Origin of the sequence: Paenibacillus sp. 2TAF8, assembly GCF_052114825.1 — a bacterium.
Lineage (GTDB): Bacteria > Bacillota > Bacilli > Paenibacillales > Paenibacillaceae > Paenibacillus.
This window is the reverse complement of the sequence record NZ_JBFRFN010000013.1, coordinates 115,343-173,013: the sequence shown is the minus strand read 5'-3', so window position 1 is coordinate 173,013 and position 57,671 is coordinate 115,343. Positions and strand designations below refer to the sequence as shown.

The 57,671-nt window shown below is 48.5% G+C and carries 44 protein-coding genes and 1 riboswitch (1 of these 45 cut by a window edge); of the genes, 7 read left to right on the top strand and 37 right to left on the bottom strand.

What is annotated here, in order from left to right:
* Positions 1-2,192, top strand: the 3' portion of a protein-coding gene (locus AB4Z30_RS19725) for a DEAD/DEAH box helicase (RefSeq protein WP_441929190.1). 847 nt of this gene lie to the left of the window's left edge; 2,192 of the gene's 3,039 nt are visible here — the last part of the coding sequence; the start codon falls outside the window, past its left edge; its stop codon occupies positions 2,190-2,192.
* A 127-nt stretch (positions 2,193-2,319) separates the two neighbouring features.
* Here AB4Z30_RS19725 and AB4Z30_RS19720 read toward each other — a convergent pair whose 3' ends face one another.
* Positions 2,320-2,787: a hypothetical protein gene (locus AB4Z30_RS19720; protein ID WP_441929189.1), complete on the bottom strand. Its 468-nt coding sequence runs from the start codon at positions 2,785-2,787 to the stop codon at positions 2,320-2,322.
* Positions 2,788-2,963: 176 nt separating this feature from the next.
* On the bottom strand, positions 2,964-3,611 hold the full coding sequence (locus AB4Z30_RS19715) for a TetR/AcrR family transcriptional regulator (RefSeq protein WP_441929188.1): 648 nt from the start codon (positions 3,609-3,611) through the stop codon (positions 2,964-2,966).
* Positions 3,612-3,825: 214 nt separating this feature from the next.
* Here AB4Z30_RS19715 and AB4Z30_RS19710 point away from each other — a divergent pair, with 214 nt between their 5' ends.
* Positions 3,826-4,509 carry a type 1 glutamine amidotransferase domain-containing protein gene (locus AB4Z30_RS19710; protein WP_441929187.1) on the top strand — a complete coding sequence of 228 codons (684 nt, stop codon included), beginning with the start codon at positions 3,826-3,828 and terminating at the stop codon, positions 4,507-4,509.
* Positions 4,510-4,693: 184 nt separating this feature from the next.
* Here AB4Z30_RS19710 and AB4Z30_RS19705 read toward each other — a convergent pair whose 3' ends face one another.
* The 3 genes from AB4Z30_RS19705 to AB4Z30_RS19695 form a co-directional block, all read right to left on the bottom strand.
* The gene (locus tag AB4Z30_RS19705) at positions 4,694-6,160 is read right to left on the bottom strand and encodes a glycoside hydrolase family 1 protein (RefSeq protein ID WP_441929186.1); all 1,467 of its coding nucleotides are present in this window, start codon (positions 6,158-6,160) and stop codon (positions 4,694-4,696) included.
* Between the two features lie 23 nt (positions 6,161-6,183).
* Complete coding sequence (locus AB4Z30_RS19700; RefSeq protein WP_441929185.1) at positions 6,184-8,115, bottom strand: beta-glucoside-specific PTS transporter subunit IIABC; 1,932 nt, start codon at positions 8,113-8,115, stop codon at positions 6,184-6,186.
* Between the two features lie 200 nt (positions 8,116-8,315).
* On the bottom strand, positions 8,316-9,161 hold the full coding sequence (locus tag AB4Z30_RS19695) for a PRD domain-containing protein (RefSeq protein WP_441929184.1): 846 nt from the start codon (positions 9,159-9,161) through the stop codon (positions 8,316-8,318).
* Between the two features lie 487 nt (positions 9,162-9,648).
* On the opposite strand from AB4Z30_RS19695, the gene udk reads away from it, so the two are divergent.
* Together udk and csaA are read left to right on the top strand one after the other, a co-directional pair.
* Complete coding sequence (gene udk / locus AB4Z30_RS19690; RefSeq protein WP_123066241.1) at positions 9,649-10,281, top strand: uridine kinase; 633 nt, start codon at positions 9,649-9,651, stop codon at positions 10,279-10,281.
* A gap of 200 nt (positions 10,282-10,481) precedes the next feature.
* A complete protein-coding gene (csaA, locus tag AB4Z30_RS19685) occupies positions 10,482-10,811 on the top strand; it encodes a chaperone CsaA (RefSeq protein ID WP_441929183.1) in 330 nt (109 codons plus the stop codon).
* 27 nt (positions 10,812-10,838) lie between these two features.
* Here the strand turns inward: csaA and AB4Z30_RS19680 are convergent, their stop codons facing one another.
* The 6 genes from AB4Z30_RS19680 to AB4Z30_RS19655 form a co-directional block, all read right to left on the bottom strand.
* Positions 10,839-11,660, bottom strand: coding sequence for an ABC transporter ATP-binding protein (locus AB4Z30_RS19680; RefSeq protein ID WP_441929182.1), 822 nt, complete (start codon positions 11,658-11,660; stop codon positions 10,839-10,841).
* The gene (locus AB4Z30_RS19675) at positions 11,650-12,468 is read right to left on the bottom strand and encodes an ABC transporter ATP-binding protein (protein WP_441929181.1); all 819 of its coding nucleotides are present in this window, start codon (positions 12,466-12,468) and stop codon (positions 11,650-11,652) included. The genes AB4Z30_RS19680 and AB4Z30_RS19675 overlap by 11 nt, the downstream gene beginning before the upstream one ends.
* Entirely contained in the window at positions 12,468-14,078 is a 1,611-nt protein-coding gene (locus AB4Z30_RS19670; RefSeq protein WP_441929180.1) for an ABC transporter substrate-binding protein, read from the bottom strand. Before AB4Z30_RS19670 ends, AB4Z30_RS19675 begins: the two co-directional genes overlap by 1 nt.
* 18 nt (positions 14,079-14,096) lie before the next feature.
* The gene (gene nikC, locus AB4Z30_RS19665) at positions 14,097-14,933 is read right to left on the bottom strand and encodes a nickel transporter permease (protein ID WP_441929179.1); all 837 of its coding nucleotides are present in this window, start codon (positions 14,931-14,933) and stop codon (positions 14,097-14,099) included.
* The gene (nikB, locus tag AB4Z30_RS19660; RefSeq protein WP_441929178.1) at positions 14,934-15,872 is read right to left on the bottom strand and encodes a nickel ABC transporter permease; all 939 of its coding nucleotides are present in this window, start codon (positions 15,870-15,872) and stop codon (positions 14,934-14,936) included.
* 168 nt (positions 15,873-16,040) lie between these two features.
* A riboswitch (cobalamin riboswitch) is annotated at positions 16,041-16,235 on the bottom strand.
* 99 nt (positions 16,236-16,334) lie between these two features.
* Positions 16,335-17,171: an AraC family transcriptional regulator gene (locus AB4Z30_RS19655; protein ID WP_441929177.1), complete on the bottom strand. Its 837-nt coding sequence runs from the start codon at positions 17,169-17,171 to the stop codon at positions 16,335-16,337.
* 229 nt (positions 17,172-17,400) lie between these two features.
* On the opposite strand from AB4Z30_RS19655, the gene AB4Z30_RS19650 reads away from it, so the two are divergent.
* Positions 17,401-18,699 (top strand): alpha-glucosidase/alpha-galactosidase, encoded by a 1,299-nt coding sequence (locus tag AB4Z30_RS19650; RefSeq protein WP_441929176.1) that lies wholly within the window; start codon positions 17,401-17,403, stop codon positions 18,697-18,699.
* A gap of 131 nt (positions 18,700-18,830) precedes the next feature.
* On the opposite strand, the gene AB4Z30_RS19645 is transcribed toward AB4Z30_RS19650, so the two are convergent.
* From AB4Z30_RS19645 to ytxJ, 8 genes are all read right to left on the bottom strand, one after another.
* Positions 18,831-19,532, bottom strand: a complete 702-nt coding sequence (locus AB4Z30_RS19645) for a response regulator (protein ID WP_441929175.1) — start codon at positions 19,530-19,532, stop codon at positions 18,831-18,833.
* On the bottom strand, positions 19,533-21,149 hold the full coding sequence (locus tag AB4Z30_RS19640; protein WP_441929174.1) for a DUF4118 domain-containing protein: 1,617 nt from the start codon (positions 21,147-21,149) through the stop codon (positions 19,533-19,535).
* 20 nt (positions 21,150-21,169) lie between these two features.
* Positions 21,170-23,500 (bottom strand): histidine kinase, encoded by a 2,331-nt coding sequence (locus AB4Z30_RS19635; RefSeq protein WP_441929173.1) that lies wholly within the window; start codon positions 23,498-23,500, stop codon positions 21,170-21,172.
* A 42-nt stretch (positions 23,501-23,542) separates the two neighbouring features.
* Positions 23,543-24,109, bottom strand: coding sequence for a potassium-transporting ATPase subunit KdpC (gene kdpC, locus AB4Z30_RS19630; protein WP_441929172.1), 567 nt, complete (start codon positions 24,107-24,109; stop codon positions 23,543-23,545).
* A gap of 103 nt (positions 24,110-24,212) precedes the next feature.
* A complete protein-coding gene (gene kdpB, locus AB4Z30_RS19625; protein ID WP_441929171.1) occupies positions 24,213-26,306 on the bottom strand; it encodes a potassium-transporting ATPase subunit KdpB in 2,094 nt (697 codons plus the stop codon).
* A gap of 149 nt (positions 26,307-26,455) precedes the next feature.
* Positions 26,456-28,135, bottom strand: coding sequence for a potassium-transporting ATPase subunit KdpA (gene kdpA / locus AB4Z30_RS19620; RefSeq protein WP_441929170.1), 1,680 nt, complete (start codon positions 28,133-28,135; stop codon positions 26,456-26,458).
* A gap of 105 nt (positions 28,136-28,240) precedes the next feature.
* Positions 28,241-28,318 carry a potassium-transporting ATPase subunit F gene (locus AB4Z30_RS19615; protein WP_441929209.1) on the bottom strand — a complete coding sequence of 26 codons (78 nt, stop codon included), beginning with the start codon at positions 28,316-28,318 and terminating at the stop codon, positions 28,241-28,243.
* A 742-nt stretch (positions 28,319-29,060) separates the two neighbouring features.
* Positions 29,061-29,600, bottom strand: coding sequence for a bacillithiol system redox-active protein YtxJ (gene ytxJ, locus AB4Z30_RS19610; protein ID WP_441929169.1), 540 nt, complete (start codon positions 29,598-29,600; stop codon positions 29,061-29,063).
* 224 nt (positions 29,601-29,824) lie between these two features.
* On the opposite strand from ytxJ, the gene AB4Z30_RS19605 reads away from it, so the two are divergent.
* The gene (locus AB4Z30_RS19605; protein WP_441929168.1) at positions 29,825-30,736 is read left to right on the top strand and encodes a hypothetical protein; all 912 of its coding nucleotides are present in this window, start codon (positions 29,825-29,827) and stop codon (positions 30,734-30,736) included.
* A 100-nt stretch (positions 30,737-30,836) separates the two neighbouring features.
* On the opposite strand, the gene AB4Z30_RS19600 is transcribed toward AB4Z30_RS19605, so the two are convergent.
* The 3 genes from AB4Z30_RS19600 to AB4Z30_RS19590 form a co-directional block, all read right to left on the bottom strand.
* Complete coding sequence (locus tag AB4Z30_RS19600) at positions 30,837-31,343, bottom strand: SMI1/KNR4 family protein (RefSeq protein WP_441929167.1); 507 nt, start codon at positions 31,341-31,343, stop codon at positions 30,837-30,839.
* A gap of 101 nt (positions 31,344-31,444) precedes the next feature.
* Positions 31,445-31,873 (bottom strand): VOC family protein, encoded by a 429-nt coding sequence (locus AB4Z30_RS19595; protein ID WP_434748458.1) that lies wholly within the window; start codon positions 31,871-31,873, stop codon positions 31,445-31,447.
* Between the two features lie 349 nt (positions 31,874-32,222).
* On the bottom strand, positions 32,223-32,450 hold the full coding sequence (locus AB4Z30_RS19590) for a DNA-binding protein (RefSeq protein WP_441929166.1): 228 nt from the start codon (positions 32,448-32,450) through the stop codon (positions 32,223-32,225).
* Positions 32,451-32,779: 329 nt separating this feature from the next.
* Between AB4Z30_RS19590 and AB4Z30_RS19585 the strand changes: the two genes are divergently transcribed.
* Entirely contained in the window at positions 32,780-33,214 is a 435-nt protein-coding gene (locus AB4Z30_RS19585; RefSeq protein WP_441929165.1) for a hypothetical protein, read from the top strand.
* Positions 33,215-33,379: 165 nt separating this feature from the next.
* Here the strand turns inward: AB4Z30_RS19585 and AB4Z30_RS19580 are convergent, their stop codons facing one another.
* The 15 genes from AB4Z30_RS19580 to AB4Z30_RS19510 all read right to left on the bottom strand — a co-directional run bounded on the left by AB4Z30_RS19580 (position 33,380) and on the right by AB4Z30_RS19510 (position 57,209).
* Positions 33,380-34,252, bottom strand: a complete 873-nt coding sequence (locus AB4Z30_RS19580; RefSeq protein ID WP_441929164.1) for a sugar phosphate isomerase/epimerase family protein — start codon at positions 34,250-34,252, stop codon at positions 33,380-33,382.
* Between the two features lie 11 nt (positions 34,253-34,263).
* On the bottom strand, positions 34,264-35,139 hold the full coding sequence (locus tag AB4Z30_RS19575) for a sugar phosphate isomerase/epimerase family protein (RefSeq protein WP_441929163.1): 876 nt from the start codon (positions 35,137-35,139) through the stop codon (positions 34,264-34,266).
* Positions 35,136-38,585 carry an alpha-mannosidase gene (locus AB4Z30_RS19570; RefSeq protein ID WP_441929162.1) on the bottom strand — a complete coding sequence of 1,150 codons (3,450 nt, stop codon included), beginning with the start codon at positions 38,583-38,585 and terminating at the stop codon, positions 35,136-35,138. Before AB4Z30_RS19570 ends, AB4Z30_RS19575 begins: the two co-directional genes overlap by 4 nt.
* Positions 38,582-40,897 carry a glycoside hydrolase family 3 N-terminal domain-containing protein gene (locus AB4Z30_RS19565; protein WP_441929208.1) on the bottom strand — a complete coding sequence of 772 codons (2,316 nt, stop codon included), beginning with the start codon at positions 40,895-40,897 and terminating at the stop codon, positions 38,582-38,584. Before AB4Z30_RS19565 ends, AB4Z30_RS19570 begins: the two co-directional genes overlap by 4 nt.
* 55 nt (positions 40,898-40,952) lie before the next feature.
* A complete protein-coding gene (locus AB4Z30_RS19560) occupies positions 40,953-43,178 on the bottom strand; it encodes a helix-turn-helix domain-containing protein (RefSeq protein WP_441929161.1) in 2,226 nt (741 codons plus the stop codon).
* 171 nt (positions 43,179-43,349) lie between these two features.
* Entirely contained in the window at positions 43,350-44,984 is a 1,635-nt protein-coding gene (locus tag AB4Z30_RS19555; protein WP_441929160.1) for an ABC transporter substrate-binding protein, read from the bottom strand.
* Between the two features lie 135 nt (positions 44,985-45,119).
* Complete coding sequence (locus AB4Z30_RS19550; protein ID WP_240037099.1) at positions 45,120-46,028, bottom strand: carbohydrate ABC transporter permease; 909 nt, start codon at positions 46,026-46,028, stop codon at positions 45,120-45,122.
* Between the two features lie 15 nt (positions 46,029-46,043).
* Positions 46,044-46,988: an ABC transporter permease gene (locus tag AB4Z30_RS19545; protein ID WP_441929207.1), complete on the bottom strand. Its 945-nt coding sequence runs from the start codon at positions 46,986-46,988 to the stop codon at positions 46,044-46,046.
* Between the two features lie 346 nt (positions 46,989-47,334).
* Complete coding sequence (locus AB4Z30_RS19540) at positions 47,335-48,747, bottom strand: alpha-L-fucosidase (RefSeq protein ID WP_441929159.1); 1,413 nt, start codon at positions 48,745-48,747, stop codon at positions 47,335-47,337.
* Between the two features lie 513 nt (positions 48,748-49,260).
* The gene (locus AB4Z30_RS19535; protein WP_441929158.1) at positions 49,261-50,319 is read right to left on the bottom strand and encodes a Gfo/Idh/MocA family protein; all 1,059 of its coding nucleotides are present in this window, start codon (positions 50,317-50,319) and stop codon (positions 49,261-49,263) included.
* A 283-nt stretch (positions 50,320-50,602) separates the two neighbouring features.
* On the bottom strand, positions 50,603-51,469 hold the full coding sequence (locus AB4Z30_RS19530; RefSeq protein WP_441929206.1) for a sugar phosphate isomerase/epimerase family protein: 867 nt from the start codon (positions 51,467-51,469) through the stop codon (positions 50,603-50,605).
* A gap of 109 nt (positions 51,470-51,578) precedes the next feature.
* Entirely contained in the window at positions 51,579-53,387 is a 1,809-nt protein-coding gene (locus AB4Z30_RS19525) for a beta-galactosidase (RefSeq protein WP_441929157.1), read from the bottom strand.
* A gap of 1 nt (position 53,388) precedes the next feature.
* The gene (locus tag AB4Z30_RS19520; RefSeq protein WP_441929156.1) at positions 53,389-54,867 is read right to left on the bottom strand and encodes an alpha-L-fucosidase; all 1,479 of its coding nucleotides are present in this window, start codon (positions 54,865-54,867) and stop codon (positions 53,389-53,391) included.
* 323 nt (positions 54,868-55,190) lie between these two features.
* On the bottom strand, positions 55,191-56,114 hold the full coding sequence (locus tag AB4Z30_RS19515; protein WP_441929155.1) for a copper homeostasis protein CutC: 924 nt from the start codon (positions 56,112-56,114) through the stop codon (positions 55,191-55,193).
* A gap of 75 nt (positions 56,115-56,189) precedes the next feature.
* Positions 56,190-57,209, bottom strand: coding sequence for a sialidase family protein (locus AB4Z30_RS19510; RefSeq protein WP_441929154.1), 1,020 nt, complete (start codon positions 57,207-57,209; stop codon positions 56,190-56,192).
* Positions 57,210-57,671: the final 462 nt, after the last annotated feature.

The window sequence follows — 57,671 nt, the reverse complement described above, 5'->3', positions numbered from 1 at the left end:
AGCTCCGTGCGCAACTGCCGCGTCTTGGCGGCTCCATCAGCGGCAGACGAGATATACTAAGCGATCCGCTGGATGATCAGCAAGCCTGGCAGTTCCTGACCCAAGAGAGCGGTCGCTTGCTAGCTGCCGGATGGCAAGTCCTTTTGCCGGGCTGGTGGGAAGCCGCCCGGAAGAAAAAACCGAAGCTGCGTGCGAAGGTGAAACCGGAGGAAGGCAGCGAACGTGGCCAATCCTTCTTCGGATTGGACTCGATCATTCATTTTGACTGGCGCATCGCCATTGGGGATACCGATCTTAGTGAAGAGGAATTTGCAGATCTCGTCGCCCGCAACGAACGGCTCGTCCGCTTCCGCGGTGAATGGGTGCCGCTCGACCCCGATTTGCTGGAGCAAATTCGCAGAGCCATGGGCGGTGTGGATCGGGAGCAAGGACTCTCTTTCCAGGATATTCTGCACTTGCATCTGCTTCACAATGAACAGCGGGAATATGCCAAGCAGAAATGGAAGGAAGGTCAACAGGCCGAAGCCGAGCAGGAACCGGAGTTATCTCAGAACAGCGAAAGCATCCGGCTTGAGGTGGAGTTGAATGAACATCTGAATAAGGTCATTGCTCAGCTTGGCGGCGGACAAGGAGGAGCCCCTTCCCTGCCCGTTCCGGAGGGACTTCATGCGGAGCTTCGTTCCTATCAGAAGGAAGGCTTCGCATGGCTTGGTTTTCTGCGCAGGTTCGGCCTAGGCGCTTGTCTTGCCGATGATATGGGTCTGGGGAAAACGATCCAGTTCATTACGTATCTGCTTTACATCAAGGATCATGAGCCAAGGCTGCCAGGACAGGCTCCAGCCCTTCTGATCTGTCCGACATCGGTCCTGGGTAACTGGCAGAAAGAAATCAGTCGTTTTGCGCCTTCCATCCGTGTGAGTCTGCATTACGGACCACGCAGGTTAAATGGAGAAGAATTCCGGGAGCAAGCAGAACAGTCCGATATTATTATTACTTCCTACGCTACGGCGACACTGGATCAGGAACTGCTGGAAACCTACACGTGGTCTGCCATCTGTCTGGACGAGGCACAGAATATCAAGAATGCCCAAACCAAGCAGTCCATGGCTGTACGCAGCTTCCCGGCCAAACATCGCATTGCGCTCACAGGTACACCGATCGAGAATCGGTTATCCGAACTGTGGTCGATCTACGATTTCATTAATCCGGGTTATCTGGGCAGTGCTCGTGCATTCCAGACCCGCTTCATCAGTGCGATTGAGAAGGACAAGGACGAGCAGCGTATGCAGGATTTGCAGCAGCTGGTGAAACCTTTTATGCTTCGCCGCAAGAAAAAAGATCCGAATATCCAGCTCGATCTGCCGGACAAAAATGAGATGAAAACGTATATTCACCTCACAGGTGAACAGAGTGCATTATATGACCAATCGGTGCAAGCTCTGATGGATAAAATGAAAGAGCTGGAGGGCATCAAGCGCAAAGGCGCGATTCTCTCCGCGTTAACTCAGTTGAAGCAACTGTGTGACCATCCATTGTTGCTTACTAAGGAAACGTTGCCTGAAGAGTTGCCTGCGGACGACCCAGCAACATCAACTTATGATGTGTACAGCCCGCAGGACATGGCGATGCTGATCAGCCGCTCGGCCAAGCTGGAACGGCTAATGGAGCTCGTTCGCGAGTTGCGTGACGAGGGCGAGCGTTGCCTTATTTTTACACAATATATCGGTATGGGGCAGATGTTACAGCAAGTGCTGCGTCAGGAGCTGCAAGAACCTGTACTCTACCTGCATGGTGGCACGTCGAAGACCGCACGGGATCGTATGATTGAGGAATTCCAGTCTCGAACACTGCCTGCGGACAAGCAACCTTCAGTCTTCATTCTGTCCATTAAGGCTGGCGGTGTTGGCCTGAATCTGACAGCGGCTAATCACGTCTTTCACTTTGACCGCTGGTGGAACCCCGCGGTTGAGAATCAGGCAACGGACCGGGCGTACCGGATGGGACAGACCAAAGACGTGCAGGTGCATAAATTCATCTCCCTCGGTACACTCGAGGAACGCATTGATGAGATGTTAGAGAGCAAACAGCAACTTAGCGACAACATCATCACCAGCTCCGAGAACTGGATTACCGAACTGCCGACGGATGAACTGAAGGATCTATTTACTCGGCGTCGCGACTGGTCGGGTTAAGCTGGCCGGGTAAAATAAAAAAAGAGCGAAGCTTTGGAATGTTGATTCCGGCTTTGCTCTTTTTGCTTTTGTAACGTTGTGTTTCTTGATGAAAGTACAATTCTAATCCTTGTTTTAGATCCCGGTCTTAACGCATGTTACCGATGATGGAGAATCTGGAGTCCTGCATCTTTTTAATGAAATTAGTCATCAGATCAAAAGCTTCATTCCGTTTGTTAGACATGGACTGCAAACGAAGCATATCCATTTGTTGCGAATTGCTGAGGGCATCAATCTGGCCTTTCAGTGTCTGCACTGCGGCTTGGTCACCGTTTTGCTGAGCCACTTGCAACTTTGCATTGAGATCAGTGATCTGTTGATTGCGGTTCTGTACCTCTTGGATTTGCGCTTGCAACTGAGCATCCAGCAATTTGGTACGCTCCTGCTGAACCATCATCAATGCCGTTTCAATATCCATGGAGGAGAGGTTCACGCTGGACAAAGAAGAAACGGGCTTTGCCACAGTAGCACTTGCTGCCGAAGCAGAAGTAACGACTGATACCGCTGCGATCGCGGCGATAGCCGTTGAAGAGAGAAGCTTTGTTGACTTTTTCATAGGGTAGACCTCCCAAAGTATGTAGAAGACATCTGGTCGTAATTGACATCTTTCGACATGATTATATCAGAAGACCTAGGACTTTAAATCTATTTATTTTAAATTTTAAATAAAATGTATACTCCCCATTGTTATCTCCAGGACTGACCATCCAATAACCCTCTCATATCTGCTCGTTACATCGTCCGTGACAGCTGTTGAATCAGCTCGTTAATGTATGCTTTTACCGGCTGATCATCCAGATTCCCCAAACGAGACGGATGCATCAATTGATGTTTCTTCATCACATAAAATTCAAACAAGGCCTGACGGATCGTCATATCATGTGTAATGGAAAATGACGGCTCAGCAATTCTGCGAATTACCGCTTCATCCTGAATCATGTACAGCACTGGACTAATTCGATTAAAGATGCCCTGATTCATTCCCTTCTCAAAAAAGAAACATAACTGTTCACTATGGTGCTGCAGAGCGGAGGCAATACCTTCGTATAATGCAGGATAAAGCTTCTTCACCTCGCTCCAAAAAAACTCGGGCAGATATAACACATGGGTCATCGCATGCTCATAGGCAATCTGAAATCTGCGCTCGTACGAGATCGTATCATCCTCCATTGTCGTCCGGGAATCATGAATCTCCTCAATATACACGTTCAGTACGTTCTGGATAATTTCCTCTTTGGATGAGAAATATTTATATAGGGTTGCCTTGCTGATATCCATATGTTTCGCGATGTCCTCCATGCGTAGGGAACTGATCGACTTTGTACGCAGAACCGGAATGATTTTAGTCAGTAGTTTTTGTGAATTCTCCAAACGTTTCAAGGGTTTACCTCCTTCATGCTGCGTCAATTGCTCCAAATTGGACAATATAATGAGTATACCATGTCTAGACAATATATACGGAGTATACAAACTATACGAATTTAATGAATTTAGTTTACTTTAACAAATGAGTATGATATATTGTCTGCATGAAGTTGTTAACGATTATATTTTACACAATTTAAATCACGAGCATGTACAGGAGGTTTTTACGATGAAAAAAATATTAGTTGTTTTGACCAATGTCGATAAATATGCAACCAAGGATGAACCTACAGGTCTGTGGCTGAGTGAAGCTACTCACTTCATTGAAGAGTTCGACCATAATGAGAATGTACAGGTTGATCTGGTCAGCCCGAACGGAGGCAACGTGCCACTTGATCCGAAAAGTCTGGGCGATTCTCTGGATGCCAGCACCAAAGCTTATTTCGAGAACGAATCCTTCATGAATAAATTGAAAAACACGTTGAAACCGAGCGAAGTAAACGCAAGCGACTATGATGCGATCTACTTCACAGGTGGACACGGTACAATGTGGGATTTCCCGGACAATGCCGAACTTCAAGCGCTATCACGTGATATTTATGAAAAAGGTGGCGTGGTATCCGGCGTGTGTCACGGGGTTACTGCCCTGCTGAATGTGAAGCTGTCCAATGGCCTGCTTCTGATTAACGATAAAAAAGTGTCCGGCTTCACGAATGAGGAAGAAGAACTGGCACAACAAACGAAATATGTTCCATTCCTGCTCGAAGATGCACTTCGGGAACGTGCTTCCGAGTACGTTAAATCCTCTCCTTACACTTCCTATGTAACTACGGATGGACGTGTGGTTACGGGACAAAATCCGCAATCCAGTAAAGCGGTAGCCGAAAGTGTCAAAGAATTGCTTAGTCTGTAAGATACCTCAGCTCCCCCATGAGCTTTTATATAAATAAATGTTGCAAGGATCTACACAACACAAACAGCACGTATCCGTCATAATCTGATGGATACGTGCCGTTTTAGTACTCCCCTTGCTTTAATAATTTTGGAAAATACTAGGAATTAACCACGCCTTCACTATAGATACAGGTGCGATGCGGTTACAGTTCTGCCCCATTGGTACGGATTACGTTCTGATACCAATAGAACGAGTCTTTGCGAATCCTTTTAAGCGTACCCTTACCGTAGTCGTCCTGATCCACATAGATAAATCCGTAGCGCTTACTCATCTCCGATGTACCTGAACTGATCATATCAATCGGACCCCACATCGTATACCCCAGCACCTCGACGCCATCCGCGATGGCGAGCCCCATCTGTTCAATATGTTTGCTCAAGAAATCAATTCGATATGGGTCATTTACTGTGTCATCTTCATTCAATGTATCGTAGAAACCTGAGCTGTTCTCCAAAATAAATACAGGCTTTTGATACCGGTCATAGACCAGATTCAATGTATAACGTAGGCCAATTGGGTCAATCTGCCATCCCCATTCGTTCGCCGGTAAGTGTGGATTTTTGTAGACGCTATGCACATTGCCTGCCGTTAGTTCAAGCTGCTCGGTATCGCTACTAGAAATCATGGAGTTGTAATACGACATGCCTACAAAATCAGCCGTATGTGCCCGAATTCCTTCCAGGTCGCCACCCTCAATGCGGAGCTGAATACCTTTATTTTTAAAATACGTCTTGCTGTAGTACGGGTACTCTCCCTTGTTGAGCACATCCAGATAAAACTGATTTTTCATCTGATCATCTTGCTGCATCTGAAGCGCATCCTCTGGCTTGCATGTGTACGGATACGTGGTGAAATAGGCCACCATGCTGCCAATCTGATTATTCGGATCAATCTCATGTGCCAGCCTCGTTGCTCTGGACGCAGCTACGAACTGGTGATGCAGCCCCTGAAAGAGCATTTCCTCATAATTAGGCGCGTCATAATCAATGATACCAAGCGTTTTGGCTGAGGCTTTCACACTCATATTGATTTCGTTGAACGTAACCCAGTATTTCACTTTGCCTTTGTATCTATTGAACAGCACTTCACAATAGTTCACATACAGATCGACGAGCTTGCGGTTGTACCAGCCGCCGAACTTGTCCATCAGCACAATCGGGGTATCAAAATGACTGATGGTAATCAACGGCTCCATGCCGTGCTTCAAACATTCATCAATGACCTGATCGTAGAACTGCAATGCTTTTTCATTCGGAGCTGTATCATCCCCGCCCGGAAACACTCTTGCCCACGCAATCGAATAACGGAACACTTTGAAGCCCATCTCGGCAAACAAAGCAATATCCTCACGGAATCGATGATAAAAGTCAATCCCCCGCCGCTTCGGATAGTTCGCCGCATTCGGATCGTTTCGAGCTTCCTCAATCATGTCCCAGTTTACCCGAATCTGCTTAGTTACCTTGCGGTCGTTCTTCTCGTTAAACTTCATGACCTCGGGAATGGTCAACGTTTTGCCGTCTACATCATAAGCGCCCTCTGCCTGACAAGCAGATAGTGCACCGCCCCATAAAAAATCTTTTGGAAAGTGGGATTTGCTCATATTCGTCATTGTAATTTCCTCCTGTGTTTTATTTACGGAATAAGTTTAATTAAAGCTTCGCTTTCCCGGATCGGGCCACTGCTCGCTGTCGTTAACACATCTCCATATTGTTGCATGTTAGTAACAACAATCGATGTAATCGTGTTATAACCTGCTGATCTAATGCCGTCTGGATCAAACTCCACCAACAAATCTCCTGCTTGGATGGTCTCTCCTTGTTTGATGTGTGCGTTAAAATATTTGCCTTTCAGACTGACGGTGTCTACCCCGATATGGATCAGAATCTCTACGCCGTTATTTGCCTTTAAGCCAATAGCATGTTTCGTGCGATAAAGAGCTTCAACCACTCCGTCAAACGGGGCATATACCTTGCCTTCCGTTGGCACGATTGCAATCCCTTTTCCCATCAGTTCTTGTGCAAAAGCTTGATCCTCTACTTCGGAGATCGGTTTAATCTCACCCGTCATCGGACTTACGATGAGCATGTCTGAAGAAGAAGTGTCGTTCAAAATAGACTTTTCTGATTGTGCTGTGATTCCTACTGTATTCGATTGATCGGTGTTGACTGTGCCAGAAGTTTTCTGCGACGGGCTTCCGTCTGTATCCTCCTTAATGCCCGCAATCAGGGTAAATACAAAGGCTAATACCACTGAAGCAATACATCCGATGATGACATAGATGTAACGATCTGCTGTGTACGTGCCTAGCGCCAATACACCTGGAAGTGCAATTGCGTTAGCCGTGGTATGAACCAGACTGTAAAATCCACCAACGATACCACCAGCCAAACAAGCTGCGAAGAAAGGGCGTTTATATTTCAACGTTACACCATAGATTGCTGGCTCCGTAATTCCGAATAACGCCGTGATGCCACTAGATCCCGCAGCAGATTTCATCGTTTTGTTCTTCGTCAGGACAAATACACCAAAGGCCGCGCCAGCTTGTGCCAGATTCGCTGCAAGTGCTGTAGGAATCAGCACCGTCGCACCCAGTGTAGCCACCTGTTGAATCTGAATCGGCATGATGGCATAGTGCATACCAAACATAACCATAATCGGTTTAAAGAATCCGAGAATCGCCCCTGCCAGAACACCTGCGGTGGAGAAGAGCGAGTTAATGCCATTCGTCAACCAGTCACCGATATGTGAGCCCACAGGGCCAAATACGATAAGTTCAAGCGGAACCATAATAAAGAGCACGATCATTGGAGTAAGCAACACTTGCAAAAACTTAGGAATCACTCGATTGACGAGCGGATATAAGTAACTCATAATCCAAACAGCCAGAATAATAGGAATAACCGAAGATGAATACTTCATGAGCAGGATCGGCATACCCAGAAAATCAACTGTGCTGACACCTGTCTCCGCAATTTTAGCTGCCGCATTCAGAATCGTCGGGTGCATCAGTCCAGCGGCAAGAGCTACCGCAAGATAAGGATTCGTTTTGAACTTATGTGCTGCGCTGACAGCAAGGAAGAACGGCAAGAAATAAAAGATCAAGTCACCGATCATATTGATAATGACCATGAACCCAGACCCTTCAAGCCATCCGAGTGCTGCCATTACCGTCGCAAAACATTTGATCATCCCGCAACCAACCAGAGCCGGGAGGATCGGCGTAAAAATACCGGCAATCGTTTCAAGTACCGCATTGAACGGATTGCGTTTTTTCTTCGATCCACTGCTTGCTGCGGATTCTTCGGAATTTTCCAATCGATCTGCGGTTAAATTTTTTACCTCACTGTAGACAGCATCCACTTTTGCTCCAATGATGATCTGGACCTGTCCCCCGGAATTCTGCGCTTTAAGCACACCTTCCAGCTGATTCAGTTCCTTCAAATTGGCTTTGCCATCATCCTTCAACACAAAACGTAACCGGGTAGCACAGTGTGTAAGTCCAGATATATTTTGCTCGCCGCCAACGAGCTCAAGCACGTTTTTAGCCAAGTCTTTGTTATTCATAACACTCTTCTCCTCTGCTTCAAGATGGATAATTAGATATATATGAAAAATGACCAAGCCGGGGAATCGTCATTCCCTACGCTTGGTCATGCCTGATCGAATCAGTAACAGTCCATTAATGAGTATTCAGTTGTTATACTAGTTAAACAAGAATGGTTTACACAGACACTTCGATGACAGAAGAACCTGGAGAGTAGCTGTTATTCTACTGGTTCATTGGTGGTTAATCGCTGGATATGCAGGATCAGATACAATTTCTCATCATCGGAACATGTCCATCCATAGTTTGTTTTCAGGAAATCAGCAATCTTTTCCACACAAGCGAGTTCCTTCGGGAATTTTTCCTTCACCATCGTATACAGAGACTCATTCTCATCTTTCAGCGACTTGCCGCTCATCTGTCGCATGATGAAGTATCTTATATGTGTGGCGAACCGCATGAAATGAATGGAGTCCTCTTGGAAATCAATCTTGAGTGCATACTTAATTACGGAAAGGATCTCTCCCGTCACAGTAGTTACCTTGGTTGTATCACTCATCTCCCCAGACCCTACCTGTGCATTCACAAAATGCAGGGCCAGCAGGGTGATCTCGGCTGACGGCAGAACCAGATCTGTTTTCTCCTGAATCAGTTTCAGTGCAGCTTCCCCTACCCGGGTCTCACTCGGATACAGTGTCCGCACTTCCCATTCCAGCGGATTTTTAATGTTAATGCCTTCTCTCGTTCGGGAAAGGGCAAAGCTGATATGGTCGGACAGGGTGAGAAGCAGATTCGGGTTAAAGGTTTTGTTCAAAATCTCACTGCCCAGCTTCATCACTTCCTCCGCGAGATAAATATCCTCAATCGGAATGCTGTTCAGCAGATCATACATCCGGATGTTCTTCGGGGCTACGAAAATTTTCTCCACCAGGTCCGTCTCGGTCAGCTCATATGGGGTTTTGAGAAACCCTACACCTTTGCCCACCACGAATACCTCTTCGTTATGTTCATTAATGGCAATCGCCACGTTATTATTTACTTTTTTGATAACCTTCAATGTTCTCACCCCCCCGCTGGAAATAAAAAAAGACCGAAAGCGATTACACGAAAGCAATCGAATTCGGTCATGCCTGGTTTCCCCAGTAACAGTCCGTGTTAACAATATACCTTTATTATAGGCACATCCTTTGAAAAGTCAATTGGTTAGTATCAGTAAAATTAGAGCCTGCTTCCTATGTAACCTGTATTACGGACGTGAAAAACCTGGTTGTGAAGCCTTTTAAGATGAGAGATGATTTTGCCGAAGAGGTTAAAAACGATCAATTCATTAAAGGGATGGAACTAAAAATTCAGTTGCCATAGTGAAAAAGAACTTCCTTCTTAGAGGCAAAACATGGGCTGTTCCTTAAGATGAAAAAGTCAGCGAGCTGTGGTACAATGAAGGAATTGTGTATTCGCAGACAGACATGCAGATCGCGCTTAAAAATAAAACATTTTGGGCATTCTTTATCGATTGATCATGCTGCCACTTTAGGGAGGTTTATGGAACAACCATGCTCATTATTGGTATCGCCGGAGGAACCGGCTCCGGCAAAACGACGGTAGCCCGCTCCGTTATCGAACGTCTGGGATCAGCCAAAGTTACATTTATATCCCAAGACAATTATTACAAAGACCAGTCAGACCTCACACCTGAGCAACGCAGACTGACGAATTATGATCACCCGTTTGCTTTTGATAACGATCTGTTGATCGAACATCTTACCCTCTTGAAAAAGGGCCAACCAGCATTTGCTCCCGTGTATGACTTCACCATAGATAACCGCGTTGCAGGCGAAACGATTGAGCTTGCGCCGAACCACATCGTCATTGTGGAAGGGTTACACGTACTGATTGATGAGCACCTTCGTACACTGCTGGATATCAAGGTATTTGTAGATACGGATTCCGATGTACGCATTCTGCGCAGAGTACTGCGGGATATGGAAGAGCGTGGACGTTCGATTCAATCCGTGTACAAACAGTATCTCGAAACGGTAAAACCGATGCATGATGCATTTATCGAACCGTCCAAAAAGTATGCGGACATCATCATCCCTGAGGGCGGGCATAATGAAGTAGGGATTCAGATGCTGTCCATTCTTACCGAGAAGTACCTCACGGGAGAAAACTGGAACAGATCTTAATCACAGTTGCATAACGGATAACAGGAGTTTTCAGGGGTTTTTAGGTAATATGCCTTTGAGCATTTCTTTGGAAAAAATCCCATCAGAAGATTTCAGACGGAAATCCAGGTTACGATACAGCGTAATCTGGATTTTTTGTTTTCGGGGATGGATATATCATCTATACTATATGACATCGTTTCGTTGAGAGGAGTTTATCTATGGCTACTTTTGAAGAGTTCAAGCAACATGATATTCGAGTAGGTACCGTGGTGGAGGCTGAACCTTTTCTGAAGGCTCGTGTTCCTGCGATTAAGATGAAAATAGATTTTGGGCCACTCGGTATAAAAAAATCCAGTGCCCAGATCACCCACCGTTACACACCTGACATGATGATTGGCAAACAGGTTGTTGCTGTCGTTAATTTCCCGCCGCGGCGGATTGCTGGTTTCGTCTCCGAGGTGCTTGTGCTGGGCGGTGTACCCGGAGAAGGTGATGTCGTTTTGCTCTCTCCGGATCAACCGTTACCGAACGGAACGCCAATTGCCTGATCGGCAGGCTCTACGATTGTTTAAGGGTTACTCCACACGCTCCCGCACCTGCATTTTTCCCTTCAACTCTCTAAGCGATAGAGCGGAGGACATTAGACTTCGGGTATAGGGATGATTCGCCGCACTGGACAGCTTGGAACTGTCCACTACCTCCACCACTTTCCCTTGATGCATGACGGCAATACGGTCACTCACCTGCTGTACCACCGCGAGATCATGTGATATGAATATGGAGGAAACCCCCGTCTCCATACGCAATTCCATGAGCAGATCCAAAATCTGCTGCTGGATGGACACATCAAGGGCAGAGGTAGCTTCGTCAAACAGAATGATCTCAGGCCGTACGCCAATCGCACGAGCAATGACGGCTCGCTGTTGCTGACCGCCACTTAATTCATGTGGATATTTATCTGCATCCAAAGCAGACAATCCAACTCGCTCCAGCAATCTTCGTGTCTCCTGAATGGCCTGCTGGCTCTGCATCATTTTGTAATTCAACAGAGGCTCACTGATAAACATACCCACCTTCATGCGTGGGTTAAAAACTGCCGCAGGCTCCTGGAAAACCATCTGAATCTGCTTGCGCATCTGACGCAGCTTCTCGCCCTTCAGACGGGTGATCTGCTGCTGACGGTACCAAATCTCTCCTGAAGTCACCTGTTCCAGATGAGTTACACACTTGGCTAGAGAGCTTTTGCCACTTCCGCTCTGCCCGACAATCCCCAAACACTCACCCGGATATAAATCCAGATCTACATTCTGTAGAGCTTGGACACCCTGCCGCCCTTTCAACCCATAGGTTTTACATACGTCACTCAGTTTCAGAATGGGTGATCTGTCATTGATCATGCTTGTTCCCCTCCAGTTCAGGTACAGCATCAAGCAGTTTGCGGGTATACGCGTGTTCAGGATTCGAGATGACACGCAGCGTATCTCCCAGTTCCACCAATCTGCTATCTAACATCACACCGATGCGGTCAGCCATATGAGCAGCAATAGCCATATTGTGCGTTACCAGGATCATACCTGTCCCCTTGTCGGCACAAAGCTTGCTCAATTGGCTCATCACTTCATTTTGGGTGGTCACATCCAGCGCACTGGTCGGCTCATCCGCCAGCAGCAGTTCCGGCTCCAGCGCAGCAGCCATCGCAATCGCTGTCCGCTGCTTCATGCCCCCACTAAGCTGGGAAGCATACGAATGCAAGACTCGTTCAGGATCATCCAGCTCCATGCGGGCAAGTGTGCGGACGGCCAATCCCCAGGCCTCTTTCCGGGACATGGGGAAATGGGCACGAATCGCCTCCACATACTGACTCCCGATACTCCGAATCGGATTCAGATAGGAACCGCTGTCCTGAAATACCATCGCGATTCGTTTGCCGCGCATCCCCCGCCAATTCTGCTGTGAGTCCCGTAGCAACACCCAATCACGGAAGGTAATCTCTCCTCCGCTGTATTGTCCACCTACAGGCAGCAGTCCCAGTAAAGCCCGGATAAGAGTAGACTTTCCACTACCACTTTCACCTACAATGCCAATAATCTCTCCCTGTTTCATGGAAAAGGATATATCCCGCAAGGAAGGAATCCCTTCCTTGTAACTAACAGACAAATCCTTCACCTCAAGCCAAGGTGTTGTTTCTGCACGCAGCTGCATCATCACTGCTCAACCTTGATATTGCGGTCAAGAAGATAAAAATCAATCGGGTACATTGTGGCGCCCTTCACATTATTTTTGCTGACAATATTAATCGGAGTGTATGTCAAAAACATATACGCCGCATCGTCCAGAATCATCTGCTGCGCTTCTGCTGCCAGAGCATACCTTTTCTCCACATCGAACTCCGAGTGAAGACGCTCAATGAGCTGATCTAACTTCGGATTGCTGTATCCGCCAACATTCCACTCCGCGCCCGTTTTGAAATAAAAGTCCAGAATATACTGCGGATCACCCGTGATCCCTGTGTTAATGCTCGTCAGAGCAAGGTCATAATTCCCGCTCTTCTGATGGTCGGTGAGGTCCTCATACGAAGTTAGCTCCAGACCAACACCAATCTCCTTAAGCTGGGACTGCATCGCAGCAGCCACAATGGAATCCGACTCATATGCTGAGTTTAAAATGAGTTGTAATGATAGCTTTTTCCCGTCTTTGTCCCGAATGCCATCTCCATCCGTATCCTTGTATCCGGCTTCATCCAGCAATTGTTTTGCTTTCTCAGGTTCGTAATCGTAACCCTTGATTTTGTCATATCCAAAAGGCAAAGCAGAGGTGAATGGCCCTTTGGCTGCTTGTCCACCAACCAGTGTATTCGCGTACATTTCGCGGTCAATTCCGTAAGAAATAGCACGGCGAACCTTTGGATCACTTAGCAGCGGATGGGTGGTGTTAAACCACACGAACTGTGTACGCAAGCTCGGAATCTCATCGATGGTGTATTGTGTTTTGTCCTGGAAAAGAGGCATATTGCTACGTCCCACATTGCTTGCTACATCAATTTCCCCTGATTGCAGCGCCAGCGCCCTCGTGCTGTCATCCTTAATGTACTTCAGTGTCATCGTATCCAGATCAGCCGCGCTGCCCCAGTACTTATCGTACTTCTTAACCTGTATCTCTTGGTCAGGCGTGTATCCTGTAACCATGAACGGCCCGGTAGCGATTGGCTCAGTCTTGAATTTCGATGTGTCAGCACTCGTATCCACAATAATAAACAACGGCTCGGCAATATTACCTAGTAGAGAGGCATCTGGCTGTGTGGTTTTAATCGTCAGATCCTGCCCTTCGGCAGTCATCGAAGCAATCGGTAGTGTGGATTGACCTCTCTCATTCAGCGAGATAGAGCGTTCGATTGATTTTTTCACCGCATCCGCAGTCACCGGATTGCCATTATGGAACGTTACCCCGTCCCGAATATGAAAATGCCAGGTTTTATCATCGATTCGATCCCACTTATCCGCCAGTTTGGGAACCATCTTCATCTGCTCGTCAAACTGAACCAGCGTCTCCCCAATAGCCGCGCGCGTCAGCGTCCAGCCATTCCATTCCTCCGCGGGATCAAGACTGCTGCCCAGCCAGAATAAGGCCACATTCAGATGTGATTTGTTACCCGCACCTGTCGCGCTAGCCGCACCACTTGCATCCACATCTGTTGATTTCCCCGCAGCATCTGATGATGACGTTGTTACATTTTTGTTGTTACCACAAGCTGCGAGCACTAGAACAACCATGATGGACACGATCGTTAGCAGCCATGTTTTTTGAATCCTGCTCATGCTTCCCATTCCCTTCAGTTAAGCTGTATTTTTCGTGGGATCAAGCACATCTCGCAGACTGTCCCCCAGCAAATTAAAAATGATAACCGTGCTAAATATCGCAAGCCCCGGATAGATTAACAGCCAAGGCGCAGTCTGCAGATATCTTCTGCCCTCATTCAACATCGCTCCCCACTCCGGATCAGGCGGCTGTGCGCCGAGTCCAAGAAAGGACAAGCCCGAGATGGACAGCATCATGCCGCCCACGTCCATCATTGCCATGACAATCAAAGGGGGTAACATATTGGGCAGAATCGTTCTGCTAATGATTTGAATTTTACGCGCACCGCTGAACGCAGCGGCAGTGACGAACTCTTTTTGCTGAAGAGAAATGACCAGGCTTCGGGCCATCCGTGCATACTTTGCCCACCAGACCACTGAAAGTGCAACCACCGTGTTAAAAAGTCCCGGCCCTAACATCCCTACTACGGCGATTGCAAAAATCAAACCCGGAAATGCCATCAACGTATCACACAGCCTCATCAGCACCGTATCCACCAATCCCCGCAGAAAACCTGCAACAACACCAACCGCTACGCCTAAGCTGAAAACAATCCCGATCATCATAAATGTGAGCAACAGAGATGTGCGTGCTCCATATAAAAGTCGAGACAGAACACACCGCCCAAGCTGATCCGTTCCGAGTGGATATTCGGGGCTGGATGGTTGCAACACTTTGGCAAAATTCGTGGCAAGTGGATCGTGAGGTGCCAGAAGCGGTGCAATCAGAGCCAGAACGATCCAGCCCGTGGTCAGTGTTAACAAGAAAAGAAATAGACGGCGTTGTGTCAGATATGATCGAATCTTCATCATCATCTAGACATCCACATCCAGTTGAATGCGTGGATCACGCAGATGTGTCCAGAGATCCACGATCAGATTAAGTGTGACATAAATGACCGCCATCCAGATCACATAACCCTGTATCAGGGGGTAATCCCGGGTGAAAATGGCATCCACCGCCATCTGGCCTACTCCTGGCCATACGAATAAACTCTCCACAATCGCTGCCCCGCCAAGTAACGCTCCTGTTGTCATGCCTAGAAGGGTCACAATCGGCAACAGTGAATTCGGCAAAATATGCCGCCAAATAATTATCGATTCCTTCACACCTCTCGCTCTTGCGCCCACTACGTAATTCTGGCTTGTCTCCTCCAGCATGACTGCACGAATCTGCCGGCTATATTGGGCGATCAGCGGAATAGCCAGTGTGACAGCTGGCAAGACCAGGCTATACCATCCGGAATTGCCCATCACGGGCAGTAGTTTCAGCTGCACACCAAACACCAGCATCAGCAGCATGCCCAGCCAGAAGCTTGGCATCGATAAACCAGCAAACGAAAACAGGCGAATAATATAATCCAGCCATTGGTTCTGGCGTATAGCCGAAAGAACTCCCAGCGGAAAAGAAATCAGAATCACCAAAAGCATGGCACTCCCGGTTAACTTGAGCGTTGCCGGAAGACGTGCCATTAACACATCCAGCACCGGACGATCGTATTTATAAGACGTACCAAAGTCTCCCGTGAATACCTGTCCCAGCCACGTCCCATACCGAACCAGAAAAGGTTTGTCTAATCCAAGCTCTAACCTCACCTGCCTAACCAATTCATCCGAAGGTGTGACTCCAGTCGACATCAGCATTAGCCTGGCAGGATCTCCGGGAGACAGATATGTTAATAGAAATGTCAGAAATGTGATGCCAAACAGAACAGCGACCAGTTGTAATAATCGTTTAGCGATATATCTGCCCAATAATAAAAACGTCCTTCCCGGTTCATGCGCATGTACGCCATCAGCCTCATTCGGTTCAATCCAAAAAGGCGTCCTTCTCCGTTTTACTGGATGAGGACGCCTTAAATAAACAGATTTTCAGAAAAAATCATGCTCTTTAAACACCTTCCTATCTCCCGTAGGGTACTGCTGTGTTTGTCCAACCTGGCAGGTCTCCTGGCTTCAGCATCATTGTCATAGCAGCTCCTTCCCGATCTTCTTAAGACCAGTGGATATGCTGCCTGACTCCTCTGTTACAGTGGCGGGACCGCGCCGGCATCACACCGGACTTCCCTTTTAAGCTTCTACCCCAGCGGGTAGAGCACCAAGTTCCACGTATTCAATTCACTAAAAGTGGGTATCTGTTACACTTCTGTATCAGTATAGCGGCATAAGGAATAATGTTCAAAACTTTTCTTTCAAAATTTAAAATCATGAATGCGGCTAATCTCGCACTCGCGAACCCTTGGGTGAAACCCCTGTCACACGTTTGAACATTTTGGAAAAGAGTAGCGGATCGGTGTATCCAACGGAGTGGGCTACTTCACTCACAGACAACATCGGATTACGAAGCAGCTCCGCTGCACGATTCATGCGATACTCCAGAAAAAAGGCTTGCAGCGACTTGCCATATCGCTCTTTGAATAACCCCGATAAATATGTTCGATCCAGCCCGACAGCCTGTGCGATATCCATAATAGAAGTACGCTGGCTATACCGATTCTCCATAAACTGCACAGCCTGCCGAATATAAGTTTCTTTTGTTGAAAGGAGTGGGTTTTCTTCTTCTTTATTCGGTGAGGATGCAATTAATGCCGCTATAAGTCGGTATAACAAGCTTTGATGCAGGACATCCCCCCCTGCAACAGAGCTCGTTCCAGCCTGAAGCATCTCGTCATACAGTGCTGCCAGCACATTCTTATCATGAGCAGTAAACACCGGGTGCTCCTCACTTAACTGCGCACGCTGCATGAAGGCCTTCGCCTGCACACCTCTGAAGCCAAACCACGAATACGTCCAAGGCTCCTGTGTATCCGCCTCATAATGGATGACCGTGTCGGGTAAAATGAGAAATCCTTGCCCCTGAGTCAGAGGATATTCCCGATCCCCCATATATACCGTACCATGGCCCTCATGAACGTAATGCACGATATAAGAGTCACGCACCCCCGGCCCCCAATAATGGGCAGGGTCACATGCCTCCCATCCATAGAATAACAAGACCAGCTCCATCTGCGTCCAGCCCGCAGAAACTACATTCATTTCAACCTTCCGGCTCATGTTCCTCCTCCTTACGACCAACGATGATCCAGCCATCTTCAAACTAATATCATATATCTTTCCGTTTCCGTTACATTAAATTATAACAGGTATATAACGCTATTTGTCATTGAAAACGGAAACAGAAATGGGATTATGCCATGTTTGAAAGGGGTTGAGCCATAGTGATATGAGCCTGTTCGGCCTATAGTTGGGGTACAACATTTTTTTCGGGAAGGATGAACTTGAGATGAACAAAATTACGTTTCTCGGTGCAGGCAGCACCGTTTTTGTAAAAAATGTATTGGGTGATGTGATGATGACGGAGGCCTTGCAGGACTTTGAACTGGCCTTGTTTGATATTGATGCTGAACGTCTAAGTGATTCGGAGCGTTTGTTAAAAAGTCTGGCTCAATCACTGGGAAGCCGCTGTTCCGTAAAAACATACCATGATCGTAAGGAAGCGCTGCGCGGAGCTAAATATGTAATCAATGCTATCCAGGTGGGCGGATATGATCCGTGTACGATTACCGATTTTGAAATTCCGAAGAAATACGGCCTGCGTCAGACAATTGCCGATACGCTCGGTATTGGCGGAATCTTTCGTAACCTGCGTACCATTCCGGTGATGCTGGACTTCGCCAAGGATATGCAAGAGGTATGCCCGGATGCCTGGTTTCTGAACTACACGAACCCGATGGCTGTACTCACCAACGTCATGAATGTGCATGGCGGAATTAAAACGATTGGTCTGTGTCATAGCGTACAGGTCTGCGTGCCTCATCTGTTCGATGCACTGGGGATTGACCAGACTGGTGTCGTTGCGAAAATCGCCGGTATTAACCACATGGCATGGCTCTTGGAAGTAACAAAAGATGGCGTCGATCTGTATCCAGAGATCAAACGTCTTGCGAGACAGAAACAGCAAGAGACTCATGATGATATGGTACGTTATGAACTCATGCATCGCTTCGGTTATTATGTCACAGAGTCCTCCGAGCATAGTGCAGAATATCATCCGTATTTTATCAAACGCAACTACCCGGAATTGATCGATCGTTACAACATTCCACTCGATGAATATCCACGCCGCTGTGTGAATCAGATTGCTGAATGGAAGGAAATGCGAGAGAAGCTGTTCGCGAGTGAAAATATTCAGCATACCCGTAGCCATGAATATGCTTCGCACATTATGGAAGCGATGGAGACAGATCGTCCGTATAAAATTGGCGGCAATGTCATGAACAACGGGTTCATTACCAACTTGCCACGCGAAGCTTGTGTCGAGGTCCCTTGTCTGGTCGATGGCTCCGGAATCAGCCCGACGTATATTGGTGACCTGCCGCCACAACTGGCAGCGCTGAACCGTACTAATATCAACACTCAATTGCTCACCATTGAAGCCGCTATGACGGGCAAAAAAGAGCATATCTATCACGCAGCGATGCTCGATCCGCATACGGCTGCTGAACTGTCCATGGATGACATCGTGGCGATGTGCGATGACTTGATTGAAGCCCACGGCGATTGGCTACCAAAATTCTCATAATATAAACATCAAGACATACAAACCAAGATATGTAACCAGAATGCATAACTAAGATATACAAAAAGAGCACCGTGCCTTTCGAAATCGAAGGGGACGGTGCTTCTTTTTCACTTTTATCACTTATTTTCAGATTATTCCGCAGGCAGTAGAAAACGATATCCAATCCCCGGTTCCGTCTGAATATAGGATGGCCGGGTGGGATCTTCCTTCAATTTTTTACGCAAATGACCCACATACACCCGCAAATAGTGGCTGTCCGACTCATGATGATGCGCCCCCCATACTTGCTGCAAAAGCTGGCGCTGGGTAATGATTTTGCCTGCATTGGAGGCAAGCACCTTCAGCATCTCATATTCGGTTGGCGTTAACTTGACCTGCTCTCCGTCCAGCTCAACCTGTCTTAAAGCCAAATCAATCACTAAGGAACCAAATCGTAAAATGGGTTCATCTGTTGTTTTGGCCACATGCCGCAGCGCCACCCGAATCCGGGCAACCAGTTCACCCATGCCAAATGGCTTGGTTACATAATCGTCTGCGCCTCCATCCAATGCAGCAATTTTGTCTACTTCCTGATCCTTCGCCGTCAGCACAATAATTGGCACCTGCGACCATTCCCTTATCCGGTGAAGCACATCCATGCCAGACATGCCTGGCAAACCGAGATCGAGAACGATCAAATCGGGATGCACCATACTTGCCTGAATAATTCCCTCTTCTCCATCAGCACACTCATAATGATCATATTGGTGGGCCTGAAGAGTCACTTTAAGCAGTTTACGAATCTGCGGTTCATCATCAATGACCAGAATACGTGCTCCTAATCCAGCATTCATCTAATCTCCACCCTCTCCTAGTGCTGTATAGGAAAATGGCCTTTCATCCTCTCCCACAGGCAACTCTATTCGTATTCTTGTTCCTCCATCTGGATTCCCCTCAGCTTGGATTGTACCTCCGTGAACTTCCACAATGCCTTTGCAGATGGCAAGCCCCAATCCAGTTCCCGTAATATGCTGCGTGGAGGGTGAGCGATAAAATTTATCAAACACGCGAGTACGCTCCGGTTCTTCAATCCCAACACCCTTATCATCTACGATGAAGGTCACACAGCTCTGACTCGCATCGTTCTCAACCCGTATGACCACCATGCTCTCGTTAGATGAATACTTGATTGCATTGCTGACGATGTTCACGAGCACCTGCTCGAGCAACACCTCATCTCCGTCAAAAAAGACGGGGTCTTCCGGCAGTTGCACCGTAACTTCACGGTGAGGGCTGAATTCTCTGACTTTTGCCAAAACAACGCTAATCATATCCCCTACGTCACACCATTTGCGATTTAGTTGCAGCATACCGCTCTCCAGCCGCACCATACCAAGCAAGTTGGTCACAAGACGGTTCATGCGCAGTGCTCCGTCACGGATGTTGCCTGTCAATTCTCTGCGGTCCTCGGGTGTAAAAAGAGTATCGTTCTCCATCAGCCCTGTAGCTGAACCGATAATGGCGGTTAACGGCGTGCGCAGCTCATGCGATACCGAATCCAGTAGCGCAGTTCGGATGCGCTCTGATTCAGCGGTAACTTGAGCGAGGCGCGCTTCCTCAGCCAGCTTTACCCGGGCGATCGCACCTGCCGCAAGACTGCCACAGGCTTCCAGTAGCTGGCGCTGTTCCTGCTGCTTCTCCGGCTCATTAGTTGTCATGTGTACGGCAAGTACACCGTGAATGTGATTCTCCGTTCGCAGCGGAACATACAGTCCCGTCGACTCACCAAGCTTTGGTGTACCTTTGCCTGCGATCTGTCCCTGTTTATAGACCCAATCGGCGATAGCCAGCTCCGAAGAACGGCTCCCCCAGGCACTCTTATCTGTCCCGAACTCAGACACAGATTTCTGTTTTACCCCAAGCTTCAGTTCACCCTGCTGATCCGGCAGATATATGGCAGCTGGACTTCCGAGCATAAGGGATATTTGGCTCGTCATGTTATCCAATAAGTTATCCAGATCGGTAATGGCAGTGATCTGTCGACTAAGATCATACAGGGCATTGGTTGTGGCTTCACGAGATTTAACCCGATCCAGCTGTTGCCGTAAACGTCCGGCGAGACTTGCCGTCATGATGGCGACAGCCAAATACACTGCAAACGAAATAAAATATCTCAAATCCTCTACCGTAAAACTGAGATAAGGTGGAACAAAAAAGAAATCAAACATGACAACACTGAGGGTCGCTGCATATATTGCTGGCCCCATTCCCCAATATACAGCACTGATCAGTATAGGAAACAGGTACACCAAAGCAACGTTGACCAGATCATCACTCATCCCGATGATATGAAGCAGTACGGTTAACAGGATGATGGCAAGTGTTACCCATATATAGGCGGGAACCCTTTTCCAACGAGAGATTCCCTGTAAGCTTTCCTGATCTTCGCCCTCTTCCTTATGTTCAGACAAATTCCATTCCACCCGCTTTATTAATAATCATCATCCGCTACGATTAATACATCACGATGTCTCGACAGACGAACAAGCTGGTTCACCACCGATCCCGAGCCACGATGACCATTCAGCCACCATACCCGTTTCGCCTGCCCCACCACCAGTTGTGTCGCCTTCGCTTCCGTAGCCTTTGCAGCCAAAATATCTGGTACCTCCCGCAACTTTGCACTTTGATGGATATGAAAATGGCCCCCCAGCCGCACAGTGAGTTGCTCCAATCCTGCCAGGTGCTCCTTCACTTCAGGAGTCATTACCATGCCTGTGCCGATGTGTACATGATGGACATGCCAGGATGCCTTCAGCCGATAAGCCATGCGAAAACCTCTACGAATTAACCGCTCGGCGTGACGGTCACTGCTGACACACACAAAAACCGACTCTTCACGGCGCCATGGGCCCCGTAGTGTACGCGCCGCTCGCTGCGATTCCAGCCGCTCATCCACATCGTCCGCAAGTTCGCGTAGAGCCAGCTCACGCAGAGCGATCAGATTACCTATTTTAAAAAAATTCGCAAGCGCCTGCTCCACCTTGGCAGTTGCATAGATTTTACCCTCTCGCATGCGCTGCCGCAAGGCCTCGGGAGCGACATCAATCAGCTGCACCTCGTCCGCCAATTGAATGATCCGATCAGGTATCGTCTCTCTCACCCGCACGCCCGTAATATGCTCAACGGCATCATTCAAGCTTTCAAGATGCTGTACGTTCACGGTTGTAATGACGGATATGCCTGCGTCTAGCAGTCGCAGCACATCATCATAACGCTTTTGCCGAGCATTCCCAGGCACATTGGTATGCGCAAGCTCATCCACAAGCACCACTTCGGGATGCAATTGTAATATCGCTTCCGTATCCATTTCCTCTAAGCATGTGCCTTGATATACACTCTGTGCTCGCGGGATGATAGACAACGAGCCGATTTGTTCCACCGTGTCTGCTCGACCATGGGTTTCCAGCAACCCAATTTGCACATCGATGCCTTTGCGCAACAGATCATTGCCTTCCCGCAGCATCATATAAGTTTTGCCCACCCCCGGAGCAGCCCCAATATAGATTTTGAACGTACCACGCCGAATCAGTCCAATCTGTTCCTCCATCTCCTGCTCACTGAGTCTGCGATAGGTTTTCTGCTCCGTGTCACTTACTTTTGCCGGCACAACCCGTTCGCCCTCTTGCGCTGACCGATCCGCAACCAGTAGTAAATCCACCCCTTGCAGTTTGCGAAGTAGCGAATTAATAAGGGAGCCCTGCCATAACTCCTGCCAGCGTGTACGCCGCGAATGCCCCATAACAATCCGGGTAATCTGCTGTTTGATCGCATACTGCGCCAACGTGGCCGGGATGTAGCGGTGATGTATGACCGGAAGTTCCTCCATGTGTCCGCCGATTTTCTCCACCAGTTTCATCATGTTGCGGCGAAATACCGTCGCTTCCCTCGTTAGTTTCTGTTTCATTGGACGGAAGACAACAACATGCAAGTTCCCGTTCAATCGCCGGGCAATCTGCTGTCCACGCTGAATGTAGATCGAACCGTTCCAGTGGTACTGCGCGGAGACTAGAATGCGTTCCATGATGCCTGTTGCAGGCGGAAGACCCATTTCCTCGCGATGCTCGCGTAAAGACTCGTTAACCCCTTCTGCAACAAGTTTCAGTGCCAGCTCACGTAAAATCCCGAGATTACCATGGCGGAAAACGTCTGCACTCCCGTGACCTTGCAGATGACCTTCCGCAAGACGACTCAAAATGGTTTCTGGCGTAACGTCGATCAGCTTTACTTCATCCGCCAGTTCCAGTGTGTCCGCCGGCAAGGTATGTGCAACCTTAATTCCCGTGAGCTGTCTGGCGAGTTCGGTATACCCCTCCAGTTCATATACGTTCACGGTAGTTATGACACTGATGTTATGGCGCAATAGAAAACGGATATCCTCTAGTCTGGTCGCATGTCTCGCCCCCGTCCGGTTTCGATGTGCCAATCCATCGACCAGCACAACCTCGGGATTGCGAACTAGCAATGCATCCAGATTCAAGTCCTTCATCTCCGCTCCGTCACTGCTCCGAATCCAATGGATGCTTGGCACACGCTCAAGCTCGCCGAGCTGTTCTACCGTTTCCGGCCTTCTCATCGTGGAGACTGCACAAATGACGACATCTACGCTCTGCTCGCGCAAATAGTTACCGTCTCTGAGCATATGATACGTTTTACCTGAGCCACTGACCGGGCCAATGTAGATTTTAAACGTACCCTCTTGCAGCTTCGAAATCATGCGCAGCATCTCTTCCGGCGATTTCCGTTTGAAGCTGTCTTCCATGCTATCGCTCCCCTCCTCCCCTTCCTGTGATGAATTCCACTTCTACTTCTTCTGTGCTGCAGTAAGTGCCAGATTTAGCTCCATCACATTGACACGCGGCTCACCAAATATACCTAGCTGGCGACCCTGTGTATGATTCTGAATGAGCTGGGCCAACTTCTGCTTACTGAGTCCTGTCGTTTGACTAATCCGCGGAATCTGGGCCTCAGCCGCTTCAGGAGACAGGTCCGGGTCAAGTCCTGAACCGGAACCGGTAACCAGATCGGGAGGAATCTGATGCGGCAGCGCAGGATTTTCTTGGCGGAGTGTAGCCAGCTTTTGGTTCATCTCTGCGATATACTCCGGTGAGGCCACCGCTCGATTGGACCCTGCGGAAGCGGTTGGATCAAAATTCGCATTGGATGCCCGAGGCTGGAACAATCCCGGTGACTTCACTTCCTGCGCCAGCAGAGATGAACCGATGATTTTCCCACCTTGAGTGATGAGACTGCCGTTTGCCTGTGAAGGAAACAGCAGCTGAGCAACCCCCGTTGTGACGAGCGGATAGAGCAGACCACAGACTAGCATGAGCACAATAGACAACCGCAACGCGCGTATAAACATATTCATACAAATCACTTCCTGAACGGATTTAATGTATTCATCAAAAAGGGGAAACCCCGTTATCTTCACCATGAATGACATCACTTGTACATCACAGCTACAATGACATTCACATCAAGCCTGACAAAACCAGGTCAATCAGCTTGATGCCGATAAACGGTACAATCACACCGCCAACACCATAGATGAACACATTGCGGCTCAGCAGCCGTTCGGCAGACATCGGACGGTATTTCACGCCTTTCATCGCAATCGGAATGAGCAACGGAATAATAATCGCATTAAAGATCAGTGCGGACAGAATCGCAGATTGCGGTGAAGAGAGATTCATAATGTTCAGTGCCTGAAGCTGTGGCATGGCGAGAATGAACATCGCTGGAATGATAGCAAAATACTTGGCGATATCGTTGGATATGGAAAAGGTGGTCAGCGCGCCACGCGTAATCAGCAGCTGCTTGCCTATGGAGACTACCGACAACAGCTTGGTCGGGTCAGAGTCTAGGTCAATCATATTAGCCGCTTCTTTGGCTGCCATGGTCCCCGAGTTCATCGCCAGGCCCACATCGGCCTGTGCCAGAGCAGGAGCATCATTGGTCCCGTCGCCTGTCATGGCGACAAGTTTGCCCTCCTGCTGTTCTTTTTTGATCGCCGCAATCTTGTCCTCAGGCTTCGCTTCCGCTATAAAATCATCCACACCCGCCTCCATTGCGATCGTTGCTGCCGTCAATGGGTTGTCGCCGGTGCACATTATTGTCTTGATGCCCATGGCACGCATCTCGGCAAATTTCTCCTTGAGACCGGGCTTCACGGTGTCTTTCAAATAAATCACGCCATAGATTCGGTTATGGATCGCTACCGCCAGCGGTGTCCCCCCGGCCTTTGCAATCCGTGTCGCGATTTCGTCCAGATCACCCGGTACACGTCCACCTTCGGAGGTCACATACCGCTTGATTGCATCTACCGCGCCTTTGCGGATTTTTGTTCCATCACTCAGATTCAGGCCAGACATGCGTGTTTCCGCAGTAAACTCAATACTATCGGCATTTCTGTAATTGCCCTCCTCCCAGCTATGCCCCTGCTTATTTGCAAGTTCGACGACAGAACGACCTTCTGGTGTTTCATCTCGCACTGAAGCTTGAAGTGCCGCCCGTGTCATCTCAGGTACAGTCACGCCCTGAACCGGAATAAATTCAGAAGCCATCCGGTTGCCGTATGTGATCGTGCCTGTTTTGTCCAGAATCAACGTATCGATATCGCCAGCCGCTTCCACCGCTTTCCCAGACATGGCAAGCACATTAAACTGTGTCACCCGATCCATGCCAGCAATCCCGATGGCGGACAGCAGGCCGCCGATCGTGGTTGGAATCAGGCAGACAAGCAGAGCAATCAAGGTAGCCAGATCGAGCCGGATGCCGAGATAATTTGCCATAGGGACCATCGTCAAAATGACGATTAGGAAAATCAGCGTTAACACGGCAAGCAGGGTAGTTAGCGCAATCTCGTTTGGTGTTTTCTGACGCTGTGCGCCTTCCACGAGAGAGATCATTCGATCCAGAAACGATTCGCCGGGATCGGTCTGCACCCGCATGATGATGTAATCGGAGGTCACCCGTGTGCCTCCGGTGACCGAAGAGAAATCGCCGCCCGCTTCCTTGATCACCGGGGCGGATTCCCCTGTAATGGCCGATTCATCAATAGAGGCCAAACCTTCGATAATCTCACCGTCCGTTGGAATGAGCTGCCCGGCTTCCACACGGACGAGGTCCCCTTTTTTCAACTCAGTCGAAGCCACTAATTTTAATGTTCCGTCCTTCTGCACCAGATTAGCCATCGTATCCGATTTGGTCTTACGCAGGGTGTCCGCCTGTGCTTTGCCCCGCCCTTCAGCCAGCGCCTCGGCAAAATTGGCAAATAGCAACGTAAAGAGCAGAATCAAAAATACAGCCACATTGTATCCTCGCCCTGCATCCGAAGCGGTAAATAGATTGGGATCAATACATAATAGCAACGTAATGAATGTGCCGACTTCCACGATAAACATGACTGGATTTTTAATCATGACCATCGGATTCAGCTTTTTGAATGCATCTCGCGTGGCCTGGAGCAGCATTGGTTTATTTAAAGATCGTTTCGACCCGGGATGATGCTGAACGTGGTTGATACGTTGATGAATTTGTTCTTTGTTTGGTTCCACTGCTTTCATTGTGAATGCCACCTCCATACTGTACGTGCTTACTTCAACCCTTTGCCTTGCTTCCATATTTGTTAGGTGTGTCGCTGTTTCTCCGCTAGCTTATTCGCCTGCCATTTCTTCACACATCACCATCTCATTTCGTATCGCTTACGCACCACTCATCGCACCATCGCCAAATGCTCTGCAATAGGACCAAGAGCCAGCGCAGGGAAGAACGTCAGCGCACCTACGACCACAATCATCATGACCAGAATGCCAGCAAATAGCGGTGTATGTGTCCGTAGTGTGCCAGTGGTAACAGGGACAACGCGTTTCACGGCAAGTGAACCTGCTATCGCCAGCATGGCAATCATCGAGATATATCTTCCGAGCAACATCACAATGCCAATCGCGATGTTGTAAAAGTCCGTGTTGGCATTCAGTCCAGCAAAGGCCGATCCGTTATTGGCAGCACCGGAGGCAAAGGCGTACAGAACCTCAGTCAGTCCATGTGTGCCGCTGTTGGTGATGGAGGCCACAGCCTCAGGCCACATCAAAGCAAGCGCGGTTGGCGTAAGAATAATCAACGGATGAATCAGCAGTGCGATACAGGCCAACTTGATCTCTTTGCCTTCAATCTTTTTGCCCAGAAACTCCGGTGTCCGACCGACCATCAATCCGCAGATAAATACAGCGATAATGACATAGAGCAGGCCATTCAACAAACCTACACCCTTGCCGCCAAACACGTTGTTTAGCATCATCTGAGCAAGAGAAATGAGTCCCCCAAGCGGAGTAAGTGACTCATGCATGTTGTTCACCGCCCCCGTCGTTGCCGCTGTAGTCACCGCAGTGAACAGCGCTGATTCGGAAATACCGAACCTGACCTCTTTACCTTCCATATTGGTTTGTAGTCCATTCGCATCCAGTTCAGGCACCCCGCGGTACTCGGATACAAACACCGTTGTTAGCATCACCACAAACAGAAAACCCATGGCGGCAAACAGCGCCCATCCTTGTTTCCGGTTATTCACCATCAAACCAAATGCATAGACGAGCGCCGTAGGCAGCAGCAGCATACAAACGATATGCACCAGATTGCTCAGCGCCGTCGGATTCTCGAATGGATGAGCAGCATTGGTACCGAACCAGCCCCCGCCGTTGGTCCCAATATGTTTAATCGACTCCAGCGAAGCCACCAACCCGCGCGTAATGGTCTGCTGTGCACCTTCCAATGTGGTTGCGTTCACCGCACCGGCCAGCGTCTGCGGCACCCCTTGAAATACAAGGAACAAGGCCACAATGAAGCTGAGCGGTAAAAAAATACGAGTAATTGACCGAACCAGGTCGACATAAAAGTTGCCCAGATCATCCATTCGTCCGACTAAACCGCGAATAAAGGCAATCGCCACCGCGAATCCTGTTGCGGCCGAGGTGAACATGGGAAATGTCACTGCCAGTAATTGTGACAGATACGACAGAGCGTTCTCGCCCGTATAGGACTGCCAGTTGGTATTGGTCATAAACGATGCGGCTGTGTTAAAGGCCTGCGCTGCCGGCATATTATCGATCCCGTCCGGATTGAGTGGCAGGAACTTTTGCATCCTTAACACCAGAAACATCAGGATCAGCATAACTGCATTGGAGATGAGTATGGCGGCGAGATATTTTTTCCACCCCATTGTTTCATCTTCCCGTACGCCCATCAGCCGATACAATAACCGCTCCGGCCCACCAAACACGCGATCGAGTCCCGTTCGCTGCCTGTTAAACACCTTGACCAAATAACTGCCCGTCGGCTTCACCAGCAACATAATGATTAGTAGCGTAACCGCCACTTGTACTACACCGATACCCATATCTGCATATCCTCCCTAATCAACTGAACGTAAACGTGTCTTTGCTTTTTGTTACTCGCTTCCGACCACGATCAGAGCAACAGGTCAAAAATCTGAATAACTGTGTCAAAATTTCTCAGGCTTCACGAGTACATACCCGAGGTAGAGCATCAGAGCCAGAACAATAATGCCGATGAAGATCATCCTTTAGAACCCACCTTTCCTTCCCCTCAGGCTTTCTCGCAAAACTTCACAAATCCCCAAAACACCGCAAACAACAGTGCAATCAGTCCAATCATCGTTGCATCATTTACCATGCGCCCTTCATCCCTCTCTACCGTTCTTCTCCCTTGCTACAGGTAAAATCGTAATATGAATCGCTGTAAAAAGGGGGTAAAGAAATGCTGCTATGGCTGTAAAAAAAGCGTAAAAAAGACCCGTTCTTCTCAGCGGTTAGCTGAAAGAACAGGTCTATCGTAGATGTATATCAATCTACTACTTCATTTCAAACTGATCATAAAGATAGCTATCGCCAAAATACAACAAGACTAAGATACCAACAACAATCAGGATAATAGTGAGCGCTTTTCTATTCGTAAAACCTCCTTGAATTTCATCAGAATGGATTTTCTCCTTTAACAAATGGAATAAAAACAACATAAAAAGAGCCCATTAGCAACACCCAGAAAATGAATGATTTGAAACGCTTCCTGAAGAAATTAGCATTCTCTTTTATACATAGCGCACAAAACAGTGTATAAAGGAAAAACAAAATATAGGAGACTCCAAACCAGTTAACCCATACGTTACCCATAAAAGGAATACCGAAATTTTCATAAATGTATCTCAAAACGTTTTCTGTAACAATGAAGCCAATAACCAAAAACCCTATACATTCCAGATATATTATCAATTGCTTTTTCCAAAGGGACATTCCCTCATCTCCCTACCCAAAAGGATTCTGCGCCCACTGCGTCAGTCGTTTTTTGGTGATGTGTCCATGTGAAGTGTGTTTGATCACCTGTCCCTGGTCGAATAGCAGCACCTGCGGCGATTCATGGTGAACCTCGGTTTCTTCCGCAATGTGACGGGATAACGGACGGTTCTCGATGACTTTCACTATACGATATTCCATTGTCTGTTTCGGATCGGATGCATTCGTGCCTACAAAAGCCATAAACTCTCTATATGCTCTTGCACTGACGGGACAAGTTGTGCTGTGCTTCAGCAGCAGCACCGGATGCTCCTGTGAATGTTGAAGCACCTCTTGCCAATCCTCCAGTTTATGCAATTCCAGCACATGCTCGCTTAACATGTCATGGGAATCAGCACCTGTACGTTTACTGACCACCGAACCGATTACAACACCAAGAGCAGCACCAAAAGCAATGCCCAGTCCGAACTGCCCGGTAGCTGTACCAAAGCTTGCACCAAGTGCCACACCCACGCCGAGCCAAAGTGCTTGATGGTTAACTTTTTTCTCCACTATAATCATCCTTTCGCTAACATGTATTTGAGCTATATAAGTTAATTAGAGATAAATACAGACATTGTGATAATAGAGTTCCCACCTATATATTTTGTTCAAATTATAGCACAGCCCTACACCCAAGCTTTCAGAATCTGCATCTTTCGGGTACGTAATTGTGATACACTGATGGTAATTTGGAAACGATGAACATAAGAGAAGCTGAAAGGCGGAAATTCAATATGACATACGCTTTTACGATTGAACCACCGGATTATTATGCACTGGACAACGAAGACGAGTTAATTGCCAAGTGTCAGGAATGGGGCCTCATTTCGGCCAAAGCGACCAAACTCAAAACGTTCTATTATAAAGGAAACGGACTGAACCTGCCCTGCACGATTCTAGGCTTTGTAGATCACATGACGGCTGTAATTGAGCTGGATAACGGAAAAAAACACTGCATTCATCCTTCCTATCTGAAAGAGATGCAGGCTTCTGGTTATAGTACTAGAGGTTTAAGCGGAGCTGGAGCAGAAGCAAGCACGGAACAGGATGCCTCAGGGCAAAGTACTGGGACATCTGCTGTTGATGAACCGTCAGCCTCTGCAAGCAGTAGATCTACGGATGCACAAGCTCCTGATCTTGCTGATCCACCAGTTAAGGACGACTCTCCTGCCCAGCTGTATGATTCAGAGGATGACATGGATGAACCAGATCCATTCTCTGGTCTCAAAGGTGATCCTGACGGATTGGTGGAGGAATACACTGGCCCTCAGACAGGTGCCAGTACCGAAACGTCTTCGGGAGCCAAACCGAAAACCAAAGCTGCCCCAAAAGCGAAAGCCGTTAAAATCGACTTGCCGGATGGCAAAGTGAAGATGAGCGCAGTGGTTAAGGAGTTTACGACTGTACCGAATCATTTCTCAGACAATGACGATGAGGTCATCATCTATGAAGCGTTAACGATCACCGAGCCCGAAGTGATTGAAGTTGGTGAAGCCTGGTCAAGTCACAGTGCAACGATGAAAAAGCATGAGCTGGAGGTCGGTGATGTGCTTACTTTTGAAGCCAAGATCATCAAGAAAAAGCTGACCCGCAATCCGGTACCTTACAAAATCAACAACCCCTCCAAGATTCAGAAGGAAGATTAGTCTATTTAAAAAAAATAACCCTAAAAACCTCCACGCTGTAGTAAGCAGCAGCTGGAGGTTTTTTGCGAGAAAGCTTGTTATACGGGCACCAAACCTGCCCTTATTCAGAAGAACGGCGATCCGTTTTCCAATACCAGAACTTCGTTCCTTGAGAAATCACAAACCGCTCCATCCAGATTTCAAAGTTACTGTAGAAGCGACCTGCAGCTTCGGCAGGATTAAAACTCTCGCCAAGCAGCAGATACTCCATATCACCAGATTGCCATCGATCCAAATCAATGATAATTTGATCATCAAGGATATTTGCAACGACAATCTTACGGTCAGACGCCTCGTTATAATAAATAACATCCTGTGCCGAATATAAGAAGTTCTCTCCTCCATACTCAGGATGTTCAAACAGAGATGCTCCATTGCAGAATCGTAGAAATTTGATGTAGTCTGGAGGCAGCGGGGTAGAGAAAAAATCGGAGAGTTCTCTGATCTTCTCCTCCGAAGCACCGGGTTTAAATTTATGTATAGCTGTCATTCTTCCAGCAGGGGTAAGTATCTCTGTACGACCTTCATTTTGCTCAGACCATGCTTTAAAGTCCTCGAACACCTTCATATACACCACTCCTCACACCAAAAAACTGACTTCACAAAAAGTCTGTAAAGTCAGTTTACCAGATAGACACCCTGCATTCACAATAGATTTACCGTGTATAACTACGCTTGTCCAGGAGTTGCACTGATTTGGAACTGCACACCGAATTTATCAGTAACATTACCGTAAGCCGGGCTCCAGAAGGTTTCTTGAATCGGCATATTCACTTTACCGCCCACTTCAAGTTTACCGAAAATGTCCTTGGCTTGCTCCGCCGTGTCCGTATTAACCGTCACCGTGATGTTGTCTCCAATCGTGTGTGGCATACCAGGAAGTGTGTCAGATAACATTAGTACCGAACTGCCAATTTGCAGAGAAGCATGCATAATCCAGTCCTTGGCCTCTGGTGGGATTGGATGATCCGGACTAGATGGGCCTTCCCCAAAAGTCTGCATCGCGAGCACTTCCGCACCAAATGCCTCTTTGTAGAATTCGACAGCTTCACGCCCGTTACCATTGGTAACAAGGTACACATTCAAGTTAATTGCCATGGATTGTTCATCTCCCTGGATTCTTGTAGTTTATGGGTCAGGTCACTTGCGACATGAGTATATAGTAACGGATTGGCTTTTGACAAGCATAAACTTCCACTCTAATCGGTGACCGTTACAGAGCTATATTTCCCAACATCTTCTTCTCTCATCCCCGCTCCAACCAAGTAAAAAAATAGAACGTTTAGTTCATTTATAACCCTGACGATAATCTACCGAGCACGCCTGACTACTCCTCTTTATTCAAGAAAAAAGCCACTCTCCCGAGTACTTCCCGGTCAAATGGCTATATAAGTTCTATTCAGTTATTACCTGTGTAGTGCCAAGGCTGCGCTACTCATCCCTATATTTATTGTGTCTGCACGATGCGATCAATTTCACTTTTTAACAAAAGGTATCGATGCACACTTCTCATAATGGGTACTTTGGTGAGTTTGTTTTTATCCACGTATAACTTCATCTGGTCTTTACTCAGTCCCAGCAGGCTGCCCGCCTCAGTCACCGTCAGTACCACTTCGGGATTTGTTGCGTTGAACGTCTTCTTCACCTTTTGGTTCCAGTCCTCAAATACCTGCATAGATTCACAATCTCTCCTATCCATAGCCAGTTATTTTCAGGCTGCTTATGTTCAGTATAGCATACTTGTGATTATCGTCACTTATTCCTCTTTATGGCACTGCTAAATTTTCTCCTGATTCGTACGCTTCATATGACAAAAAGAGTCTTTTCCCCTAAATAGCCTTATTGTTAAACTTAGCTTCCTATGTAGGGAGGGGAGAAGCTGAACATACCCATTATCATCTGACATGTATTCACAATCCGGATCATTTTGCGACCATTGTATATGGAATTAAATGGACTTATATGTTAGTGTTTGTTTATTCTATCTAAAGGAGAAGATGACGCTTGAAGAAGATTCTGAAGGCAGCACTTACCTTTACTCTAATACTTAATTTGAGCATCGCATCAGTAGCTATGGCATCACCCGAAACAACAGATCAGAATACATCGGAGAAATTTACAGAGGTACAAACATCCGGGATGGCAAAAGCTAAAGTAGGGAAATATCAAGGCGATGCAACCATCATTATGGATGAAGAAGGAAATCAATCTACGCTAGGGGAGCTAAAAGCCTTAACGAATGTAATATTGCCTGATGATACAAACAAATATGGTACTGTTGATAACAATAGCATTATCAGCATTATCATTTCTCCGCATCACGATCTAGTCACTCCTCTTGCATCAGCGTACGGCCATACTTGGCCTTATTATCAGGAGAACTGGGCCAAAGTTAATTGCTATGGATATGTAGTAAAAAATCTAAACCACCCTATGTAGCCAATCTCGGAAATGCCGGATAGTTTATCGAGTGTTATGGATCGTAAGCGGGTATACTATTATGTGAAATTTATTTTCACAATTCAAACAAGAGGCGCTTATCTATGAGATAAACGCCTTCTATTATTTAATAGATGTAGTTCATACCTAATGGACAACGTTCCCCTATGCTTCATCCCAGAAACGGCGCAGATTGTCCATCGCGATTTTGGAAGCAGCTTTGCATTCCTCCATGCCTTCGAACTCCACCGTAATGTTGCCATCATAACCGGAGTCTTTGATCAGTTTGACGATTTTACGGATGGGAATATCACCTTGACCCACGATTGCACCGCGCAGGAAGTTACCATAAGTCGTGGTAAACCACTCCCCTTCCCCCGGATGCTCGTCATACGGACGGAAGTAGAAGTCTTTGAAATGAATGAGCGAAGCGTAAGGCAAATTTTTCATCACACCGATAATTGGATTTTCGTCCACACACATGAAATTGCCAATATCCAGCGTTGTTTTGAAATTAGGCCGGTCTACGGCATGCAATACTCGCTGAACCCGATCACTTGCCTGCACACTGAACCCATGATTCTCAATCGTTGTGATCATCCCGTACTGCGCTGCATAATCCGCAATGATCTGGCTTCCCTTGACCATGAGTGGCAGATGCTCTTCAAACCAGGCTATGGTTGTGCTCTCCTTGGGTAGCTTGAATGCGGTAACGTCGTGGCGCAGATGACGTACACCCATCCGGTGTGCAACATCCACATGTCTTTTGACTCGGTCCATCTCTTCTTCAAAAGCCTCTTCCGTCTCCTGCACGAAATTGGYCGGCATCGAATAGTTCGACAGCTCAATCCCTGCTGCTGCGGCTCGCTCCCGAATCGCTTCCGCTAACTCATGATTATCCTCCACCGTATATCCGTAGGGAACCATCTCCATATGCTCACCGCCGTTTGCGGCAATCCAGTCAATCACATCCAGCACCGTCATGGCTCCCGAATTAAGATCATTCAGCAAACTGTACGTGCTCAGACCTACCTTCATCTGCTCCACTCCTATCGATATTGTTTGATGAACTGCACGGCTTTGCGAATATCCACTTCCGGTTGGTCTCCCACTTCGCGCTCAATGGTTAGATACCCTGTGTAACCAATCTCCTGCAGCGCGGCAAAATAAGCATCAAAATCAACAGCCCCTTCACCTAACGGAACTTCATGGAAAAAGGCACCGGAAGCTACCATTTCGGCAATTTTCTCATGATCCATCGGAGCGTAACCCACGGCACCGTACACGTCCCGTGGATCGACCTCTTTCAGACGCAGGCCATCCTTCACATGGGTATGTACGATATAATCCTTAAGCAACTTCACACCCTGCACCGGATCATCTCCTGTCACCATTACCATGTTCGCCGGGTCAAAGTTAACGGATACCCCGTTCGTAGAGAGAGTATCGAGAAACCCTTTCAGATCAGCAGCGGTTTCCGGCCCAGTCTCGATGGCAAAGTAGGCACCGACACTTTTGGCGTACTGTCCCAGTTCCTCACAAGCCACGTGCAGTGTTTCGTATACTTCAGAAGATGCATCATGTGGAACAATACCGATATGAGTGGTCACAATATTTGTGCCCAGATCAAGAGCCAGATCAACAATTCGCTTGGACTTTTCCACTTTCCATGCATTGTCTTCCTTAACCTGAAAGCCGTGACCGCCCAGATCACCTACCAATGCTGAAATCTCAAGACCGAGACCATCTATATAACTGCGAAGCTCTTTACGAGCCGCAAGCGACAGATTTGTCGGGTCCATCTCCCCCTTCACCGCGTAGATCTGCACGCCTTCTGCCCCTGCATCCTTGGCTTTCAACAGCCCTTCCCGTACACCTACGCCAAAACTGTCCACAATTACACCGATTTTATTCGTTAATTTCATGTCGTACCTCCCATGAGATTAGATGAGTTATGCTGTCCTTTAGATGGCACAAGCTTTACCGACTTGATTTCATAGGGTTTAAATGTCAGTTTAAATGCCCCACCCTGGCAAACGAGCGGCGCAAGCTCATCTTCCAGCAGATTTATTATGGATGCACTCACATTAGGTTCATTCCACTGTATCTTTACAGTCTCCCGGCCTCCGGTTGATTCGTAGAAACGCAGTACCGTTCCTGTTCCGTCTTCCGATACCTTGATCGTATCCAAAATAATATGTTCACTGTGGAACTGAACCCAGCTGTGTTCCGAAGGCTTTACACCCGCATGTGGTGTGGATGCAACCACCTGTACCGGATGATTCAGTTCCATTGCACACTGCACGACATTAGCCTGACGCCAGTCACCCGCATGCGGTAGTACCGAATATGTGAACTCATGCTTCCCTTGATCGGCCTGTATATCCGGCCATTTTGGCGCACGTAGCAAGGACAGACGGATCATGCAATCCTTAATGTCGTAGCCATACTTACAGTCATTCAGCAAACTAAAGCCACTATTGCCCTCGGAAAGATCAGCCCAACGATGCCCGCACACCTCAAACTGCGCCCGTTCCCAACTTGTATTATTATGCGTTGCCCGCTCCAAGGCACCAAATGGAATCTCATAGGTTGCTTTGGATGCCACCAAATCTACCGGGAAAGCCACCTTGAGCAGCTTATGACTTTCATTCCAGTCTACCCGAGTTTTAAAATCAACGCGCCGCTGATGATGAGACAAAATTACATCCTGGCTAATCTCGGAATCATTCAGCTTCCAGCGGAACCGAAGTACATCCTGTACAGAGCCGCGCTGGATAACCTCTCTGGAGATCAGCTGTACAGCACCCGCCCGTTGAGCTTCAAACCGAGGATCAATATCCCATGCATCCCAGTACGTCGGTTTGTCATGGAAAAACTGCCACTCATTCGCTCGGTCACCCGGCTTCAACCATTCACGCTCTACGGTCTTGTCATACCATCTTGTGATCTCACCCAAGTCGTTGAATTCGAGCAAATAGAACTCAGTTTCCCAACATGCAGGTATCTGCTCAAACTTAGCTGTCTTTTGAATCGCTGAACACACTTCTAGAACTGCATTTGTTGTTCTTTTCCCTACTGTGATGTCGCCCTCACCTGTTGCTCCTAATGCGCTATCCGCTCCCTGTTCTACGGTTACCGCTATTTCTTCTTTTGAATATCGTTCTACTTCTTCTTTTGCTTCGGCTTCCAGCTCTGCTTCTCCTACTTCTGCACGCAACATTTCCTCTTCTGCCTCTCGCAGCCATATGGTGATGTACCCAAAGGCAGGAATCGAAGGAACAAGAACATGCAGTCTAACCCTATTTTCTTGCTCTTCCCGCTCTACCTCGCTAATCAAACGATTCCCATACCGATCATATGCCGCCAAGCCATCCCAATCCGTATCCCCTGCGATACAGATCACTTCACTCCGTTCCCAGCCAAGGCTGTTGAATATGACATATGGCACGCCCAATACTTCATCTGTAGTGATGTTATCCGTGATCACTCCGAGTGTATCCTGTAAGACTTCATTACCAAGTGCAAACACCTTCTTATACTCTTCAGCAGAAGTTACATACACTTCGGGAATGGACGTACCCGGAATAATATCATGGAACTGGTTCAGCATGATCAGCTTCCAGCCTTCATCAAGCACTTCCTTCCGTTCTAACATCCGGCCGTGATCATGATCCCACTGGCTCCAGATTTCTGCTTCGCGATAGAGCACCTCGGCCTTACGGTTGCTGCGTTTATTCCGCGCGTGGGTGGTATACGTACCCCGATGCAGCTCCAGATACAGGTCACCGTGCCACTTCGGCAGAATCGGTTGGCTCGCTGCAATCCCTTCAAAAAAGGCTGCCGCCGTGCTAAATTGACTAATCGGCTGCCCTGCCATCAGGTGAGAACGCTCCGCAAACTCCACCATCTCATTCGTCACACCGCCGCCACCATCACCGTGCCCATACAACAACATCTGCTCTGCATGAACGTCTTTTTGCTTGTAGGACTGCCAGTGTTCATGCACATCTTTGGGACGTGTATGTTCATTTACACCATGATTCAGGTAAGACAGCACCGAGGTACCGTCAATCCCCACCCAGTCGAACAGATCATACGGGAACACATTCGTATCATTCCAGTTCAATTTGGTCGTCATAAAATAAGGAATGTCGGCAAGCCTCAGTATCTGAGGCAGCGATGCACAATATCCAAACGTATCCGGCAGCCATTCGATATTCGAACGTTTGCCAAACTCTGACTGATAGAACTGCTGTCCATACAAAATCTGGCGCACCAAGGACTCACCACTTGGAATGTTCAAGTCCGGCTCCACCCACATGCCGCCAACCAACTCCCAGCGACCTTCGGCAATACGTGCCTTCACCCTTTCGTACAGCTCGGGATAGTGCTCCTTCACAAAAGCATATAGTTGAGGCTGGCTCTGGGAGTACACAAAATCTGGGTACGTGTCCATTAACGTACACATTGTAGAGAACGTCCGGCTCGACTTGCGTACGGTTTCCCGTACAGGCCAGAGCCAAGCCACATCGATGTGAGACTGTCCGACCAGATGCATGAACCCGCTTCGATGCTGCTCTGGGTCTTCCCGCTCCACGGTCTGGGCGATTCTCTGTTCCAGCTCACGCAGCCACACACCATCCTGCCAGCGTACCGGATCATGGTACATCTCATCCATCACCTGATGGACAGCCCGAACCAATGTTATGCGTTTTAGGTCCTTCTCTGGTAAAGCCTGCAGCGATTCTGAAAGTACCATTATGCTGTACATCAGGCTCTGCAGCGGTTGATTTACATGAACCAGTGCTGCTCGTATTCCTTGAATCGGTGGCTGGATCACCGCTTGCCGATTGAGTGGATCATGCGGTTCGGGGATGGGATCATACAGCTCAATCTCAAGCTGTGGCGAGATTCCCACACGTTCTCTTGGGAGAGGTACGAAAGTATGATTGCGATCGAGCCCGTGATAAGGGACACGATTCACCTTCAATAACCCTTCCCCGCCAGCTTCAAAAACAAATCCAATCGTATGCCCCTGCCACGTCTCAGGAATCTGCACTCTTTTGCTCAGAAAATAAGTTGTTCCTTGTGTGCTGTTCAACGGATTCAGGGACTGTTGTAACGCCTGGCCTGCTTCCTGATGCACTTGCCCAGTTTCATCTTCTTGCCGATCGTCAGACTGCTGTTCATCCGCATACTCATGTCCTTGTTCAAATGCACGATCCTGCTCATGCGCATATCCCAGCTCGTACTCGTATTCTCCCGGCCGAATATAGCGGGCGCGTTGCAGCTGCCACTCGGGAAGCTCCAAAACCTCTAGCCACTGCCGCTGCTTCAAATCTTCGATAAACCGCTGGATGCGAATCATACGGTCACCTCCACCTGTTGTACATGCAGACTGCAAGCCGTCCAGTCGGCAGAGCTACGTCCGACCATGAGCTTGAATTCACCCGGTTCCACCACAGACTGGAGACGGGAGTCGATCAGTGCGAGATGTTCCTTTTGCACGGGAAACGTTACGGTTCGGGTCTCACCTGGCTCCAGATGGATTTTACAAAAACCTTTCAGGGCGATTTCAGCCTGGGTAACGGAAGCCGACACATCGCTAATGTACAGCTGAACGACCTCTTTGCCTGCCACGGCACCCACATTCGTCACTTCGACCTGCACCTGTGCCTCCTCGTCCGGCTCAATCACTTCCGGTGTCACTCGTACATTGTCGTACTTGAAATCCGTGTAGCTAAGCCCATGTCCGAAAGCATATTGCGGCGTTAGCTCCATCTCCAAGTATCGCTTGCCGCGCGTCCGTTTCGCATGATAGTACACGGGAAGCTGACCTTCATGTTTAGGAATGGATACGGTCAGTCGTCCCGATGGATTCACGTCCCCGAACAGTACATCTGCGATGGCATTGCCCCCCTCCTGCCCCGGATACCATGCTTCCAGAATGGCCGGAATATGCTCATCGATCCAGGGTTCGGCAATAGGGCGCCCGTTAATATACACCACAACGACCGGTTTCCCCAGTCTATGTATTTCCTGCACCAGTTCCAGCTGTACACCCATCAGGTTCAATGAGGAACGGTCAATGCCTTCCCCGCACTCCATGTCATTCCACGGATCGTCGGTTACCACGGATGCCCCTGTCCGCAGATCAATCGTACCTTCGCCAAAATCGCGAGCACTCGATCCGCCCATCACCATAACGATGACATCAGCCTGCTCCGCACATGCAAGCGCCTGTGCAAAGCCTTCTCTCGAATTACCCTTGATCCGGCATCCGGGTGCATACAGCACCTGAGCAGTATCCGTCCCACCGAGTTTGCGCGTGATACCATCCAGCACCGTCACAATCTGCTCCCTTGGCTGCGGCGAGGTATAGTCTCCGAGCTGATTATAGATATGGTTGGCGTTCGGCCCGATCACAGCCAGTTTGGTTCCCTGAGCAGCAAGCGGAAGCAAATGTCCTTCATTTTTCAACAGGACAATTCCCTCTTGTGCCACCTCCCGCGCAACCCCGACATGCTCCTCACACCCGATAACCTGTTCTGCAAAATCAGGATCAACATATGGCTGCTCAAACAAACCGAGCCTGAATTTCATCTCCAACACCCGTTGCACCGCCACATCCAGCTCTGCCTCTTCCAGTAAACCCTGTTCAAGCGCCTGTGCCAGATGTTTGCGGTACATGAATCCGGACATCTCCATATCTACACCTGCCCGCAGGGACTGCGCCACGGCTTGCTCTCCGTCCTCTGCCGTGTTGTGTCCGTTCACCAGCATCTGGATCGCGCCAAAATCGGTAATGACAAATCCGTCGAAACCCCACTTCTCCCGCAAAAGATCATGAAGCAGATACGTACTGGACGTACACGGCACACCATCGATCTCGTTATAGGCCGTCATGACCGAGCAGGCTCCGGCTTCCACCGCTTGTTTGAACGGAAGCAGGTCGATTTCATGCAATTCACGCATTCCCATATGCACTGGCGCTGCATTGCGCCCGCCCTCTGAACTGCCGTACGCCGCAAAATGTTTGAGTGTCGCCACTACCGTTCGATCTGAATCAAGCCGCTCTCCCTGCAATCCATGAATGGCTTCCACAGCAAACTGCCCGATGAGATAAGCGTCTTCGGCAAAACATTCCTCCGTTCGTCCCCATCTCGGGTCACGAACGACATCCAGCACCGGAGAATACGTGGCTGCACCGCCCTGACTCCGGGTTTCTACAGCGATCGCCTCGCACATCCTGCGATACAGATCGATATTCCACGTACTTCCTACCGTGAGCGGCACAGGGAAGACCGTTGCACCAATTGCCATATGCCCGTGGGAACACTCTTCTCCGAACAGAATCGGAATCCCTAATCGGGAACGCTCTATCGCATATTGCTGAATGACATTCGTTGCCACCGCACCTTGCCGGGGCGTTAGCCCTGTCCCCAAAGTTACTTCCGTCCATGGATCTGCCCTGAGTACACCATACAATGAGCCGACACCACCCCGCGCCATGTCTGCCTCGAACTCTTCCGTCACCTGCACCGAGCCATCTGCCGCTTTCTTGTACGTTTTCCACCCCATAGGCTGGATCAACTGCCCGATCTTCTCCGCGATGGTCATTCGTTCGAGCAGATCCTGTACCCGCTCCTGAATGGGAAGTGATACATCTTTGTAGCCCATTTGCGTTTGCATATGCACATTCTCCTCCTGCCTGTGAGTTGGTCATACGTGGAGCTTACATCGCCTTTCGATAGTCACTTGGAGCCATGCCAACGACATTTTTAAAAGCACGGTTGAAGGAATTGTAGTTCGTATATCCCACTTCCTCACTGATCTCCTGGATCGCTTTGTCCGTCTGTTGCATGAGCTGTTTCGCTTTTTCGATCCGGTGACTGATGAGCAGATCCACGAATTTCTCGCCAATCTCATCTTTGAAAAGCTTGCTCAGATACTTCGGATTGATATCGAACAGATCACTAAGGTAATTCAGCGACAGATCGGGATTGTTGTAATGCTCCTCGATATATTTGCGAATCTCCAGAATATGTGATCGATGTTTACGAGAGCATTGCAGTGTCTCCATCTGCCGCGCCAGTTCACGGAACCCTTCCAGGCACAGCTCGCGCAGATCATCCAGCGTCTCCCAACCTTCCAGCCGTGGCAGCAATGGCGTAAATATCGCCGCCCATGACTCCTGATATTCGCGTGGAAGCTCGGCAAATTCACGATTATAATGCTGGAACAACAGCTGGACCGTGTTCATAATCTCCTGACGAGACAGAACGGACTCGCGAATCTGCTTAAACAGCCGTTCAAAATGCTGTTCCCAAGCATCGTCTGATAGCCGCATCGCCTGCACTAGCAAGGAGATAGTCTTTAAAAACTCATACACATCATTTGTCGAACTCGGTACATCTCCGCACGGTATGATCCGATTGGTGCCCAGAACCGCCTTGTACTCCAGGGCATGCACAGCCTCTTTAAGCGAAGCCCGAAGTCCGCGAATATCCACGGCAACCCTGCCCACACCAATCGTGACGGTAAAGTTCAAATACTGACCAACCCGATCCAGATATCCGCTGAGCAACTGCTTTTCCGTCTCTTCCGACCGTTCCGTCTCAGGCAGCCAGAGGATGGCGTACAGTCGCTGACTTGAAACCCACTCCGCCCATACCTCGGTTCCTTCTTGCCGTGCACTTTCCTGCAAAATGCTCGACAGCACGAATTTCAGGAGGGCTTGATCCTGCTGATGATACTCATCCATAAATACATCGTATCGATCCATCTCCACCACCATCACAGCCCAGCGATGCTCTAATTCCGGCAGCTTGAACTTGCTCATCTCCGCAGATAACTCATGACATGTGTAATCCCGCGTACCTTCCAGCAGTTCCTGAAAGAAGACCTTCTTCTGCAAAATCAGATTCTCTTCATGCTCCTCCTGATATTGCTTCGTCTGGTCGATCATGCGCTCCAGTGTAGTATGAATGAAACGGAATTCATTCTCCTTGCCATAGTTCAATGCTGACGGTTTCTGTGAAGATACAGTCTGAATTAAGGTAACAATCTGCTGGATCGGTTTATAGTTTCTGCGTGTCACATAGACGACCCATACAACCCCGATCAGCACAACAGCGACAGCGAAAATAAACCAGATATTATAAAATTGCAGCGTAAACTTGATGATTTTCCCGTTATTTAGCCCCGTCTGCACCTTCCAGCCACTATAGCTGGACGTGAATTCAGAGAATACCTCTCCCGAAGCGGAAACTGGCTTGGAAGCAAGCATCTCAGCATCAGGCGTACCACCATGCCAGAGACTTCCACCGGATCGGTTATAGATGTTCACAAACGTAAATTCAGGGTCGTACATCTGCATAATAGATTTTTGTAGCGTGTTCAACTCAACGTTGGTCACTACAAGACCTCTACCGTTCCCGACATTCCGCACAATCGTAATGACCTGCTCCGCCGATTGGGAAGGAAACGCCTTGAATGACCGTGCGCCGACCCACTTCTGCTCATCTCTCGTCCGGCTGTCTGCAATAAAGACTGCATCGGGAAACTCGTTGATCGGAACGGCCTTGCCATTGCTAAAAACGGTGTTATCGCTGTACCTGACCAGGTAGACCGAGTCGATCAGCGGATATTCTATCTTCAATTCATCGATGACCTTAACTGCCTGAATGCCGGCATAGACATCCTCGCTGCCAGATACCGAGAAATAATTTTTCAGATTAGAGTTGGTCAAAATCTCGCGCAGTACCTTGAAATCAATGGAACGCAAGGAATTATCCAGATACTGTGTCACCTGTGAAGCCAAAAAYTCATTGGCCTTAAGTGCTTCCCTTCGGTTCTGTTCGTTAAATACCTGAAAGAAAATAAAAAATAAAATCGTCGTCACAATAAAAAAAATAGGCAAATACGATAACAGCAAACGTCTGAACCAATTGTTGTTCATCTCCGCGCCCCCCCACCAATCCATTTCATGTTGCATGACGACAAACCACTTGCACCTTGCCTCTGTTCACAAATTTTTCATAATTATGCGTTCATTATATCGAATGACGTGGGGTTGTCATAGGAGAAGACTGCCCCGGTCACGGGTGACAGGCGGGACAGTCCGTATATACTACTTTTTCTCAATTGCACGCTGATAAATATCCAGATAATTGCTCAATCCAAGTCCATCGAAACCTTTCACGTACGAGTCCCAATCCTTATCAATGCTCTTGCTGCCGATGATGAACTGAGCCATATTCGTCTGTACATAGTCTTTGATTGCGGTGGTCAGCTGAGCCGCGGTCTCGGTATCCTCTGGACGAATAAATACGTTGGCAGGATATACTTCTTTGGGAGCGTATGGAGCATATACTTTCGTCGCCTGAGCAAGCCTTGTACCGTAGCCTTCAGCAGACAGCGGGTCTTGACCTTCTGCAAACAAGTTACGGAACGTGTTGGACAAGTCATGCGCACCGATCTGTGACCAGCTCTCGTTCACAACCACGTTTGGATCACGTTCAGGCAGGTTGTAATAGCTGTACTTGGCAGGCTCCCCATTGATGTTCTTCTCATCCGGGTCTGCTTTCTTCCATCCCTTGCCTTCGGTCGGGCCATACTCTGCGTAGAGTGCACCCTCTTCACTGAACATGTAATCTACAATTTTGATGGCTGCGATCTGCTGTGCTTCGGTCGCTTTGTTGGTAATGGCAAATTCAAATTCACCCACACTTTGCGTTGCTCCCGTCGTCTGCACACCATCCGGCCCTTTGAGTGGAGGCACGATTTCCCAGTGCTGGTGACGGGTAATCTTTTTGTCATACGTATTCACCAGATAGCTGACCAGTGCCGTTGTAATGGAGCCAACCACTTCGTCGCCTTCTTTATTCCCCAGTTGACCAATCGCCTGGTCATTCTGTGTGAAGGAAGCCGGGTCGATCAGGCCATCCGCGTACAGCTTGTGCATGTACTCCAGCCCCTTCTTCCATCCCTCCTGATTGGCGGCAAAGCTGACCTTGCCGTCGTTCACGATCAGGTATTTATCGTTATCGTTGTATATAAAGCTGTTCATCAGGTAAGCATCAATGTTGCCGTTCCACACATACTTGTTCGGTGCACCTGTGAGCGGGATCTCATCGGCTTTGCCGTTGCCGTTCGGGTCTTGGGTTTTGAACGCCTTCAGAACGGTATACAGTTCGTCGGTCGTCGTTGGCATTTTCAGCCCCACCTTATCCAGCCATTCTTTGTTGATCCAATATTTCTGCGCATACGTACAGTGGTAACATTCATTAAAAATAGGCAGTGCATAGATGTTACCGTCCGGTGCCGTTATGGCATCCTTAAAATAAGGCTTCTCTTCCATCACTTTGGTGAGGTTCGGGCCATATTGATTGATCAGGTCTTGAAGCGGAAGGAACACGCCTTGTTTACCATAGGTTTGAAGATCCGAGGTGGTGAACTTGCCGTGCAGGAACACTTCAGGATAATCCCCACTGGCTAGCAGCAATTGTCTGCGATCCTGCAAAGCGTCTGTCGGGGCCAGGTCCCATTTCAAGGTCACGTTGAACTTTTTTTCGATAAACTTGGTGAATTCATTGTCCTCCATCGGCGCTTTACCTTGCGGAGCAAAAAAAGTCATCGTTACAGGACCGCCGCTCTCGCCGCTCCCCTCACTACCTGTACCCGCTTTTTCAGATGAACTGCATGCGGACAATATCGTCACCGAAGCGAAGATCAGACACAAAATTGAAATCCAGGATTTTCTCAAGCTGACTCCTCCTTTTTGTTCATAACGGCAAACCTTTGGTTAAGCTGTACGGGTTGATATAGGTTCTATAAGTTTCAAAAACCAATCCCGGAAGCCGGCGTGTGCCCCCACCTCCTTTCAAGAACCGGCTACCATCTATCCTTTAAGTGAACCGACCATAACCCCTTTGACAAAGTGTTTTTGGACAAAAGGATACATGATCAGAATCGGAATACTGGCGACCACAATCAGCGCATATTTCAGCACCTGCTCGAACCCTTGATCCCTCATCTGCTGACTTGTATTTGCGAGCATGGCCGGATCAGCCGCATTCAGAATTAACAAGTTACGAAGCACATATTGCAGCGGGAACAACTTCTCGGAGCGCAAGTAGATGAGTGCATCAAAGTATGCATTCCAGTGACCGACGGCGTACATCAGGGTCATCACCGCCAGAATCGGTTTGGAGAGCGGCAGCACAACGCTGATCAGGTAGCGGATATCCCGGCATCCGTCCATCTCGGCAGCTTCACCAAGCTCCTCGGGGATTGACGACTGGAAAAAGGTGCGCGCAACGATGACCTGGAACACGGCAAGTGCTCCGGGAAGCCACATCGCCCAGCGGGTATCCAGCAGGTGCAGGTCTTTCATCAGCAGGTAGGTCGGAATCAGACCCCCGTCAAAAAACATCGTAATCATCATGAAGATGATGATGGCTCCCCGTCCGTAGAACGACTTGCGGGAGAGCGGGTAAGCCAGCATAACAGTCAGTGCAACGTTGATGAACGTACCGACTACGGTGTAAATGATCGTGTTGTAAAACCCGAGCATGAGTTGCTGGCTTTTGAAAATGGAGATGTACGCCTTGATGTTAAAATCAACCGGGAACAGCCACACTTGGCCGGATGTTACGGCGCGTGACGAGCTGAATGAGGAGCTGACGATGTACAAGAGCGGGTAGAACACCGTTAACAGAATGGCAATCAGAAAGATATAGTTGATAGTCATGAAAATACGGTCGCCAACCGGGTCTTTAATTCGGTTCCGATTCATCAGATTAAACATGGACATGCTCCTCCTTTACCACAAGCTGTTCTCGGATACTTTGCGGGAAATGCTGTTGACGATGACCAGCAGAATCAGGTTAATGATGGAGTTGAAGAAACCAACTGCCGCGGAGAAGCTGAAATTCGCTCCGATCAGACCGACCTTGTACACGTACGTGGAGATGACCTCCGAAGCGCTCGTATTCAGCGGATTCTGCATGAGGTATATTTTTTCGAAGCCAACGCCCATAATGCTGCCCAGACTTAGAATCAACATGATTACGGTGACCGGAACAAGAGTTGGAAGGTCGATGTGCCATATTTTCCGCAACCTTGAGGCACCGTCCATCTTGGCCGCTTCGTATAGAGAAGGATCAACGCCCGCCAGAGCCGCGATGTATATAATCGAGGAGTACCCCATACCCTGCCATACCCCGGACCAGACATAGATTGATTTGAAATATTCGGGAATCCCCATAAAGTTGGTCATCGGGAAACCCAGCCAGCTAAATAACTTGTCTACAACGCCCACATGGGGGGAAAGCATCAGAATAATGATGGATACCATGACAACGGTGGAGATAAAATGCGGTGCATACGTAACCATCTGTACGGTCTTTTTAAAGTAACCCGTTCGAATCTCGTTCAGCGCCAAGGCTAGCAAGATCGGTATAGGGAAACCGGCAAGGAGGGAATAGAAACTGATACCAATGGTGTTCTTGATCAGCAGCCAGAAGTTCGGAGAATCGAAGAAAGCTTCAAAATGTTTGAGTCCGACCCATGGACTGCCCCAGATGCCTTTGACCACGCTGAAATCTTTAAAGGCAATCTGCACACCCACCATCGGAATGTATTTGAAGATCAATAGATACAACACCGGAGGCAGCACAAGCAGGTACAGCTCCCAGTGCTTTTTGAAGCTTTTGATGAACGGATGCTGCTTCTTGGGCGCTGTCTGACGTAATTGTTGCAGCTCCATGTTCCCAGGTATGCTTTCTGTACCTCGACTCATTTGCGTCACTCCTTCTCAGCCTCAAGTGTAATAATACATTACATTCAGATTCCTTAAACGTTAGTTTTCGACGCCCGTTCGATGCCTTGAATCCAATCAATGTTAACAATCATATCAGGTAGCGCTTTCTTAATTTGATAGTACCTTGCCGGGGTCTTTTTGATCAATTTGCAATTTTCTCCGACCTCTCTTTATTCTAAAAACCCTTGTGGATCAAGTGTTTAGGCCACTGTATTGTTGGTATCTGTATTTGCTATGTACAAAAAATAAATTCCGGAGGTGTGGATATCTCCCCCGGAATTGACATGTGATTTTATGATTTGGTGATTAATCTAAATGTATGAGTGATCGGTGCTTGGTTGCTTGCGGCTGCTCGTGGCAGCTCCACGAGTAGCCCTTCTTCGGTTTGCTGAAACGAAAGTACGTCATTTGTACCGATGAGTTCAACACGCTCCACCTTTTCCACATATGGAATGATCAGCCGCTCTTCTAGGGTCTCGCTCTCGTTGCGATAGATGCGGAAGGCATATACGGTGTTGATTCCTTCCTTCTGTGTAAATGCCCACTCTTTCGTGTAAAACGGAGCGCAAATGCGGGTGCCATAAATGCCTTCGCCGTGTGTATTCAGCCACTCTCCAAGTCCCTGGATGCCTCGAATGGCCCCTTTGGGTAGACGTCCGTCCGGCTGCGGCCCGACATTCAGTGCCAGATTCCCGCCTTTGGATACCACTTCGAGCAAAATATGCGCAAGCTGCCGGCCCGATTTGTACTGATCATCGAAGCCAAAAGCAAAGGAATGCCCGACGGTAATGCAGCTCTCCCACGGGATATTCATCGGATGTTCCGGAATCGTCTGCTCCGGGGTGACGATGTTCTCATACGCCCCGCCAACGGTGCGATCTGCGGACAGAAGCCAAGGCTGCGTGCTCTTTCTCGCCCGCTCGACCACTTCACCAAGCCGAATATCCTGACCGTGGCGGCCTTCGCGTACCCAGCCTGCATCGAGCCACAAACACTCAATCCGTCCGTAATTCGTTAGCAGTTCCATGATCTGCTCATGGGTGAACTCCACGAACTTTTCCCACATCCAGGGATACTTGTGCGGATCATAAGAAGGGCCGCGCCACATATGGCGTCCGCGCTCCATGCCTGGTGCCCAGTAATACGGTGTGTGCCAGTCCGCTTTGGAAAAGTACGCCGAGATGCCCAGCCCCTTCGCACGGAAGGCATCGAACAACACCCGGCAGATATCGGCATATTTATGCTTGTGGAACGGCGTGTCCTTGCCTGTAATTCGGTAATCGGTCGTTTTGGTATCCCACATGCAGAAGCCGTCATGATGCTTGGTCGTAAACAGGAAGTATTTAAAACCGTTGTCGGCGGCCATCTGTGCCCATTCCTCGGGCTGGAACCGAATCGGATTGAACGTTTTGTTCAGGTCAAAATATTCACGCTTGAAGTCCTCCATATCGTCCGTCCAGTCCACATCATCCCGCGACCAGTCACCATCCTCATCGCTCAGCGCCCACGATTCCACCAAGCCGAGTTGCGAGTATGGCCCCCAGTGCATCATCAAACCCAGCTTCTGATCTTTGAACCACTCCAGCCGCTCCAGCAGCAGTGGATCTTCCGGCTTTACCCATTCGTCTTCTTTGCTAAAGTTGTGTACGCCTGCTTCAACGATGTGCTCTTCCTGCTCTGGCAGGGGGGGATTGGTTTGAGTCAAAATAAATCATCTCCTTTAGTTGAAATTTCTGACGTTGTAAAAGGTGGATTTACACTGGGGCACTCCGATTGCAGTACCATCTTTCGATCGCTGTTACCCCCGGATTCCTATGAATTATTTCCCTGATGGGGAAATCCGGTGGTAAAGGCGAGCGCTCCGCTTCTCCAGATTGGTTCTGCACTCTGCGTTTCACGTGTAAATGGATTTTTTACAACGGGCCAAGGCGGGTTCACCTCGTCGATTGGGTAACTGGTCACGTCGGGTTACCTGTTCCCTCCGTTTTGGGTAGAATAACGACCTTAAGATCACTGACGGATTACACTGGGGCACTCCGATTGCAGTACCATCTTTCAATCGCTGTTACCCCCGGATTCCTATGAATTATTTCCCTGATGGGGAAATCCGGGGGGAGCGTATGCTTCCGATGCAGCTTTCCTGCGGAAATCTTTCAGGCGAGCGCTTCGCTTCTCCAGATTGGTTCTGCACTCTCCGTTTCACGTGTAAATGGATTTTTTACAACGTGATTTCTTTGCCCTCGCGCGCGGATTCGTAGATGGCGCACAGCATTTTCATTACCTCTACGCCGTCCTCGACGGGGCTAAGGGTTTCTTTTCGGCCTTGCGTGCTGTCGATAAAGTGGTTGATTTCATTACGGAACGAACCCATGAAGTCAAAGGATTTAAAATCGACCTGCGGTGTCATGTTCAGAATGGTATCGAACTTCTCTCCAATAATCGAAATCTCTGGCTCCAGCTCGGCTCCTCCTTTGTCACCGTAAAGCTTAACTGTTGTTTCATCAGCCTTTGCATGTAGGGTGAAGCTGACATCGACCAACAGGCTTGCCCCATTTTCAAAACGGATCAATGCATTAGCCATATCTTCCACCGTGTTCTGTTCCGCATCGTAATCTGCAGCCTTATAGAACGAAAGATTGCGAATGTTCGCCCGGTTGCCGAGACGATTGGAGACGTTAGCGGAAACGGATTTCACCTTTGGTCTGCCCATCAGGTACCAGCAGATGTCGATGACATGAACACCGATATCAATCAACGGGCCACCGCCAGAGCGACTTTTATCCGCAAACCAGCCACCTGGATTGCCAAGACGGCGCAGACTGGAAGCTTTGGCATAATAGATTTCGCCCAGTTCACCTTCGTCGATGAACTTTTTCAGAATCTGGGTGTTGTCACTATAGCGGCGAACAAAACCTACTTGCAGCAGCTTTCCGCTGCGATGAACGGCTTTTTCTACCTCTAATGCATCCTCTACGGTCTGGCATAACGGCTTCTCGCACAGCACGTTTTTGCCTGCATCCAGCGCCGCAATACTGATCTCGGCGTGCGAATCATTCCATGTGCAGATGCTAACCGAATCGATTTCCGGCAGAGCGAGTAAGTCTCTATAGTCCGTAAACACATGAGTTGCTCCATACTGCTTCGCCACATCAGCGGCACGAGTCTCGTTCAGATCACAGATCGCATAAATCTCCACTTCCGGGTTGCTGGCATAGGCTTGCAAGTGACAATCGGATATCGAACCAGCGCCGATGACAGCGACTTTTAATTTGGACATTTTACTACCCCTCCAGTGTTAAAAATGAAAATGAATACCGTTCAGCTTGGCAGAGCCAGCTTTTTATAAAAAGTAGCACGACCTTGAATCATTCATACTGATCACATTTCGATGTATTTCATCTGAGAGAAAACGGATAACGGCGTCTTCTTTCATACGGCCTACTTTCTTGCTAAACCTTCTATATAAAAGACTCACTACACTGCATCTCACAGCACTAAACCAATCGACACGGGATAGCATAGCGATGCCAGATCATAGCAAAGCACATAACGACACAATGTCACACCTCATCCCACAAACGACGCACGTTATCCATAGCAATACACGAGGCGGTTCGGCAATCCTCCATGCCTTCAAATTCAACCGAGATATATCCGTCATACCCGGATTGCTTCAACACACGGAACACCTCAGGCATGTCGATATCACCATGACCCACGATAGCTCCGCGCAGATAATTGCCATGGGAGGTCTGGAACCATCCTTCGCCGGGATTCCGGGTGGAAGGACGCCAGTAGAAGTCTTTGGCATGAACGATAGACGCGTGAGCAATATTATTTTTCACCGCACTCACCGGATCTTCATCCACACAGAGGAAATTCCCGATGTCCAGTGTCGTTTTGAAATTTTCCCGCCCCGTCTCATGTAAAAGCCGCTGAATTCGCTCACTCGATTGCACATAATATCCGTGGTTCTCCACACTTGTTGTAATGCCGAAGCCTGCGGCATAGTCGGCAATTCGTTGACAGGCTTTGACGATCACGGGCAGGTCGGCTTCAAACTGTGCTACAGTCCCTTCCGGTGCAGGCCGGAAAGCCACATCGTGGCGCATCCGTTTCACACCCAGGGCAGCCGCAACATCTACGTGGCGCATAACACTCTGAATTTCTTCCTCCAAAGTCTCGGCATTCTCCTGAACCGCAAAGTTCGCTCCAATGGCATAATTGGAGATGTCGATACCAACCTCCCGAGCCGTAGCTTTAATTTCCTCAATTAACGCTGGATTATCGATCAAACTGAAGCCCATCGGTACAATCTCCACATGCTGCCCGCCCTGCTCCGCAATCCACCGAACGGCATCCGGCACAGTTAGCTCCTTACGATCCAACGCTTGCTGCAAACTGTACGTGCTGAGTCCAACTTTCATCTTCCTCATCCTCTCCCTCTCCTGTGATGGGTGTCCATACCCAACATATACCGTGTTCCATTCCATAGAGCAATTGCCAATAATCGCATGGCTCACCGATTTTCCTTTTCTAGCCCAAATCCGGCTGATCCACGAACATGACAGCGGCATCTGCCGTCCCATGAAGCTCAAATATAATGATCTCATTCTCCCCTTGACGGAGAAGAGGCGCAGGGACATACAACGTCTGTTGCGGGCCTTTATTCCAGTAGCGACCCAGATTGAATCCGTTTACAAATGCAACCCCTTTTGTCCAGCCTTCCAGACGAAGAAAGGTATCCTTTATATCCATCACATCCTCAATATGAAGACTTCCTCGATAAAAAAATGGCTCCTCTTTAACTGTTCTTGCGCTGCTCTCCAGCTCAGACAGCACAGCAAAGGATAAGCCCGAAAGATCGGTCATCGGCAAGCAATGAATCGTCCAATCATACAAAAACTGAAAGCCATGCCGCACACCTTCTGTGATTCCCTTCGGATCTCTCAGATACGGCCCATAATTGATCCGCCCCATATTCTCAACAAGAATGAGCAACTCTGCGCCTTCCGCGGGTACTTCAAAGGATATCGTCGCCGTGGGATTTCCACGTTCCAGTACTCCCTGTAAAAGGCCATCTACAAACACCAGTGCCCGATCACGTACCTCCTGAACGACCAACTCCTGGCGCTCTCTTGGCCCGGAAATAGAGGTCTGATAGCTGATAAATCCGTAATCCTGCCCAAGCTTCTCCATCGGCTCCGGATTTGTACAGTGCATTGGAACAGCCAGTGCATTCAGTTGCTGAAGCAAACTAGCGTGCTGCGCCATCTCAACTCTGCCGTAAGCGGCTGTCCCCATAGACTCTGGTAAAACTAAATCTCTCTCTTCACAGTAACCGTCCTGTTTTTCAAAACTTCTATAACGTGAGAGAACCTCTCTGACCGCATAAAATTTCGCTGTCGGTTCACCCGATTCGCTAAGCAGAGAGTCATAGTCATAACTTGTGATAGTCGGTTCATATTGATCCTTCTGCTGACAATTCGCACCATTATAAAAAGCAAAATTCGTACCGCCATGGAACATGTAGAAGTTCACCGATGCGCCCGTCTCTAACATTTCCTCCAGTACTTTGGCTACATCTGCTGCTTCCCGGGTATGATGTGACTCGCCCCAGTGATCGAACCACCCATTCCAAAACTCCATACACATAAGCGGTTCCTCCGCTTGATATTCACGCAGCTTGGCAAACGCCCACTCTGTTCCCGACCCAAAATTAACTGTTGCCAAGTGTCCTGGCACGGAACCAGCCTGCAGCATATGATCGGTTGGTCCATCCGAGGTAAACAGGAGCACATCCATACCCCGCTGCACCATACCATCTCGCAAATATTGCAGATAACTTGCATCGTTCCCGAAGCTGCCATATTCATTTTCAACCTGCAACGCAATAATGGGTCCGCCTAAGGTGCTCAGAAGGGGTTTTAATTTGGGCAAAAGCACATCGTAATATCGATCCACATGCGCCAGAAACGCCGAATCACTGCAACGGAGTCGCAGATGGTCATCCGCAAGCAGCCAGGACGGCAATCCGCCAAACTCCCACTCCGCACAGATGTAAGGACTTGGACGAACGATCACATGCAGCCCCAGGCTCCCCGCAAGCTGTATAAACTTCTCCACGTCCGCCATACCTTCAAAACAATACTCTCCCGGCTGCGGCTCATGCATATTCCATGGCACATAGGTCTCCACCGTGTTGAATCCGCAGGCCTTCAGCTTCAGCAACCGATCTTCCCAATACTCGGGCACCACTCGGAAATAATGAATGGCTCCTGATAGAATCTGAATCGGTTCTCCATCCAGTATGAATTGTGACCCCTGAACCGTCAGTACCGTCATCTCACATGCCCTCCCGTTCACTATAAAATAAGCTAAATTTCGATAGTGTTGGACACCATCTGGACTCCTGAATGGTCAGCCGAACCCGGTTTGCAGTGACTTTTGGAAAACAGCAAATTCGCTTATATCCAACCACCGTTCCAGCATATATGTCCTGCCACCGACCATCCTCACCGCATACTTCCAGCGTGAATCGTTCGATCCGTTGCCCCGATTGGATATGCTCCATCAATATCACATGGTCGAAGGTCTTTTCTTCCGGCAAAAGCAATTCAATCCACGCGTGCTCTGTTCCTTCGCGTGGGCACCAATAAGCTTTTGGTTTGCGCTCTCCATCCGGATTTAGCACTTGTGAAGCTGCATGTGCTTCGTCCATCGTCTCCGAAGCCTTCGCCTGTGCACCTTGCGCCAAGTCTTCACTGAACGTTGTGCGCAACACCGAACCTAACTCGCGCAGCCGCTGGACATCATTTTCATGAATCAGACCACGCTTGTCTGGTGGCAGGTTAAGCAAAAAACACGCGTTGCCGCCCACGGCGCCGTAATATACGGAGAGTAGTTCCTCCAGCGTTTTGACCTGATCATCTTCACTCGCATGATAGAACCAGCCCGGACGTATCGAGGTATTCACCTCGGCAGGATACCACACCAGCTGATCAGCATAGTCACGAATGACGTCACGGCTCCCCAGATCATGGTCCTGTGTGTTGATTTTCCTCGCAAACGCTCCATCATCCACCTGTTGCGACTGCTCCTGAATCTTCTCATTATCCTGCATATGCGCCGGTACAACGCTCCATTCCGATTCGCGCGTATGTCCTGCCTCATTGCCACACCAGCGTACGTCCGGGCCACAAACCGAAATGACCGCTTCTAGCTGGAGCTCACGAATGAGCGCGTAATAGGCGTCCCAGTCATAGACCTGCCTTTTCCCATTGGGCCCTTCGCCACATGCTCCATCAAACCAGACACAGAAGATATCACCGTAGTTCGTCAGCAGTTCGCGCAATTGATGAAGAAAAAAGGCGTTATACCGCTCCGAATCCCCATAACATGCTTCATGACGATCCCAGGGTGAGAGATACACCCCAAATTTCAACCCGGCGTCACGACAAGCATCGGCAACTTCTCGAACCAGATCACCAGAGCCATTTCGCCATGGACTTGCTGCGACTGTATGATCTGTATAACGGCTGGGCCACAGACAGAATCCATCATGATGTTTGCATGTCAAAATCAGCCCTTTCATGCCTGCGTCCTTACACGCCTTCACCCATTGTCCTGCCTGTAGTTCAATAGGGTTAAAGATCGCCGGGTCTTCCTCGCCCGTCCCCCACTCCCGATCCGTAAATGTGTTCACTGTAAAATGAATAAAAGCATAAAACTCCATCTCCTGCCATCTCATTTGGCGCTCGGACGGAGTGATTTGTGCCGCCTTTTTAATCCAATCCGCTGGTGCTGGTGAAAGCTTTGAGTTCATGGCTTCCCACTCCCTTATATGAAAGGTGCATTTTGTTTTCAGTGCTTTTATTACTTTTTGTTCTATATAAGTTGAACTATTCTTTTACACGTTAACGAAGAGGACAGAAAAAACCTGGAAAAGCGAAGCGTTCGCCTTTATCACCGGGTTTTCCCCTTTGGAAAAGGAAATCCATAAAATCTGGGGATAACAGCGATTGAAAGGTTATTCTGTCATCGGAGTGGACTGTGTAAAATCTTTAGTTCAATTTATATAGCTATTCATCCGCTTCTATAGCCGCCGCTATGTTGGATACTTCGAATACACCCACACAATGGCTACCATTACCGCAGCTCTTGTACTGCACGAATCAACATTGCTTTAGCCTGAGCGACAAGCTGAGCATCTACAGGATGATCGAAACTGCCTCCACGCCGCACGCCCGATCCCATATGAATCTCGGTAATCCACGTTCGGCTCACGATGGTTGAAATCCCTTCAATCGTGACACCCGAACCCGCCATAATCGATATATTTAATGTCTGTCCCATCTCCTGTAACTGCTGTAGTTCGAGCAAACCTTCAGGGGCAGTAGGCTTGCCTCCCGATGTAAGCACACGCTCAACGACACTCTCCTCGCTCTTACTCACACATGCACTCTTGCTCTCACCCTTGCTATTACTCTCACACTCACTCTTGTCCTTGCTGTTATTCTCGCTACTACTCCTGTCCTTACTTTCACTATCACTCTCGCTCTTGTTCTTGTTCTTGTTCTTCATCTCCCTCTCATACTCAAACCTGCCCTTACCCTCACTCCCTCCATTGATGCTACCAATGCTCTCCAGCGCTCTCACCACATATGCACTCGAATCGATGGCGCGATGAAACGTAACTCCCAGCCCCTGAGCGCTTAACAGACAAGTTTGTAAAAAGGAGCGATCCACTTCTCCCTGATCGGTGAGAGCTCCAATCACGATGCCTGCGGCACCTAGCTCCCGCGCCACACGTATGTCTTGGATTATTACTTGAAGATCATCAGCGCTATAGCAGAACGAGCGACTATGAGGCCTTATCATGACATACACCGGAATCGATACCTTGGATACGACTTGTTCAATCTGCCCATAGCCTGGCGTAAGACCACCTTCGGACATAGCCGATACCAGCTCAATCCGATCGGCTCCCCCCTGTTCAGCCGCTTGGGCATCTGCCGCGTCCACCGCTATGACTTCCAATATTGGCTTTATGTTGTTAACTCGCCTATTCATAGGAACACCTCCCCACAAGTAACCACGACAGAAAGGACCGAATAAACGCTTGATCAGCGTTTCTGCGGCCCTTGCTTATTCCCATGTTTGAACGTTCAGTTTCCAGAACGCAACCCGGTCTCTTTTCCACGTATACGAGATGTACAGGTTCTGCCCCTGAGATACGATGGTAGGATAAGAATACTCGCCCGGCTCATCTTCGAGCACCCATTCATCTCCCCAGCTCGCACCATTGTCATTCGAAAAAGTAACCACCAGTGGTGTCCGGGGACTCTCTGTCGCATATCCGCTCACGGGATTGTAGACGAGTGCAAGCAAGCCACTCTCCAGCCGTGTGACATCAATTCCGCTATTGTTGTTTGGCAGTTCTGTCGGGTAAGCTTCACACCATGTCCTGCCACCATCCACCGAGTCACTGCGGAAAACCCTCCCCTCCGTACTGCGAAGCAACATATGTACATCATCCGCACTTGAAGTCCATAGAGTAGGCTGAATCAGACCTTTAGCAATCCAATGATCCGCCCCCACATAAGCAGACAGGTTCATTGGCACGGGTTCACTTTTCGTCCATGTCGTGCCTTCATCGGTTGAAATATCAACAAAAGCTTCCCATACCTGTTTGCCCGGATTCTCCATATCCAATCGCTCAATGGAGGCCGGAGCCAGAATTGTTCGGTTTGCGAGCTGCACAGGTTTATTGCGCACCGGGCCACGACCACCCACATCCCCAGGAACTAACTCACGAGCAGCCGTCCACGTCTGTCCACCATCCTCCGAGCGCATGATGCGAGTATGCCAGTCTGTAATTTCGTGTCCCACCTTGTAAAAGAGAACAAGTGAACCCCCATGTGCATACAGCACCGGGTTCCAATGGGCAATGCCTTCTTCATCCGCTACTTTGCGCGGCGTTGACCACGAGCCATCTTGCTCCTGAATAGCCATCCAGATAGCGGTGTCGCTGGATTTTTCATACGAGCCTGCGAACCAAGCCGCAATAACTAAACCAGTTGGCAAAACAGCAACCGTAGATGCATGACTGCTCTGAAAATGCTGCCCTTCCCGAAAAACATACTGTTTCTCAGCCTTAATCGTCATGAGCGAGCCTCCTGTAGAATGGAGTAATAAAGACGGGAAACTATCTTAATGCAGTTAAAACGAGTCTAGGTTCCCACGGCTTCCATGAACTTCATGCTTTGTTGGTTTTAAGTGATTTATTACAATGATAGCTTTGATTCTTCTACTTTCTTATACCCTTATAAATATTTCGACCCTTATTTCATTATTGTTATTTTTGTTATTGTATTCGTTATTCAATTATGTGTTTAGTCTAAAACGTTAGGTGTTGAACGTCAAGACTCGTGAATAAGACTTCTTTGAAATTATCTCCCCAATCTCTGTAGCATACCAACGCAATGCAAGTGTAATTTACTTTTTGACGTATGCTTGAGGACTGGAACTACGACAATCGACCAAGCGATTTAGGACAAGATATACTTTTATGTTGGATTCTCGTACTTAGTATGTAGAATTTTTTGTCACAGTGTGTTGTACATATGT

Bases quoted from the DNA above. Each gene is read 5' to 3' on its own strand.
- AB4Z30_RS19680 (WP_441929182.1), bottom strand. From the start codon at position 11,660: ATGATCAATGACAGATCACCCATTCTGAAACTGAGTGACGTATGTAAA.
- AB4Z30_RS19520 (WP_441929156.1), bottom strand. From the start codon at position 54,867: ATGAACTCAAAGCTTTCACCAGCACCAGCGGATTGGATTAAAAAGGCG.
- AB4Z30_RS19565 (WP_441929208.1), bottom strand. From the start codon at position 40,897: ATGGGCTACAAAGATGTATCACTTCCCATTCAGGAGCGGGTACAGGAT.
- kdpB (WP_441929171.1), bottom strand. From the start codon at position 26,306: ATGAAAGCAGTGGAACCAAACAAAGAACAAATTCATCAACGTATCAAC.
- AB4Z30_RS19705 (WP_441929186.1), bottom strand. From the start codon at position 6,160: ATGACGAATATGAGCAAATCCCACTTTCCAAAAGATTTTTTATGGGGC.
- AB4Z30_RS19550 (WP_240037099.1), bottom strand. From the start codon at position 46,028: ATGTTTAATCTGATGAATCGGAACCGAATTAAAGACCCGGTTGGCGAC.
- kdpA (WP_441929170.1), bottom strand. From the start codon at position 28,135: ATGGGTATCGGTGTAGTACAAGTGGCGGTTACGCTACTAATCATTATG.
- AB4Z30_RS19650 (WP_441929176.1), top strand. From the start codon at position 17,401: ATGAACAAAATTACGTTTCTCGGTGCAGGCAGCACCGTTTTTGTAAAA.
- AB4Z30_RS19535 (WP_441929158.1), bottom strand. From the start codon at position 50,319: ATGTCCAAATTAAAAGTCGCTGTCATCGGCGCTGGTTCGATATCCGAT.
- AB4Z30_RS19595 (WP_434748458.1), bottom strand. From the start codon at position 31,873: ATGGCAATTAACTTGAATGTGTACCTTGTTACCAATGGTAACGGGCGT.
- AB4Z30_RS19510 (WP_441929154.1), bottom strand. From the start codon at position 57,209: ATGACGATTAAGGCTGAGAAACAGTATGTTTTTCGGGAAGGGCAGCAT.
- AB4Z30_RS19530 (WP_441929206.1), bottom strand. From the start codon at position 51,469: ATGAAAGTTGGACTCAGCACGTACAGTTTGCAGCAAGCGTTGGATCGT.
- AB4Z30_RS19710 (WP_441929187.1), top strand. From the start codon at position 3,826: ATGAAAAAAATATTAGTTGTTTTGACCAATGTCGATAAATATGCAACC.
- AB4Z30_RS19720 (WP_441929189.1), bottom strand. From the start codon at position 2,787: ATGAAAAAGTCAACAAAGCTTCTCTCTTCAACGGCTATCGCCGCGATC.
- AB4Z30_RS19635 (WP_441929173.1), bottom strand. From the start codon at position 23,500: ATGGAAGACAGCTTCAAACGGAAATCGCCGGAAGAGATGCTGCGCATG.
- kdpC (WP_441929172.1), bottom strand. From the start codon at position 24,109: ATGAATATGTTTATACGCGCGTTGCGGTTGTCTATTGTGCTCATGCTA.
- AB4Z30_RS19670 (WP_441929180.1), bottom strand. From the start codon at position 14,078: ATGAGCAGGATTCAAAAAACATGGCTGCTAACGATCGTGTCCATCATG.
- nikC (WP_441929179.1), bottom strand. From the start codon at position 14,933: ATGATGATGAAGATTCGATCATATCTGACACAACGCCGTCTATTTCTT.
- AB4Z30_RS19575 (WP_441929163.1), bottom strand. From the start codon at position 35,139: ATGAAATTAACGAATAAAATCGGTGTAATTGTGGACAGTTTTGGCGTA.
- AB4Z30_RS19675 (WP_441929181.1), bottom strand. From the start codon at position 12,468: ATGATGCAGCTGCGTGCAGAAACAACACCTTGGCTTGAGGTGAAGGAT.
- udk (WP_123066241.1), top strand. From the start codon at position 9,649: ATGCTCATTATTGGTATCGCCGGAGGAACCGGCTCCGGCAAAACGACG.
- AB4Z30_RS19570 (WP_441929162.1), bottom strand. From the start codon at position 38,585: ATGATTCGCATCCAGCGGTTTATCGAAGATTTGAAGCAGCGGCAGTGG.
- AB4Z30_RS19655 (WP_441929177.1), bottom strand. From the start codon at position 17,171: ATGAGCCGGAAGGTTGAAATGAATGTAGTTTCTGCGGGCTGGACGCAG.
- AB4Z30_RS19525 (WP_441929157.1), bottom strand. From the start codon at position 53,387: ATGACGGTACTGACGGTTCAGGGGTCACAATTCATACTGGATGGAGAA.
- AB4Z30_RS19545 (WP_441929207.1), bottom strand. From the start codon at position 46,988: ATGGAGCTGCAACAATTACGTCAGACAGCGCCCAAGAAGCAGCATCCG.
- AB4Z30_RS19615 (WP_441929209.1), bottom strand. From the start codon at position 28,318: ATGATCTTCATCGGCATTATTGTTCTGGCTCTGATGCTCTACCTCGGG.
- csaA (WP_441929183.1), top strand. From the start codon at position 10,482: ATGGCTACTTTTGAAGAGTTCAAGCAACATGATATTCGAGTAGGTACC.
- AB4Z30_RS19590 (WP_441929166.1), bottom strand. From the start codon at position 32,450: ATGCAGGTATTTGAGGACTGGAACCAAAAGGTGAAGAAGACGTTCAAC.
- AB4Z30_RS19645 (WP_441929175.1), bottom strand. From the start codon at position 19,532: ATGAATGCTGGATTAGGAGCACGTATTCTGGTCATTGATGATGAACCG.
- AB4Z30_RS19700 (WP_441929185.1), bottom strand. From the start codon at position 8,115: ATGAATAACAAAGACTTGGCTAAAAACGTGCTTGAGCTCGTTGGCGGC.
- AB4Z30_RS19600 (WP_441929167.1), bottom strand. From the start codon at position 31,343: ATGAAGGTGTTCGAGGACTTTAAAGCATGGTCTGAGCAAAATGAAGGT.
- AB4Z30_RS19605 (WP_441929168.1), top strand. From the start codon at position 29,825: ATGACATACGCTTTTACGATTGAACCACCGGATTATTATGCACTGGAC.
- AB4Z30_RS19515 (WP_441929155.1), bottom strand. From the start codon at position 56,114: ATGAATAGGCGAGTTAACAACATAAAGCCAATATTGGAAGTCATAGCG.